Here is a 55,673-nt window from a genome sequence, read left to right as displayed (position 1 = left end):
TGGCGCCGCCTTCTTCACCGGTGCCGAAGACTTCGCCGCGGCAGCCTTGGCCGGAGCCTTGGCAGGAGCTGTCTTCTTTGCAGCGGGCTTGGCCGCGGCCTTGGCAGCCGGCTTCCTGGCCGGAGCGGCTTTCTTTGCCGGAGCGGCCTTCTTGGCCGGTGCAGCCTTCTTTGCGGATGCGGCGCTGGCCTTGGCGGGCGCTGCCTTCTTCGCCGCCGGTTTCGCGGCGGCCTTGGCTGCCGGCTTTTTGGCCGGTGCCGCCTTTGCCTTCGGCGCTGCCGCCTTCGGTTTGGCAGCGGGTGCTGCTTTCTTGACCGCGGTCGCGGCTTTCGCCGCCGCCGCTTTTACAGGTGCTTTCTTTGCCGGTGCCTTGGATGCCGGCGCTTTTGATGACTGCTTAGCCATGCGATGCCCCTTGCGTTATGCCGACGACCGTTAATGGCCCGGCGTGTCATGCTTATCTGACTCGCGCCTCGCTAGCCAGCGAAGCAATGATATGATTTTCTCAGCTTAAATTTTCGTTGCGATCGACACATGATCACACTCATCATCGCAAAAATATGGCGTTATCTTCCGATATCGCCAGCAATTTGGCATCGACATTCTCGATGCGCTGCGTGGGCGCGCCTGCCATGAAGCTGCAAAGATCAGCAAGCAGCTTCGCGCATTGATCTTCGGCCGCGAATATCATGAGCTGCGGCTTATAGAGAATGATCATCTTTTGCAGGCGACCGGTCCCTTCGGATTACAAGTGCAATGCGATGCGCCGATCTGGAGATCACCTTGTCAAGCCTGGCTTCATCACTGAATTGACAGATTACTCTGTATACCAGAGTATTCTGGCAAGTGTGTTCGATGTCGTTCACAAAGGCGAATGGTTAGTACTGCCCGAGGCTGCAGAGCCGTAGGGTGACAGCTCAAGGTCCGCAGCATTGGAGCCATTGATGAGTGCCGACGACATCATCCATCAGGGTACACGGCTCAGGATCATGGCCGCCCTGAACACGCTGGAAAGACGCGAGGCGCTGGAGTTCACGCAACTGAAAGCCATGATCGAAACCACCGACGGAAATCTCGGCGCGCATCTCGATACGCTGGCCAAAGCGGGCTACGTCGATGTTGAAAAGCTTTTCGTCGGGCGGCGGCCGCGGACACGGATCAAAGCAACGACGATCGGGCGCCGCGCTTTTCGCAGTCACGTTGCCTTTCTTCGAAAGATCATCGGTGAAGCCGAGGCGACGCGAGGCAGGAAATAGCACTGCGATTGGCAAACATTGTCGGCGCGTGCCGCGCGGCACATATTTTCGTCAGGGCCGATACCCCGAGTCACAGAAAAGGCCCGCGGCTTGAGCCGCAGGCTCTAACGAAATCGAGACTGGAAACCGCCCGCTAGCGCAGGATGCGGCAGCGGCCGTTGTAGACCATCCAGCGGTCGAAGCCCGAGACGCAGAATTCGACATTGTCGCCGATCGAGGCAAAGCCCTGGCCTTCCTCGATCAGGTACCAGATGGCGCGGTCGCGGCCATCTGACAGGGCGACCGTGGCGCCGCAATAGCGCCGGCCGATCGGCCATTCCTCGCTGGCCGGCAAGTAGCGGTGCTGGTGGATGCGGTGGAAATCGGTGATCGCGACATCCGGCAGGTGCGGGACGTGCCGCACCTGATAGGAGAAGCGGCTGGTGATCTTGTTCAGCACCCAGGCTTCGCCGCAAATGCCGCTGTCCTCGTCAGAATAGACGGCAAGATCGGCGGCTTGCGCCGCCTGGGTGAAGCCAAGCGATGTGCCAAATGGCGTGCAGAGCGAGATCAGGGCGGCAAGGGCGGAGCGGGCGAAGCGAGTCATGGCAGCCTCTCAAGGTCGATTGCGCGCACTGTGCGGGATTCGCCGGGCGGCGGTCAAGCGATTGCATTGACAATGGTTTCCAGGGCGTGGCCGCCGGCCATCAGCCGGGACGCGCCGCCAGCAGCAGCCCGCCGATAACGGCGATGTTGACCAGGAACGCGGACCTCAGCGCCTGCCTTTCCGGCCCGTGATGGCGCCAGAAGGGCAGGACGAGCAGGTTCGCCGCCACCGTGAACAGGATGAGCGCGCCGGCGGCATAGGGCACCGCGGCGCCGATGGCGAGGCAGAAGCCGGCCACCAATTCCAGCGGAGCGGAGCCGGGCCGGCCGCAGACCCGCTTTAACTGTTTGTCTTGGCGCATCTGTAAGGACGCCGCTCGCAGCCTGCATCCCGCTGCTACTCCCCTGCCAGCCAGTTCAGCGTCCAGTGCGCCGGCTTTTCCAAGACCAGCAATTTGTGCAGGGCCGGCAGGAGAATGCGCAATTCACCTTCCAGCGTGAAAGGCGGGTTGGCCACGACCAGGCCGCTGCCGTCGAGGTTGGGCTCTTGCGACGCGGGCCGGATTTCGAATTCGATGTCGAGCAATTTCGGAACGCCGGTTTCCTTCAGTGCCTTGCGGAAGCCAATCACCGCCTTGCGGTCCTTGATCGGATACCACAGCGCATAGATGCCGCCCGGCCAGCGCTTGTGCGCCTTCGCCAGCCCGTCGACGAGGCGGCCGAACTCGCCCTCTTCCTCGAATGGCGGATCGATCAGCACCAGTCCGCGCTTTTCCTTCGGCGGCAGGTGTGCGCCGAGCGCCAGCCAGCCGTCGAGCTCGATCACCCTTGTCTGGAAATCGCCGGCGAATTCCGTCTTCAGCTTCGCGACATCCTTCGGGTGCAGCTCGATCGCCGATAGCCGGTCCTGCTTACGCAGAAGGTGCCGCGCGACCAGCGGCGAGCCCGGATATTTTTTCAATGGACCGTCTGCGTTGCACGCACGCACCGCGTCGAGATAGGGAGCGAGCAGCATTGCGGCCTGGGCTTCGGGCGCGGCATCGACCAGCCGGCCGATGCCGCCTTGCCATTCGCCGGTCTTCTGCGCCTCGGGCGAGGACAGATCGTAGCGGCCGATGCCTGCATGAGTGTCGATGACGCGGAACGCCTTGTCCTTCTGCTTCAGATATTCAAGCAGCCGCGTCAGCACGACGTGCTTGAGGACGTCGGCAAAATTTCCGGCGTGATAGGCGTGGCGATAGTTCATGTGGAACCCCTGCCCCAACGTGGCGGCGGTGGCTGTGAATTCGGATTTTGCGGCCGGCCGCCGGCAGAACGCAAGGACAGCAGGAAGCCGATCAAGCCGATCGCCATCAGCGCGAAGCCAACCGGTCGCGCACGGCTGTCGGTCTCGCCCACACCGGAGCGCAAGACAAGATCGACCGCGCGTATCGGGATGTCGTCGGCGTCGCCGGGACCGACGGTGAAGACATAGGGGCCGGGGCCGACGGTCCGGATCACGCCAGCCTCATCGCGGAAGATCTTGTCGGGCAGTTGCGGGCTCGCCTGACGCGGATTGTCGGAATGATTGAACTGAAGCGTCGAGGCAAGCACCGTGCGGCCGCCGGAGGCGGCTGTCAGCGTCAGCACCGTGCGCTGCTGCGAAACGATGCGCTCGGCCCTCGCGGTCAAGTCGACCAGCACCCTGACCGGCGCATCGCGCGCGGCAAGCGGCACTGTGACCTGCCTGAAGCGGCCGCCCTCATAGACCCGCCAGCTGCCGATCTGGTGACCGGAGAAATTAGTCATCGCCCATGGATAGATGGCGCCGACGCCGATGCCGGCGAGCAGGATCAACAGGAACAGAAAGCGCATTCAGGGAATCACCTTGTAATCGGACGTTGCCGGACAATTAGCCTGCATTGGCGCTGTCGCGCAGGCGCTCCATTTCGTCCAATAGCATGTCGAGGCCGAGTTCGAATGTCTTGTCGAAACCGCCGGTGCCGAAATAGGTCCCGGCCGCCATGACACTGGGGAAATCCTTCGCCAGTTGCTCGTCGTCGACGGTGGTCACCGCCGACGGGCCCTTGGCGTAGCCCGCTGTCTCGTCGAGGATCGCGCCCATGAGATAATAGCTGGCGGTGCGAAACAGCCTGGCGCTGAGTTCCGGGCCGAAACCGCCAGCCTCGAACAGGCCGATGACGCCGTTCAGCATCGCAAGGCAAGGCGGCGAATTCATCCGGTAGACGACAAGGAATGGCGCAAAGGCCGGATGCTCACTCGCAACACGGCGAAACTCATGCATGACCATCCGAATCCTGTCGCGCCACGGCATGCTGTCGTCGGGGATAACCATCCCGCTGACCTGGCGATCGACCAGCGCCTCATAGAGGTGCGCTTGCGAGGGGAAGTGATGATAAATGCTCATCGCCTCGCAGCCGAGCACGGCGGCGAGCTTGCGCATCGAAAAACCGGAAAGGCCCTCCTTCTCGATCACCTCGAAAGCGGCATCCTCGATCATCTCGCGGGATAGCCGTCCGCGTGCTCGCTTTTTTTTGATCGATGAGTCCATGGCCGCGCTTGACAACTTACAGCGTAAGGTTCATTTTTCACTTCACCTTACACAGTAAGGCTAACAAAGACCAGAGGAGGAAAACATGTCACACCATCGCATTGCCAAATCCGTGCATTCGTCCCTCCATCGTGCGTTGGCTCTAACCGCCGTGGCCTGCGTCCTCGCCGCGGCCCCTGCCTATGCCGACGACTACGATGCAACCATAAAGGACATCCAGTCGACCATGGGCGGCGTGCCGAGCTTTGTGAAGCAACTTCCCAAAGCCGGTCTGCCCGGCGCCTGGGCCGAGGTCAAGGCCATCGAACTCAGCGACAAGACGGCGCTGCCGCCAAAGGTAAAGTCATTGATCTCGCTGGCAGTGGCGGCGCAGATCCCGTGCAACTACTGCATCTGGTCGGACACGCAAAACGCCAAGCGCGCCGGCGCTACCGATGAGGAAATCCAGGAAGCGGTGGCGATGGCTGCGCTGACCCGCCATTGGAGCACCATCTTCAATGGCATGCAGGTCGATTTCGACACGTTCAAGAAGGAAATGGGCGGGCAGTGAAACGACACCCGCGGTGGTCCGCGCCTGCGGGCCACCGCAGAACTGCCCTCATCCGACAGCCATCATCTTCGCCTTCGATTGTCATCCAGCGGGAAATGCCGCATTGAAAGTGCAATCGCAAAGCATGGACGAGGCCGCAGATGGCGCCGGTCAAGGTCGACCCCGACAAGGTGCACGAATTCGAGGACGCCGAGAGCTTTTATACTTGGCTCGGTGAACATCATGACAGGGAAACCGAGGTCTGGATCACAATCCACAAGACCGGCTCGGGACTGAAGTCGATCTCGGCAAAGGAGGCGATCGAGGTCGTGCTGTGCTGGGGCTGGATCGACGCGGTGCGCAAGGGGCTCGACGACAAGAGCTTCCTGCAGCGTTACACGCCGAGGACGAAGAAAAGCATCTGGAGCCAGATCAACATCGACAATGTCGCCCGGCTAATCGACGACGGCCGGATGACGCGGCATGGGCTCGCCGAGGTCGAAGCCGCCAAGGCCGATGGCCGCTGGGCGCGTGCCTATGCCAGCGGCAAGGACATGAAAATTCCCGATGACCTGCAGGCCGCGATCAATGCCGAGCCAGAGGCTCGGCAAATGCTCGAAAAACTCAGCGCGCAGAACCGCTTCGCGCTCGCCTTCCGTATCCACAACATGAAGACGGAAGCCGGGCGCAGGAAGAAGATCGAGACTTTTGTCGAGATGCTCAAGCGCGGCGAGACGATCCATCCGCAGGGGAAGAAGTAAGGCTGCTCATGTACGAGCGACAAGTTTCTTCCGGCTCGATGATCGCGATCCACATTATCGACAAGGCAGCGATCAACCGCCGCTGACGTCCTCAAGCCTTGCGTTCCCAGCGGCGATCGGGCGTCTGCTGCCAATACGTCACCGCGTGGCCGGCGTCTTTCATCGTCTTCCAGTGCCCGCGGGCGGCCTCGACCTGGGCCGCATCGTGGCCGTCGAACAGGAACACGGCGCGCTCGTAGCCGCCAAGGTCCGGCGGCGCAGCGCCGTCCACCAGGAAGCGTATCTGCGCCGCGTTCGGGTTGCCTTCGCCGGTGGTCAAAAGGATCGGCTGTTCAGCGGGATGGGCTTCGCGATCAGTGGCGTGCGCGAGGAAGGAATCGTCACGGAACGTCCACAGATGCTGGTCGAGCGCGTCGCGCCGCTCCTCGGTGCCTGTCTGCACCACGGCGCGCCAGCCGCGATCGACGCTGCGCTCAAGTAGGCCGGGCAGCGCATCCTCCAGCGTCGATTCGGTCAGGTGATAAAACAGCACGTCGGCCATGGGTCCCGATCAGCTCTCGTAGTGGTCGCGCACGAGCCGGTCGAGCAGCCGCACGCCAAAGCCGGAACCCCAGGACTGGTTGATTTCGTTCGACAGCGCCCCCATGGCGGTGCCTGCGATGTCGAGATGCGCCCAGGGCGTGTCCTTGACGAAGCGCTGCAAGAACTGCGCGGCGATGATGGCGCCGCCATAGCGGCCGCCGATGTTCTTCATATCGGCATTCTTGGAATCGATCAGCTTGTCATATTCAGGACCGAGCGGCATGCGCCACAGTCGCTCCTGCGTCGACTGCCCGGCTGTCGCCAGGCGTTCCGCCAGTTCGTCATTGTTGGAGAACAGGCCGGCATAGTGCTGGCCGAGCGCGACCATGATCGCGCCGGTCAACGTCGCCAGATTGACCATGAACTTCGGCTGGAAGCGGTCATTGCAGTACCAGAGCGCATCGGCCAGCACCAGGCGCCCCTCCGCATCGGTGTTGAGCACTTCGATGGTCTGGCCCGACATCGAGGTAACGATGTCGCCGGGACGCTGCGCATGGCCGTCGACGGCGTTTTCCACCAGCCCGATGATGCCGACGACATTGGCCTTCGCCTTGCGGCCGGCGAGCGCATGCATCAGCCCGGTCACAGCCGCGGCCCCGCCCATGTCGCCCTTCATGTCCTCCATGCCGGATGCCGGTTTCATCGAATTGCCGCCAGTGTCGAAGGTGACGCCCTTGCCGATGAAGGCGACCGGGCTGTCCTTGGCCTTGCCGCCGTTCCACTGCATGACGGCCATGCGGGCGCCGCGCGGCGAGCCTTGCGCAACGCCGAGCAGCGACCCCATGCCGAGTTTCTTCATTTCCTTCTCGGCCAGGATCTCGACCTTGACGCCGAGGGCCTCCAGTTCCTTGGCGCGGGCGGCAAACTCGACCGGTCCCAGGACGTTTGCCGGCTCGTTGACGAGGTCACGCGCCAAAAGCACGCCGTCGATCACAGCCTCGGTCTCGGCGAAGGCCTTCTTCGCACCCGCCGGATCGGCGGTGTGGATGGTTATCTTGGCCGGCTTTTTCGGCTCGGCCTTGTCGCCTTGGCCATCGTCCTTGTCTTTCCTGGTCTTGTACTTATCGAAGGAATAGCTGCGCAGAAGAATACCCGCGGCAAGGCTGGCCGCCTGCGCACCGCTTGACGAGGCGCCGACCACGTCGAGCACCACCGCCACGTCCGTCGCCTTGCGCAGCGACCCCGCGATGGTGCCTCCAAGCTTCGTCCAGGCGTATTCGTCGAGCCCGGATACCTTGCCGACGCCGATCGCGACCAGCCTGTCGAGCGAGCTTGCCTGTGGCGTCAGCACTTCCACCACGCTGGCGAACTTGGCCGTGAATTCGGCCACAGGGAAGGCCCGTTCCAGCGTCTTGCCGGGATCATACGCCGCGGCGGTTTCGCTCAGGCCGCCATCATCCGCCGCCAGCACGAAGACCGTCCCCTTCCTGTTCGCGGCGGTCTGCGGCGCGGCGAATTTTGCGAAGGCGATCGAGGGTCTCTGGTTCATCATGTCCTGCTTTCGGGGAATGCGCGGCTCGCGCGAAGCGGTTGGAAGCGATCCGCGACATTTGGTCGTTTTCCGGCATTTGGCAAGACTTTGCCAAACGGGCTCCCCATATGGCACATGAATCGACGGCGATTCGTCGCGGCACGGCTCCGCTTTTTGGCCGCAACCTGTTGTTAACCATCGATGTTCGCCCTTTCTTATCCAATCCCGCCGACACTCCGGCCCAACGTGGCGCGCGATGTGGGACGGGAACCGGATCGTCTGCCTGACAGAGCCCGACGCAGCCAGTTGTGCGGGCGTCGCCGGACGGCTACCCTTATCCGGTGGCATGATGCCGTTCGAGAAAATTGAGAAAAGCCTTCATGAAGGTCGTTGAACGCTACATCATGCGCCGCGCTTTCGTGGTCTTTATTGCAGCGCTGGCCTGGACGCTGGCCATTGTCTGGACGACGCAGGTGCTGGCCAAGATCGACCTCGTCACCGACAGCGGCCAGTCGGCGCTGACCTTCTTCGAGGTTGCGGCCCTCATTCTTCCCTCGATCATTCCGATCGTGGTGCCCTTCGCGCTCGTGGTGGCGGTTGCCCAGACGCTCAGCGTCATGAATTCGGATTCGGAGCTTGCCGTCGTCAACGCAGCGGGCGCCTCGCGCTGGACCATCGTGCGGCCGATCATGATTCTCGCGGCCGCGGCCAGCGTCTTTTCCTTCGCCGTCGACAACGGCATCGACCCTTACGCGCGTCAGAAGAACCGGATGCTGGTGGCGGAGTCACGCGCGGATCTTCTGTCGCTGATCATCCAGGAGGGCACATTCCGCAAGATCGATGATGGGCTGTTCCTGCAGATAGGCGAGCGGCTTCCCGACAACCGGCTGGGCGGCATCTTCGTCGCGGATTCGCGCGAGGAAGGCGTCAACCTCGTCTACTATGCCAAGACCGGCAGCATCGTCGAACGCGGCGGCGAAAAGGTGCTGATGATGAATGACGGCGTCATCCATCGAAAGACACTGACCGGCGACCTCTCGGTCATCCGCTTCACCTCCTATGCCTTCGACATGTCGGCCTTCATGGCGGCAGCGTCGGAGGTGACGCTGATGCCAAAAGACCAGACGACCCAGTACCTGCTCAACCCGAGTGCCAACGACAAGGTCTACCAGCAGCGCCCGAACGAATACCGGGCGGAGGTCGACCAGCGGTTCTCGGAATGGCTCTATTCCATGGTTTTCGCCTTGATCGCACTCGCGGTCGCCGGAGACGCACGCTCGCATCGCGAGGCGCGCGTCAATCCGCTGATCACGGCCATCGCGATATCGCTGTTCGTGCGCTGGCTGGGCTTCTTCGCCGCCAGCAAGGCCGACGAGGTCCCGCAATATGCGTATATGGTCTACGGCGTGCCCATCGTGTCGTCGGCGGTGGCAATTTGGTTCATCGCATCCAACCGGACGATGGAACTGCCAGTGGCCTGGGCAGATTGGCTGACGAATCTCGCCAGCCGGATGGCTGACGCCTGGAATGCCGTCAAGCTGCGCCTGTCCCGGCGCAGCGCCTCGGGCCAGGGGGTCAGCTAATGGGCTGGACGCTGGGACGCTACTTCTTCTTCCGCTATGTCACGATCACCGTGTGGTTCTTCATCGGCCTGCTTGCGCTGGTGTTCCTGATCGATTTCACCGAGCTTTCCGGCCGCACGACCGGCCTGCCCGGCTTCACCTATGGAACGGCGCTGGCCATTTCCGGACTCAGGATGCCGATGATCATGCTGCAGACCGTGCCGTTTGTCGGTCTCTTCTCGGCGATGGCGACGCTGGTCTCGCTCAACCGCAGGTATGAACTGGTCATAGCGCGCTCAGCCGGCGTTTCGGCCTGGCAGTTCCTTCTGCCGTGCTGCATCGGAGCGCTGTTGTTCGGCGTCCTGTCGGTCGGTCTCATCAACCCGCTCGCAGCGCACGCCTTTTCCTGGTCCGAACAGATCGAAACCCAGTTGCGCTCGGGCAAGTCGAATACGGTGTCGGCCGACGCCGCGCCCTGGATCCGGCAGAAAACCAGCTCCGGAGACACCATCATCGGAGCGCGCGCCATCCTCAATCAGGGCCTGGAGATGGCTGACGCTGTCTTTTTCATCCTCGACCCGCAAGGCGATATCGTCGAGCGCAAGGATGCCGCGCGCGCCTATCTGCGGGACGGCTACTGGGAATTGCAGGACGTCAAGACCTTCAGGAACGGCACCATCCAGCCTGCGGCAAACGACCGCGTGCCGACCAATCTGAAGCCCGAATTCGTGCAGGAGCGGCTGGCGCGCCCGGAGACCATTCCATTCTACGATCTGCCGGGAAAAATCGAGGTTGCCCGTTCTTTCGGTCTCAAGGCAAATGCCTTTGCCATGCAGTTCGATTCGCTGGTGGCGTTGCCGTTCCTGCTCGTCGCCATGACGCTGATTGCGGCAACAGTTTCAATGCGATTTGCGAGGATGGGGCAATCAGCAACGATGATTCTGGGTGGCGTCGTTGCCGGGTTTCTGCTTTATGTCGTTTCGGTGCTGGTGAAGGCATTCGGCGTGGCGGGGTTCGTGCCGACTGTCGTAGCTGCCTGGGTGCCGGTCGTGGTAGCTATGTTCTTCGGGGTGACTTTCCTGCTATACAAGGAAGACGGCTAGTGAGGGAGGCCTTTTTGCCCAGTAACAGGCAGGCCGGTTTGGCGCGCCTTTATGCGGCGACCGCCTTGGCATGCCTGTTTGCATGCGCGGTTCCGCTGCCTGCGATCGCGCAGGATGTCGGCGACATGGCGACCAAGGTGCCGTCCGGCTCGCAGATGCTACTGGCGGCCGATACGCTGGTCTATAACAACGACAATCAGACCGTGACCGCCGTCGGCGGCGTGCAGATCGACTATGGCGGCAACCGACTTGTCGCGCAGAAGGTCGAGTACAACCGCAACACCAAGCGCATGGTCGCAAGCGGCAATGTCGAGGTGATCAACAGCGACGGCACCAAGATCAATTCGGATCATATCGACATCACCGACGACTTCGCCGACGGTTTCGTCAACGCGCTCCGCGTCGAAACCATCGACAAGGCCTATTTCGCCGCCGAAAGCGCCGAACGCATGGGCGGCGTGCTGACCACCTTCCACAATGGCGTCTACACTGCCTGCGAACCGTGCGAGGACAAGCCCGACAAGGCGCCGACCTGGCGTGTGAAGGCCAGGAAGATCATCTGGAACGGCGAAAAGAAGACGGTCCGCTTCGAGAACGCGAATTTCGAATTCTTCGGCTTCCCGCTCGCCTACCTGCCGGCGTTCGAGATCGCCGACCCGACGGTGAAGCGCAAGAGCGGCTTCCTGATCCCCGGCATCGTCTTCAAAAGCGATCTGGGCGTGGGGGTAAAGGTCCCCTATTATTTCGCGCTCTCGCCGACCTACGACCTGACCGTCACCGGCACCGGCTTTACCAAGCAGGGCTTTCTCGGTGAGGCCGAGTGGCGCCAGCGCTTCAACAATGGCGAATACAGCCTGAAGATCGCGGGGATTCAGCAGCGAGACCCCGATGCCTTCATCGACGCCGCCGGCCGCAATATCGATTCGGGCGAGGCCGGCGATCCCAACAAATTCCGCGGCATGATGGGCACACAAGGCCAGTTCGCCATCAATTCGCGCTGGAATTTCGGCTGGGACGTGCTGCTGCAGACCGACAAGAACTTCTCGAATACCTACGCCATCGACAAATACAACGGGTCCGTTCACCAGTCGTCGGTTTACCTGACGGGGCTCGACGGCCGTAATTATTTCGACCTGCGCGCCATGCATTTCGAGGTGCAGGAAAACACGCTCGACAGCAGCATCGCTGCGCGAAGCGGCCAGCAGCCCTGGGTGCTGCCCTCGCTCGACTATGCCTACATTCCGGATACATCGGTCGCAGGCGGCCAGCTGTCGTTCAACGTCAATTCGCGCGTCATCCGCCGCGATGACCTCGACGAGACCTATTTCACTCCCTACTTCCCCCCTTCAGGCACCCAACGTGTGCGCGGCATCGAGGGCGAATCCGGCCGGCTCACCGCCCAAGCCGAATGGAAGCGGTCATTTGTCACCGATGACGGGTTGGTGCTGACACCCTTGCTGGCGCTGCAGGGCGACGTCGACTATGTCAACGCGTCATCAGCTTCACTCGCAGCCGTCAACCAGATGGCGACGAATTTGGGCGAGCAGGACGATATGCGCTCGTCTTTCGCCCGCTATATGGCAACCGCCGGGCTCGAGATGAGCTGGCCGCTGCTGTTTTCGATGGCCAGCGGCTCCAGTCATGTGTTCGAGCCGATGGCGCAGGTCTTCCTGCGCCCGAACGAACAATATGTCGGCGGCCTTGCCGTCCCGAACGAAGATGCGCAGAGCATGGTCTTCGACGCGAGCACCCTGTTCGAGCGCGACAAGTTCTCCGGCTATGACCGCATCGAAGGCGGCTCGCGCGCCAATGTGGGCATTCGCTATTCCGGTTCCTACATCAACGGCTGGGGCACCAACGCCATCTTCGGCCAGTCCTACCAGATCGGCGGCGAGAACTCCTTCGACGCGCCGGACCTGGTCAATGTCGGCGCCTATTCGGGCCTCGAAAACACCAAGTCGGACTATGTCGGCCTGTTTGGCGTCAGCAGCCCGAACGGGTTCGCCGCCTCGGTCAGCGGCCGTTTCGACGAGCAGAGCTTCGAGGTTCGCCGCGCCGAGGTAAAGGCCGCCTATTCCGGCCTACCGGTGTCGCTGAGCGCCAAATACGCCTTCATCCAGGCTCAGCCGCTCTATGGCTTCACCACCGACCGCCACGAGGTCACGCTCGGCGCGTCCACGCATCTTGCCGAGAACTGGCGCGTGTTCGGGACGGGAACCTATGACCTCGAGGAAAGCCTGTTGGTCAAGGACGGGGTCGGTTTCGCCTACAATGATTCCTGCTTCACCTATCTGATGACGTACTCGCAGTCGCGCGACCTGAACACCAGGGAGGTGACGCAGAGCATCGGCTTCAACCTGTCGTTCCGCACCCTCGGCGATTTCGGATCGTCGAGCAGCGCCTTCGATACCACCCAGTAGCCCGCGACATCGTTTCGCCGCATAGGGCTGGCAGGGACTTCACAAACCCCGAAGAAGGATGAAGTTGGGCGGGACCGGGATAGAATTGGGATGTTTGCGATGAGGAAATACCTCTTTTCAGCAGGGTTGGCGCTGCTTGTGGCGGCGACATCCGTGTCGATGACCGTCATCACGCCGCCGGCTTTCGCCAGCGAGATCAAGTACGTCGTCAACGACATACCGATCACCAGCGGCGACATCGCGCATCGCGCCGCCTTCCTCAAGCTGCAGCGCAAGAAGGGCGACGCCGGCCAGGAAATGATCGATCAGACCTTGCGCATGGCCGAAGCCAGACGGCTTGGGATTCACATCAGCGACGCGCAGGTCGAGGCCGCGTACCAGCGCTTTGCCTCGAGCAACAAGATGCAGCTCAGCCAGCTCGACGGCGTCATGGAAAAGTCCGGCGTCAGCAAGGGCCATTTCAAGGAGTTCATCCGCGCCCAGATGGCCTGGAATCAGGCCTTGAGCGCGCGGTACCGTTCCGGCGAGGGCGGCAGCGTGACCGAGCAGGACGCGGTCAGGCGCATGCTCGACAAGGGCGGCTCCAAGCCGAGCGCCACTGAATACATGCTCCAGCAGGTCATCTTCGTCGTGCCAGCGGCCGAACGCAGCGCGACGCTGGGCAAGCGCAAGCGCGAAGCCGACGCCATGCGTGCCCGCTTCAATGGCTGCAACACGACGCGGCAGTTCGCCAAGGGCCTGATCGACGTCACGGTTCGCGATCTCGGCCGGGTGCTGGCGCCGCAACTGCCGCCGGACTGGGCCGAGCAGATCAAGGCCACCAAGGTTGGCGGCGCCACGCCTACCCGCCAAACGGAGCGCGGTGTCGAGTTCATCGGCATCTGTTCGTCGCGCGAGGTGTCGGACGACAAGGTCGCCCAGATGGTGTTCCAGAGCGAAGGCTCCAACGACAAGGCGGCCGACGATCTCAGCAAGAAATATGTCGACGAGCTGAAGGCAAAAGCCCGCATCGTCAAGCGCTGAGGTGGACAGGGCGATGCGCGCGCTGGCGTTGAGCGTCGGCGATCCTTCCGGCATCGGGCCGGAAATCGCGATTGCCGCGTTTCTGGCGCGTACCGCCGCGGCCCTTCCGCCCTTCTATCTCCTCGCCGATCCCGCGCTGATCGCCTCGCGGGCGCGCCGCCTCGGCGTTTCGCTGCCTATCGAGGAAACGACGCCAGCGCAGGCAAGCGAGGTCTTTGGCCACGCACTGCCGGTCGTTGCGCTGGCTGCCCGCTTCATCGACAGCCCCGGCCAGCCGGACCCGGCCAATGCGGCGGGCATCATCGAAGCGATCGATCGGGCGGTGGCCGCCAGCCTCGCCGGCGACGCCGCGGCCGTCGTCACCTGCCCGATCGCCAAGAAGCCGCTCTACGACGCCGGCTTCCGCTTTCCTGGCCACACCGAATATCTGGCGTATCTGGCGGCGCGCCACAGCGGCGTGGAAGCGATGCCGGTGATGATGCTGGCAGGCCCCGACCTGCGCACCGTTCCCGTCACCATTCACATCGCGCTGGCCGAAGTGCCGAAGGCGCTGACCACAGACCTGATCCTCGCCACGACGCGGGTCACCGCCGCCGACCTCAGGGACCGCTTTGGCATCGCCAACCCACGGCTCGCCATCGCCGGCCTCAACCCGCATGCGGGCGAGGATGGCTCCATGGGCCTGGAGGACCAGCGCATCATCCGACCGGCGATCGAGATCCTGCGAGCCGAAGGCATCGACGCGTTCGGGCCGTTGCCCGCGGATACCTTGTTCCATGCCCGGGCCCGGGCCGGCTACGACGTGGCGCTGTGCATGTATCACGACCAGGCGCTGATACCGGCCAAGGCGCTGGCCTTCGATGAAGCGGTCAATGTCACGCTCGGCCTGCCCTTCATCCGCACCTCGCCCGACCACGGCACCGCCTTCGATATCGCCGGCAAGGGCATCGCCCGGCCCGACAGCCTGATGGCGGCGCTGCGGCTTGCACGGCAGCTGGCCGACACCGACGCCAAACTTGTCACGCAATGAGGCTCAACTCATGAGCATGGATGGGCTGCCGCCGCTGCGCGAGGTCATCGAGCGCCACGGTTTGCAGGCAAAGAAGGCACTGGGCCAGAATTTTCTGTTCGACCTCAACCTGACCGGCAAGATAGCGCGCGCCGCCGGCAGCCTGGCGGAGACGACCGTAATCGAGGTCGGCCCCGGCCCTGGCGGGTTGACAAGGGCCCTGCTTTTCAACGGCGCGCGCAAGGTCGTCGCCATCGAGCGCGACGAACGCTGCCTGGCGGCCCTCGCCGAGATATCGGCCCATTATCCCGGACGGCTGGAGGTCGTTTCCGGCGACGCTCTGAAGATCGACTTCCCGACGCTTGCCGCGACCGCCGGAGACGGCGGTCCGGTCAGGATCGTGGCCAACCTGCCCTACAATATCGGCACGGAACTGCTGGTCCGCTGGCTGACCGTCGCGGATTGGCCTCCCTTCTATGCCTCGATGACCCTGATGTTCCAGCGTGAGGTGGCCCAGCGTATCGTCGCCGCGCCTGGCAGCGAAGCCTATGGCAGGCTCGGCGTGCTGGCGGGGTGGCGCACGCAGGCCAGGATAGCGTTCGACGTGCCGCCCCAGGCGTTCACACCGCCGCCCAAGGTGACCTCCTCCGTGGTCCATCTCGAGCCGCGTGTGACACCGCTACATGCCGACGTGAAAAAACTCGGCCGCGTCACGGAAGCCGCCTTCGGCCAGCGCCGAAAGATGCTGCGGCAGAGCGTTAAGAGCCTCGGCGGCGAAGCCCTGCTCGAACGCGCCGGGATCGACCCGACCCGGCGCGCCGAGACGCTCGATGTCGAGGAGTTCGTGCGGCTGACCAATGCGGTGTAGCGCCGCCGGCCGTGGAAGCGCCGCGCAATCCGATCCTTGTCGAGCGCACGCTTCGAACTAGACGCCCAACACCGCTTTCACGCGCTCGCGCGTGTAGGGCAGGTCATAGATGCGTTTTCCCGCCGCATGGCGGAAGGCGTTGGCGATCGCGCCGGCTGTCGGGCCCTGCGCTGCTTCCGCGACGCCGAGATAGGGCGTGCCGGGATTGTCGACGACATGCACTTCCACGCTGTCCGGAACGGCGCTGAAGCGCAGGATCGGATAGGCCGACCAATCCGCGCTCAGGATGCGGGTGTCGTCGAAATGGACGGCCTCGTAAAGCGTCCAGCTCAGCGACTGCAAGATACCGCCTTCGGTCTGGTTGATGATCGAATCCGGCGCCACCGCTTCGCCGCAGTCGACCGCCGAGACCACATGCGAGATAGCGATCGCGCCGCTGTCGCGATCGACCTCCGCTTCAAGCGCGACTGCGAGATAGGCGGCGTGGTTCTTGTACTTGGCGAAGGCGAACCCTCGACCGCGGCCCTCCGGCATAGGATCATTGCTCCAGCCGAATTTTTGAGCCGCAACCTCGATCACCTTCCTGGCGCGCGGGTCCTTCATGTGCCTCAGCCGGTATTCCACGGGGTCGGCGCCGGCCGCGAGGGCCAGCTCGTCCATGAAGCTTTCGATCGAGAAGACGTTGCAGTAGGCGCCGAGACCGCGCAGGGACGAGACGCGCACCGGCATGTCGGCGACGAAATGCCAGTTCACCCGCTGGTTCGGCACATCGTATAGCGGGATGGCGTTGCGGTCGCCATTGCCGAGCGGCGAGATCTGCAGCTTGGCCGGATCGGGCGGGAAATGCTTCGCCACCAGCCGGCCGGCGATCAGCGAACCTGCCGTTCCCGGCCGCGTGCCGTGACTGTTGCTCCACAGATCATAGTGCCAGTTGACGATCTTGCCGCCGGCGTCGAGCGTTGCGCTGGCGCGCGTCAGCATGCCAGGGCCATAGGGCTCCCACAAATGCTCCTGATCGCGCATCCACTGCACGCGCACCGGCGTGCCGGGCAGCGCCTGCGCGATCAGCGCGGCGTCGGCCGCCGCGTCGTCGGCGCCATTGTGGCCGTAGCAGCCTGATCCCTCGGTGTGGATGCAGCGCACCTTTTCCGGTCCGACGCCGAGCATCTCGGCGATCGCCTTGCGGTCTGGATAAACGCCTTGAGTGTGCGTCCACACCGTGATGAGACCCTTGTCCGACAGGGCAACGGCAGCCGAGGGGCCGATCGACCCATGCATCTGGTAGGCGCGGGTGAACTGCGCCTGCAGCGTCTTTGCGCCGGCTGCCGTGTCCGCGCCGACCGAAGTCACGGTGCCGACCTCGGCGACCGAGCGTTCGAGGAAGGCGGGGATATTGTCCTGGTCCGGCAAGGCCGGCTGCTCCTGCCACTTCGCCTTGGCGGCCATGGCGCGCATGGCCTGGACCGCCTGGAATTCCTGCCTGGCCACCACGGCCAGGAAGTCGCCGTCGCGGATCACCGCCACCACGCCCGGCATCGTCTTGATGGCGGCCTCGTCGACGCTGACGAGCTTGGCCAAATAGCTTGGTGGGCGAACGACGCGGGCATGCACCATGCCGGGAAGCCGCATGTCCTGGACGTAGGCCTCGCCGCCCGTCACCTTTGCCGGAATATCGACGCGGGCAAACGGCTTGCCGATCGCGTGATAGCTGTCCGGCGATTTCAGCGCCGTGTCGGCCGATGCGTCCACATGCAGCAAATCCGCTACCACGAGTTCGCCATAGCCCACGGACTTCCCGTCCGGCCCGGCGATCCTGCCGCTTGCCGCCTTGAGCTGGTCGGCCGGAACACCGAGCTTCTCGCTGGCCTTGGCGACCAGGATCTGGCGCACCTGCGCCGAGGCGTAGCGTATGGCGGTGCCGCTGTTCTGGATCGTCTGGCTGCCGGCGGTATAGCCCTCGTTCGGCGTCAGCGCGGTATCGGCGGTGATGAGCTTGATGGCCGCCGGCTCGACCTCCAGTTCTTCGGCGGCGATCTGGCGCAGCGACGTCCTGGTGCCTTGGCCGAGCTCGGCCTTGCCGGTGAAGACGGTGATCGAACCGTCGGCATCCAACCTGATCCAGGCGTCGAGCGAGGGGGTATCGGCAAGGCTGCCCGGCAGTTTCTTGGCCGGGGCCGGCGTCGCGGGCGTCTGTGCCGAGGGCGCCGCCTCCTGAGCCTGCACGGGAATGGTGAAGGACACGACCAGCGCGCCGGTCCCGGCGAGAAAGCCGCGTCGTGTCAGGTCGGGAAAGGTCGGCGCGTTCATCATGCCCTCCCTGCGGCCGCGGCCGGCGCGAGGCCGGCCGATTTCGATTTCATCAGGTCGCGCGCGCGACTCACTGCCCGCAGGATGCGCATATGCGTGCCACAGCGGCAGAGGTTGGGCTCCAGCGCCTGCCTGATATCGGCCTCACCGGCATCGGGTTTGGCCTCGAGCAGCGCTTGCGCCCGCATCATCATGCCGGCGATGCAATAACCGCATTGCGCCGCCTGCTCCTCGATGAACGCTTTCTGCATCGGACCCGGGTTCTCGATCGTGCCCAAGCCCTCGACGGTCTTGACCTCGCGGCCCTCCACCAGCATCGCTGGCGTCAGGCAGGAGAAGACGGGCTTGCCGTCCACCATCACCGTGCAGGCGCCGCATTGGCCAAGGCCGCAGCCGAACTTGGCGCCGTTCAGCTTCAAATCGTTGCGCAGCACGTAAAGCAGCGGCGTCGCGGGATCGACGTCGACGTGGTGGGAGATGCCGTTGACGTTGAGATTGATCATCTGTCCTTCGCTCCTACATTGTCCGGGCCGCGCTCGATGCCGTCCGAGGGCCGGACGCTGACTTGGTATTTTCCGCTCCTGGTGTCGGCGATCCTGGCGGCCGCATCCTGCCAGGCCGGCTTGCCGGCAAAGGCATCGCGCAGATAGGCCAGCAGGTTATTCACCTGGTCGTCCTTCAGCGTCGCTGCGAATCCCGGCATGATGGCGCTCGGGCGCCCACTCGCCGCCGGCAGGCCAAACAGCACCGTGTTGATGACGTTCTGCGGATCTGGCGCGTTGACCGCGCTCGACAGATGGAAATTGATACCGCCGAAAGGCGGCGGACGGCTGCCGTCGTGGCAGGTGGCGCATGCCGCCTGGTAGATGACGGCTCCACGCGCCGCCGGCGTATCGGCGGATGTCGGCGCCACGCCGGCGGTCGACGCCGGGTCGGCCGCGGCGCGGCCGCGGATGGCCCGCGCGGCGGCCGTCCGTTCGGCGGATGGTTCGCCCATGAGCGACATGACGTAAGTGGCCATGGCGTCGATGTCGGCATCGGGAAGCCGGCCGAGATTGCCCGTCACTTCGCCCATCGGGCCATTGGCGACGCCGTGGTCGGCATGCCAGCCTTGCCTGAGATAGGCAAACAGGCTGTCATGCGTCCACGGTATCGGCGCCGGTGAAGTGCCCTCGAGCGCAAAGGCCGTCCAGCCTTCGGCCTCGCCGCCGGCCATGTGCGACCCCTTCTCTTCCGCGCCGAACCGATTGCGCGGCGTGTGGCAGGCGCCGCAATGACCGAGCCCATCGACCAGATAGGCGCCGCGGTTCCACTGCGTGCTTTGCGACGCATCGTTTTGATAGGCGCCCCTGTCGAAGAACAGCAGCTTCCAGCCGGCCAGCACCAGGCGCATATCGAGCGGGAAAGGCAACTCGTTCGGAGGCGGCGGGTTGTTCACCGGCTGGCGCGTCATCAGATAGGCGTAGAGCGCGCGGTTGTCCTCATCGGAGACACGCGTGAAATGATCGAATGGGAAGGCCGGGTAGAGATGCCTGCCCTCGCGGTCGACGCCTTCGCGCATGGCGCGGTTGAAGGCTGCCTGCGACCAACGGCCTATGCCGGTCTGCGGATCTGGCGTGATGTTGGTCGAATAGATGGTGCCGAACGGCGTCGGCACGGCGAGCCCGCCGGCATAGGACTTTTCACCGGGCCTGGTGTGGCAGGAGGTGCAATTGCCGACCGAGGCCAGCACAGCGCCTTTCTCGATCAACGCCGGGTCGAACGACGAACGTTGCGGCGGCTCGACAGGATCGATTGCCGGCTTCCAGGCATAGGCGAAAAATCCGGCGCCGCAGACAATGATGATGGCAAGAACGCCCAGCCAGAAGCGTTTCAAGATCTGCTCTCCCTCATGGCGGTACGCTGAAACGCTGCCGCCCCGGCCGTTACCGGCGCCGCGGACGCGTTCGTGCGGGAGAAACTAGGGGCGCTGCCCTCTTCGTCAATTGTCTGATTTATGGCGCCGAAAAGCGCATCTTGCAGGCGCGACCTGCCCGGGCACATCGTTTGGTGCTGCCGGCCTTCGGCTTGTCCGCCGGCCCATCTTCGTGGGCAAAGGAAAGGCTAGCTCGTCTTCTCGTCCAAAAGTCCCGAGACGAAGTCGAACAAGCCGGGCCGACGATCGCGCCGCAACCGCTCGGCGACAACGATGCCGCGCACTTCGGCGAAGGCGCGATCGAGATCATCGTTGACGATGACGAAATCATACTCCTTCCAGTGCTCGATCTCGTTGCGCGCGTTCTTCAGCCGCGTCTCGATCACCGCTTCCTGATCCTCGGCGCGGCGCTTCAGCCTTGCCTTCAACTCCTTCATCGACGGCGGCAGGATGAAGATCGAGACGATGTCGGCGCGCATCTTCTCCTTGAGCTGCTGGGCGCCTTGCCAATCGATGTCGAACAGCATGTCGCGCCCTTGAGCGAGCGCAAGTTCCGCCGGTTCGCGCGGTGTCGCGTAGCAATTGCCATGCACCTCCGCCCATTCGAGCAGGGCGTCCGAATCGCGCAGCCGCTCGAACTCGCGCATGGTGCGGAAATGATAGTGAACGCCTTCGATCTCCGAGCCGCGGCGCGGCCTGGTGGTGACGGAGACCGACAGTTCGAGGCTGGAATCGCTCTCCAGAAGGTTGCGCGCAATTGTCGACTTGCCGGCGCCCGACGGCGACGACAGCACGAGCATCAGGCCCCGGCGGCGAATGCGGGACCCTAAATCCCTGGCGACCATCGGCTACTCCAGATTCTGGACCTGTTCACGGAACTGATCGACCACGGCCTTCAGTTCCAGTCCAATGGCGGTGACCGCGGCAGCGTTCGACTTCGAGCACAGCGTATTCGATTCGCGGTTAAATTCCTGTGCTAGAAAATCGAGCTTGCGTCCGATGGCGCCGCCGCCGGAAAGCCATGCACGACCGGACGTCACATGCGTCTTCAAGCGGTCGATCTCCTCGCGAATATCGGCCTTGGTGGCGAGGAAGGCGGCTTCCTGGTGCAAGCGGCCGACATCGAGGTTGGCCGAAGCATCCATCAAGAGCCGCACCTGTTCGGCGAGGCGCTCGCGGATGGCCGCCGGTTCGCGCGACGGATCCGCTTCAGCGCCCAGCGTCAGCGCCTCGATGGCGTCGATGTGGCCCAGCAGAAGCGTGCGAAGTGCCGCGCCCTCACCCTCGCGGGACCGCTCCAGCCCCTCCAGCGCCACATCGAGGGCCGCCATGACGGCGTTGTCGAGCGCCGTGCGCACATCCTCGGTTTCGGTGGTCTCGGGAATATCGAGCACGCCGCGCAGCGACAACAATCCGTCGGCGGTCGCAGGAGCAACACCAAATTGTTCCTCGATCCGCTTGGCGAGCCCGGCCAGGTCCTTGAGGAAGGCCTCGTTGACAACGGGCTGGGACTGCATTCCGGCGGCGCGCGTGATGGTCAGCGTCGCCTGAAAATTGCCGCGCGCGAAACGTTTCTGAAGCGTCTGCCTGATGGCCGGCTCCAGCCGCTCGAAGCCCTGCGGCAGCCGCAGCCGCACCTCGACGCTCTTGCCGTTGACGGATTTGACCTCCCAGGCAATCGAGGTGCCGTCATGCTCGGCGACAGCACGCGCAAACCCGGTCATGCTCTGCAAATTCATGGTGCCTGCATACCCCCTGGCGCGTATTACGGATACTGCTTGATCCGGCCTCGCGCACCTTCAGAAAGCCGAAATGCCCGCCTGCCAATCGGCTTACGAGGCGCCCCGATAAATCCAAACGCTCCTGTCTTCAACCGATAGCGTGGACGAGCTGGAAAAACCGTGCGCCGCTACTGGGCCGCCCCCGCGTCGCCGTCAATGGGCGCGTCGGTCTGCCCCTCCACCTTGGCATCAGCCTTGGCCGCGTCGTCGACTTGCTTCTTCTGCTGGGCTCGATAGCGCGCAACGTTCTCATTGTGCTCGTTAAGCGTGGCGGCGAAGACGTGTCCGCCAGTGCCGTCGGCAACGAAATAGAGGTCGTCGGTCTTTGATGGATTGGCTACCGCCTCCAGCGCCGCGCGGCCGGGATTGGCGATAGGCGTCGGCGGCAGGCCGTTGATCACATAGGTGTTGTAGGGCGTCGGCTTCTGGATGTCCGACTGATAGATCGGCCGGTCGGCGGGTTTGCCCTTGCCGCCGAACAGACCGTAGATGATGGTCGGATCGGATTGCAGGCGCATGCCCTTGGCCAGCCGGTTCAGGAAGACCGCGGCGACGCGCGAGCGCTCATCGCCCTTGCCTGTTTCCTTCTCGACTATCGAGGCCAGCGTGACGAACTCGTCAATGCTGGCGAGCGGCAGGTCGGCGGCGCGCCGCTGCCAGACCTCCTCGACCAGCTTCTTCTGGTCGGCCAGCAGCTTGTCGATCATCTGCTGGCGCGTGGCGCCGCGCGTGAAGCGCAGCGTATCGGTGGCGAGACTGCCCTCTGGAGGCACGGTGGCCGGCATGTCGCCGCTCAAGGCGGGCTCGCCTGCGATGCGCGCCAGCGCCTGCTCGACTGTCAGCCCTTCGGGAATGGTCAGCGAGTACATGACCGACTTGCCGCTCTTCAGCAATTCCATGATGTCGCGCATGGACGCCCGGGGCTTGATCTCGTATTCGCCGGCCTTCAGCGCCGAATCATTGCCGAAGGCCCTAACGCCAAGACGGAATATGCGGGCGTCGCTGATCAGGCCGCGCCGCTCGAGCTGGTCGGCGATATCCTGGACGCCGGTGTTGGGCTTGACCAGGAAGGTGTCGCCATTGGCCGATGGGCCGGGCTCGGTGAATTCCTGCTTGCCGAAGTAAAGCGCGATACCCGCCGCCAGAACCATCAGCATCACCAAGGAGATGACGAAGTTCATGAACACGACGACCTGACTGCGCGAAGCACGCGAGCGCTTCGGCGGCGGCGTGCCGGCCTCCGGCCGCAAGGCTTCGGCGGCTGTCTTCGGTACGATCGGCCCCGATGTTGCCTGCCCTTGCCCGAACTCTCCGTTGCCGGCCGGATTTGTGTTCATTTCGCCCTACCGTTTGATCTCTCAACGAATCCCCTGCGGCAGAGTAGGGGCGAATATGGCAAAATTGACGACACGCCGAAGCGCCGTCCGGCAGGCGGACGGTCAGCCATTGTAGCGCTGGAAGACCAGTGAAGCGTTGGTGCCGCCGAAGCCGAAGGAATTGGACAACGCCACGTCGATCTGGCGGGCACGCGGCTTGTTCGGCACCAGGTCGATCGCGGTCTCACGCTCCGGATTGTCAAGGTTGATGGTCGCCGGCGCGATGTTGTCGCGGATGGCGAGGATCGAGAAGATCGCTTCGGCAGCCCCTGCCGCGCCGAGGAGATGGCCGATCGACGACTTGGTCGACGACATCGAAATCTTCGATGCGGCATTGCCGACCAGCCGCTCGACAGCGCCGAGCTCGATCGTGTCGGCCATGGTCGAAGTGCCGTGCGCGTTGATGTAATCGACATCGGCAGGCGTCAGCTTTGCCCGGTTCAACGCCGCCGTCATGCAACGGAATGCGCCGTCGCCGTCTTCAGCCGGTGCGGTGATGTGATAGGCGTCGCCGGTCAGGCCGTAGCCGGTCACTTCCGCATAGATCTTCGCGCCGCGCGCCTTGGCATGCTCGAGTTCCTCAAGCACGACGACGCCGGCGCCCTCGCCCATGACGAAGCCGTCGCGATCGCGGTCATAGGGCCGCGAAGCCGTTTGCGGCGCGTCGTTGCGCTCGGTCGACAGCGCACGGCAGGCAGCGAAGCCAGCGATCGACAGTCGCGTCACCGGCGCTTCGGCGCCGCCGGCGACCATGACGTCGGCATCGCCCCAGATGATCAGCCGGGCTGCGTCGCCGATCGCATGCGCGCCGGTCGAGCAAGCGGTGACGACGGCATGGTTGGGGCCTTTCAGCCCATGCCGGATCGAAACCTGGCCGGAGACGAGATTGATGATCTGGCCGGGGATGAAGAAGGGGCTGATGCGGCGTGGGCCGCGCTCCTTCAGGATCATCGCGTTCTCGGCGATGCCTTCGATGCCACCAATGCCCGAACCGATCAGAACGCCGGTGGCGCACTGCTCGGCATGGGTCTTCGGCTGCCAGCCGGAATCCTTCAGTGCCTCGTCGGCGGCTGCGATCCCGTACAGGATGAAGTCGCCGATCTTGCGCAGTTCCTTCGGCTCGAGCACCGCCTCGGGATTGAAGGTGGCGTTGCTGCCGTCACCACGCGGAACGACATGGGCGATCTTGCAGGCAAGATCCTCCACCTCGAACTCGGTGATGCGCTTGGCGGCGCTGCGGCCGGTCAGAAGTTCCTTCCAGCTGTGCTCGAAGCCCATGCCGAACGGCGACAGCAATCCAAGGCCCGTGACGACGACACGCCTCATCGCAGGTCCTCCCCGGTGATGACTGCGGAAAGCGTCAGGCCGAAGCCTTGTCGATGTACTTCACGGCATCGCCCACCGTCAGGATGGTTTCAGCCGCGTCATCGGGGATCTCGACGCCGAATTCTTCTTCAAACGCCATGACGAGTTCGACCGTGTCGAGACTGTCGGCGCCCAGATCGTCGATGAAGCTCGCCTGCTCCGTCACCTTGTCGGCATCGACGCCCAGGTGCTCGATGACAATCTTCTTGACGCGCTCTGCGGTGTCACTCATTTGGGGCATCCTCGTCTTTTGGTTGTCTGTCTTCGTTAGCGGGCGGAATGCCGCTAATCAAGCTGAAAGATGGTCCCGCCGGAAACGCAATGGCCGCAGACCGGTTTTTGCCCGAACCGCCGGGTTGCGGGCCGCATTACACGAAAAATCGTGGGCGTCCAAGCCGAAATGGTCGCTTTTCACAGCCCGCCCAGGCGTTGCCTGTCGCCGTCTCAAAGCCACCGCGAATACCCGGGCCCGGCCCGAAATGCATGCTTTGGCCGACCCGATCAGATCATCGCCATGCCGCCGTTCACATGGATTGTTTGGCCGGTGACGTAGCCGGCCTCGTTGGAGGCAAGATAAGCGACGGCGGACGCCACTTCGGCGCTGGTGCCCATGCGGCGCGTCGGGATAGCGGCCATGATCGCCTCCTTCTGCTTGTCGTTGAGCTTGTCGGTCATCGCCGATTCGATGAAGCCCGGGGCGACACAGTTGACGGTGATGCTGCGGGTGGCGATCTCCTGCGCCAGCGATTTGGAAAAGCCGATCATGCCGGCCTTGGAGGCGCAGTAGTTGGTCTGGCCGGGATTGCCGGTGACGCCGACCACCGAGGTAATGTTGATGATGCGGCCGTGGCGGCGGCGCATCATCGGATGGGTCAGCTCACGCGTCAGCCTGAACACGGCCGTCAGATTGACTTCGAGCACGCTGTCCCAGTCGGCGTCCGACATGCGCACGAACAGCCCGTCCTTGGTGATGCCGGCATTGTTGACCAGGATATCGACGCCCTCGAGATCGGCCTCCGCTTTCTGGCCGAGCGCCTTGACCTCGTCGCGGTTCGACAGGTCGGCCGGAAACAGCTTCACCCGGTCGCCCAGGTCGGCGGCCAGCGCCTCCAGTTTCTCGACGCGCGTGCCGTGCAGGCCGACGACGGCGCCTTGCGCATGCAGCACCCTGGCGATCGCCTCGCCGATGCCTCCCGACGCGCCGGTGACAAGTGCCTTGCGGCCGGTCAGTTCGAACATGTGTTTTCCTCTTTGGTTTCGGAAGCTCAGCGAGCAACCTTATCTGTATACGTCTCGCGGGTATCCGATTGCCATCACCAACGGAATATCTTCAGCGATACAAGCCGCGCCAGAAATCATCAGCTTTCATAATATCCTCTTCCCCTCGCCCAATGCGTCCTGCAGCTTCGGCCGCCAAGTCATAATCTTCCACATCGTCCAGGCCGCGCTGGATGAGTTCGCACAAACAATCAACTTTGCTGCGGCCTGTCCTAGCGACAAAGGAGTCCAGGCGCTGTTCGATTTCGGCAGAAAGACGGATTGAGACAGGCATGCCAAACCTCGTGAGTTCGTCAAATTCAGTCGCGGCGCCTCACCCGAGCGCCGCCAGTGCGGTTTCGACCTCGGCCGCGGAACCGACCGATGCCGTGGCGATTTCGCGGTTGATGCGCCGGGCCAGCCCTGAAAGCACTTTTCCCGCGCCGACTTCATAGAGCGTGGTGACGCCGTTCGCGCCGAACCACTCCACTGTCTCGCGCCAGCGCACGCGGCCGATCACCTGTTCGAACAGACGGCGCGCAATGATTTCGGGATCGCTGGTCGGAGTGACCGTGACATTGGAGACGAGCGGCACGACAGGCGCGTTCTTGGTTACCCCGGCCAGCGCCTCGCGCATGATCTCGGCGGCGGGCGCCATCAGCGCCGAATGGAAGGGCGCGGAGACCTGCAGCATCAGCGCTCGCTTGGCGCCTTTTTCCGTGCACAGTTTGGCAGCCAGTTCGACCGCTGCCTTGGCGCCGGAAATCACCAGCTGGCCACCGCCATTGTCGTTGGCGATCTGGCAGACCGATCCTTTGGCAGCCTCGGCGCAGGCGGCTTCGACATCGGCCTGCTCCAGTCCGATGATCGCCGCCATGGCGCCTTCGCCGGCGGGCACCGCCGCTTGCATGGCATTGCCGCGGATGCGCAGCAGCCTGGCGGCATCGGCAACTGAGACGAAGCCGGCGGCGGCAAGCGCCGAATATTCGCCCAGCGAATGGCCAGCGACGTAGGTAATCTTGTCCTTCAGCGAGAAGCCGCGCGCTTCCAAGGCCCTGATCGCGGCCAGCGATACGGCCATCAGCGCCGGCTGCGCGTTGGCGGTGAGCGTCAGCGTCTCTTCCGGCCCTTCCCAGATCAGCTTCGACAGGTTTTCGCCGAGCGCGTCGTCGACTTCGCTAAAAACCCTACGCGCCTCGGGGAAGGCATCGGCGAGGTCCTTGCCCATGCCGACAGCCTGGCTGCCTTGTCCCGGAAAGGTGAATGCAACGGCCATGTGTGGGCTCCCAAAGCTCGGTTCTGCTTGCCTGATACACGAATTTTCCTGCCTGTGACGCAACGCGGCCTGCCAAGTCAAGCCCGGTTCGACCCGGCCCCTTGGCAGCTTTGCCGGCCGAGTGCCTGTTCCAAAAGGCTTTTTGGCGATCACTCCTGATGAAAACCGCTCACGAATCGTTTGCTGGCTCTTCTTATTTCCGCCACAGGCGCTAGCTTTGCGTGACAATTCCATGACAATCGAGTGACGGGTCTGTCGCTGGGTGGGGAAGTTAAAGTGGCTAGGATTTCGAAAGGCGCAGGCAAAGCCGCGCCACAGTTTCTGGAAGACGATCCTTCCACCGGCTACCTGCCGGGACGGAAGTGGCCGACCATACGCTATGGGCTGACCAGCCTGCTGATCGCGGCCATCCTGGTGTTCGCCATCGAATTGATCGTGCGCGGCGACTTCGCCGGCACGGTTTCCTTCTTCCTGCAGCCGCTCAAGCCGGGCTGGACCACGATCGTGGTGTTCGCACTGGTTCTGGTCGGCCTCGATGCCGTTTTCGGCCGCAGCTATCAAAGCCTGATGATCGTCGCGCCGCTGACGCTCTCGCTGGCTTTCATCGGTCACCAGAAATCGCATTATCTCGGCGATCCCCTCTACCCGACCGATTTCCTCTACTCCCGCCAGATCGTGGCGCTGCTGCCGCTTCTGGTGCGTGACCGTCCGATGACTGCCCTTGCCATGATTGTCGGCATCGTCGCCGGCCTGTCGCTGCTCATCTATGGCTGGCGGGTCTGGCGTCGAAAAGTGCCCATACTCAGCCGCAAGGGCCGTCTCGCCCGGCTGACGCTGGCCGTGCCGCTGCTCGCCTTCTTCGTCTCGATCATGGACTATGCCACCTTCTCCTGGACCCGGGACCGGCTGCAGATCATCCCGATCATGTGGGACCAGAAGGAAAATTACGCCTCCAACGGCTTTGCGCTCGCCTTCGCGCTGAACGTGCCGATGGCGCATGTCTCGGCGCCGCCAGGCTATTCGGAAAAGGCGATCGCGGCCATCGACAGGCCGCAGGTGACCGCCTCGGTGCCCCAGGAAAAGCCCGACATCATCGTCGTCATGAGCGAATCCTTCTGGGATCCGACCAAGCTGCCCGGGGTCACCATCACGCCCGATCCGATCCCCAACGTGCGGGCGCTGCGTTCGGGCTCCATGTTCTCACCCGAATTCGGCGGCATGACCGCCAATATCGAGTTCGAGGCACTGACCGGCTTCTCCAACGCCTTCCTGCCGGCCGGCAGCATCCCCTACCAGCAATATGTGCGCACGCCGACGCCGTCGCTGGCGACCTTCCTGAAGAGGGAGGGCTACAGGGCGCGCGCCATCCATCCGGGCACCAACTGGTTCTGGAACCGCGGCGCGGTCTATGCCGATTTCGGCTTCGACGACTTCAGATCGGAAGAGACGCTGCCGCCGATGCAAAAGCGCGGGCCGCTGGCATCCGACGCGGCGATGACGGACGAGATCATCAGCGAGGCCGATGCCAGCGATGCCCCGGTGTTCTTCTTTGCCGTCAGCCTGCAGAACCACGGCCCTTACGAGCCGAACCGCTACTATAATCCGACCCACACCGTGCAGGCCCCGATCAGCCAATGGGCGCGTGAATCGCTGCTGAGTTACACCGAGGGCTCGGCCGACGCGGACCGCGGTCTCGAACGCCTGGTCGAATGGGCAAAGAAACGCTCTCGCCCCACCGTCATCGCCTTCTTCGGCGACCATCTGCCGCCGCTTGGGCCGGTCTATGTAGAGACCGGGTTCATGAAGGACAATGTCGCGCCGCGCAAGGAGGCTTCCGCCGAGGCGGCGCTGGAGCATCATCAGACGCCACTGGTCATCTGGTCGAACCGCACAGGCCCTGCCAAGGACATGGGCGCCGTCAGTCCCGCCTTCCTGCCCTATCACATCCTGAAAACGGCCGGCATCACCCACCCCTACTATACCGGCTTCCTGGGCGAGATGCGCGAACGCTACCGCGTGGTCGACCGCAATCTGCTGCTGACGCCGGCGGGAGAAGCCACGCCCGATTGGGCGCGGCAAAAGCAGATCGACCCGGCGATCCGCGACTTCCGGCTGCTGCAATACGACATGATGTTCGGCAAACGCCACGCGGCGCCCGACTTCTTCCCCGAAACGGTGGACAAGGTCGTCGCCCATATGAGCTGAAATTCGCGGCATCCTTCCAGGATGCCGCCCAGCGGGGTCGAGCGTTCAATTCGTCAGTTGCAATTTCGAGAATTTGTTGGCGATCTGCTGGAACACGTTCGGCAATTTGTTTGGATCGTTGACGGCATAGTAGTCGCTGGGATCCGAGGCGCACGCGCTGTAGAGCGTGCGGTTGGCGGCGGTGTCGGATTGCAGCACCATCGTGTAGATTTCGGCGCCCTGCTTCTTCAGCTGCGTGCAGACGCTTTTGGTCCATCCGTCGACATTGCGCGCGGCGGTGGTCTGATTGTCCGATCCAAGCCGACCGGCAGCGCCATAGGTTGAGCCCGCGAGAAAACCATAGGACGTATAGTCTGACTTGGTCGTCTCGTTGCTGGCGCCGTAGACGACATTCTCGCCGTCGGTGAGCAACATGACGATCTTGCTCACCCCAGGCGTCTTCCAAGGCGTACCCTCGGCGTATGGCGCACCCGGCGACAACACCCGCTGGCCCCAGGCCAGGCCCTCGGAAACATTGGTGCCGGACCCCGCCCATGCAAGCATCTTGGCGGCCTCGTTGCGAAGTTTTGTAAAGTCTTCGGTCAAGGGGACGATTGGCGAGGGACAGGACCGGTTTGGCCCCACCGTCAATTGCAAGGCGTTTGGATCGTTTGTGACCGCGGTGGCAATGGCGGTGTTCTGCGGCGCCACATATTTGGCGACTGTTTCAAGATCACCCCGCAAAAGCCCGGCAGCACTTCCAAGCAAGCCGCTCAGGTCTATTCCGAGAATATTCAGTCCGCCATTCCGAGCAAGTTTGGCCTCATCAGGGGCGTCGTCGATAAAGGAATTGTTGTAGTGATAGGCATCGTTTGAATAGCCGCTGGAAGGTCTCGTCCCCTTTCCCGGACTGTCCGGCGCGAAATAAGGCACGAACAGAGTGTCAGGGTAACGTGGATCAGGCGGCGTATCGGCGATATTAAGGACACCAGGCCGCGCCTCGACGCAGCCTTTCCAACCCGTATCCTCCCCCTTGCCGTCCTTCCACCCCGTCAATTTGGCGGCAGAGGCCGGATCTTTCATCAACTGCCTGAACAGCGCCATATGATTGGGACGCTTGTCGTTGATGACGGGGAAATTGATTCCATTGGTGGATGACTTGCCGTCCATGTCGATCCAGGACGGGTCGAACCCGTCGCCGTTGACATTGACAGCCGTGACGAAGGGTACCAGCGCCACGCGGACCTTGCGCGTCGGTGATTGCGCCGCTTCCAGATATTTGAGCAGATTGTCCGTCGCTGTCTTGAGGGCAGCAATTTTGGCGCCGGCCATCGAGCCGGTGTTGTCCAGAACCAGCACGACTTCGAGCTGGTTGTTCGATTCGACCGCCGAGGCATCGACCACGATGTGCCTGCTCTCACCGAGCAGGAAGGCGAAGTTCAAATCGACGTCAGCCGAGGCGACGGCCTTCGTCTTGACGAAGTTGACGCCCCTGTCGACCGTCAACGTGGCCCGCGCATTTGTGAGTTCGCCATGTCCGGCTACGTTGGCCTGGAAATAGCGGTTGAAGGCGTCGGTGCGGGTGATGTCCAGATCGCCGAGATGCGAGGAGGCGAGATTTGCCGCGTCGAGCGCATTCTGCAGGTTGCTCTTGGCCCGCATGATGGTGGAGACATCGGCTGCGAAGGCCACCGCCGACAGGATGGCCGGCAAGCCGATCCCGAGCAAAAGCGCGAAGTTGCCGCTTTTCGAGCGCCAGAATTTCTTGAGAAGCATCCTTACCCCCGGAAATGCCTAGCCCGTTGCTGACAGCGGGATGCCGCTTTTTGCGCCAGACATGATGAATCGGCGGTTGATGCCGGGGCCGCAACCCCATACAACCTGTCATGGTGGTTAAGGCCTGGTTTCCGGGAACCACGGAGTCCTATCGCCGCACATGCCGGTTTTCCGGCCCTGCGACATCCGGGATTGCCGCCTGCTCTTGCCTTCCACGTGGATTGCTATATAGACGCCGCCAATCTGCCGGTCCCAGCTGGGGGCTGAACGGAGGGCCGGAGGTTTTCGAAAACCTTCGCGTGAAGCCAGAAGCGCTTCCGCCTCCCGTGTCTCCGCTCTCGACCGTCTCGTCATGCTCCTTTCTTCCCCGCTCCTGGCGGGTCAGAGAAGTTGCAGAGGCTTTTGCCGCCGGGAACCGGGAGAGAAACGAAGAAAGGCGAAAAGACATAATGGCTCTTTACGAACATGTGTTTCTTGCCCGGCAGGACCTCTCGCAGCAGCAGGTCGATGCGCTTGTCGAACAGTACAAGGGCGTCATCTCCGCCAATGGCGGGTCCGTCGGCCGGGTCGAGAACTGGGGACTGAAGTCCCTCACCTACCGGGTCAACAAGAACCGGAAGGCATACTACACGCTGATGGATCTTGACTGCCCGCCGGCAGCGCTCAACGAAATGGAGCGCCAGATGGGCCTGTCCGAGGACGTGCTGCGTTTCCTGACCATCAAGGTCGATGCGCACGAGGAAGGTCCTTCCGCCATGATGCAGAAGCGCGAAGAGCGCTCGGAACGCGGCGGCTTCGGCGACCGTGACCGCGGCGACCGCGGTCCGCGCTCGTTCGGCGACCGTGATCGCGGCGATCGTCCGCCACGCAGCTTCGGCGGCGACGCCGGTGGCGATCGTGGTCCGCGCCGTCCGCGCGAAGGCTTTGAAGGGGGTGCAGAATAATGGTCGACATCAACCAGATCCCGACCCGGCGCCCGTTCCATCGCCGCCGCAAGACCTGCCCGTTCTCGGGCGCCAACGCGCCCAAGATCGATTACAAGGACGTGCGCCTCCTGCAGCGCTACATTTCCGAGCGCGGCAAGATCGTGCCGTCGCGCATCACCGCCGTCAGCCAGAAGAAGCAGCGCGAGCTCGCCAAGGCGATCAAGCGCGCCCGCTTCCTCGGCCTGCTGCCCTACGTGGTTCGCTAATCCTTGACGCGGGCGGCTCCCCCCCCCGCTTCTCTTCCACGGCGACGGGCGCCGCTGGGTTGCGCATCAAATCCCGAGTTGAGGCCAAAAGCCTCTAACTGCCGCGACAGGCAGGACAGCGACACCGGCGGCAACGCCCTTTTGCTTCCTGACCTGTTCCAAAGAATTTCGCACCGATCCCGTGATTGGCGCCCTAACCAAAAGGAACAAAACCATGGAAGTCATTCTTCTCGAACGCGTTTCCCGCCTCGGCCAAATGGGCGACACCGTCAAGGTCAAGGACGGCTTTGCCCGCAATTTCCTGTTGCCGCAGGGCAAGGCGCTGCGCGCCAACGAAGCCAACAAGAAGAAGTTCGAAGGCCAGCGCGCGCAGCTCGAAGCCCGCAACCTCGAGCGGAAGTCCGAAGCCTCGCAGGTCGCCGAACAGCTCGACGGCAAGAGCTTCATCGCCGTTCGCTCGGCCGGCGAGACCGGCCAGCTCTACGGCTCGGTGTCGACGCGCGATATCGCCGACCTGCTGACGGCAGAGGGCTTTTCGGTCAACCGCAACCAGATCCAGCTCAACCAGCCGATCAAGACCATCGGCGTGACCAATGTGGCGATCGCGCTGCATCCGGAAGTCGAGGTCACGATCACGCTCAACATCGCCCGCACGGCCGACGAAGCCGAGCGGCAGGCCAAGGGCGAGACGCTGACCACCGCCGAGGCCATCTATGGCGAGGACATCAACGACAATGCCCGGCCGGAGAACTTCTTCGACCCGAACGCCGAGTTCGAGGGCGGCGAAGAGAACGCCTGACATCGGCGCGGCGCGCCTGCCGGCGCGCCGCATTCGGCTTCGGCCAATCAGCTCCGATCAGACTGGCAGCTCCGATCAGACTGGCAGTTCAAGCCAGACTGGACCAATGCCCGGGTTCACCACCTGGGCATTTTTGTGCCAAAAGGAACTTTTCGAAACCCTATATATTGATGCAGAGTAGGACAGCCTGTCTGACCGAGAGGGGACATTTGGGTCATGAATATTCTGTTGAAACGCGTTCTCGACCGCCTGGTGCGCACAGGCAATCTCAAGGTGACCGGCCCACAGGGCACGACATTCGTGTTCGGTGACGGCAGCGGCGAGCCGGTGCACCTGCACATCAAGACCAGGCACGCCGAGCGCGCCATTACCTTCGATCCGATGCTGGCCGTGCCGGAAGCCTACATGGATGGCGAACTCGACATCCTCGAGGGCGGCGTTCTTGGCCTGATGCGCATCGCTTTCCAGAACATGGGCAGCGGCGGCATCGACGCGACGTGGTCGAAAGCCATCGAAGGCCTGCGCCACGCTTTCCGCCGCCTGCAGCAGATCAACACCGCGTCGCGTTCGCGCCGCAACGTGCAGCGCCACTATGATCTGTCGGGCGACCTTTACCGGCTCTTCCTCGATGAGGACATGCAGTATTCCTGCGCCTATTTCGAGCAGCCCGACATGACGCTGGACGAGGCGCAGGCAGCCAAGAAGCGCCACATTGCCGCCAAGCTCAGGCTGAAGGCCGGGCAGACGGTGCTCGACATCGGCTCCGGCTGGGGCGGGCTAGGCCTCTACCTCGCCAAGGCCTTCGACGTCGACGTACAGGGCGTGACACTGTCGACCGAGCAGCACGGTGTCGCCACCGACCGGGCGCATGCCCAGGGCCTGGAAAACCACGTTCATTTCGAGCTGAAGGATTACCGCGAACTCAACGAACGCTTCGACCGCATCGTTTCGGTCGGCATGTTCGAACATGTCGGGGTCAACCATTACCGCACCTTCTTCGACAAGAGCGCGACGTTGCTGAAGCCTGATGGCGTCATGCTCCTGCACACGATCGGCCGCTCCGGCGTGCCGTGGGCGACCAGCGCCTTCATCCGCAAGTACATTTTCCCGGGCGGCTACATTCCCGCGCTTTCCGAAGTCATGCCGGCGATCGAGAAGTCAGGCCTCGTCGTCACGGACATCGAAATCCTGCGGCTCCATTATGCCGACACGTTGAAGCATTGGGGCCAGCGCTTCGCCGTCAACCGCGACAAGGCCAAGGCGATCTATGACGAACGCTTCTGCCGCATGTGGGAATTCTATCTGGCAGCCTCGGAAGCCGCCTTCCGCTGGCAGGATCTGGTCATCTTCCAGATCCAGCTTGCCAGGAAGAACGACACCCTGCCGATGGCGCGCGACTATATGGTCAAATGTGAAAAGGCGCTCGAAATGCGCGACATGGGCCATCGCGAAGCGGCTCTGGTCGAAGAGCCCGCCAAGCCCGCCCGGCGCCGCAAGGTAGCGGAGTAGGAACAGACCGCTTTGCCGCATTGGCGCTTGCCATTCCCGGCTCGTGCCCTGAAAAAGGCCTCGTGATCGTCGCGAGGCCTTTTTCATGACCTACCTCCTCTATGCAGCCGCGGCGCTCGCCGAGATCGCTGGCTGTTTTTCGGTGTGGGCGTGGTGGCGGCTGGAGAAATCGCCGCTGTGGCTGCTACCAGGGTTCGTTTCGTTGCTTGTGTTCGCCTGGCTTCTGGCCCTGGTGGACACCGGCGCGGCCGGCCGCGCCTATGCCGCCTATGGCGGCATCTACATCGCGGCGTCACTGGCCTGGCTTTGGCTGGTGGAAAGCGTGCGTCCCGACCGGTGGGACCTTGCGGGGGCGGCGCTCTGCATAGTGGGCGCCTCTGTCATCCTGCTCGCACCACGAGGGGCATGAGCCGTGGAACTGCCCGCCCCGCTTCGACAGGCCGTCGACCGTGCCCTCGAAAACGTGCCGCTGCCGGTGCTCAGGCAGGCGGCGAAAACCCTATCGGACCGTTACCGCGCCGAGATGCGCGACGGCCGCCTGCATATGGCGCAGGATATGGCGGTCAAGGCTTATCTGGCGACGCGGCTGCCGGCGACCTATGCCGCCGTCCGCGCCAGCCTTGACGCGGTGAACGAAGCCCAGCCGGAATTCGCGCCGAAAACCCTGCTCGATGTCGGCGCCGGCCCGGGCACCGTGCTTTGGGCCACGGCGGACCTGTGGCCCGATCTTCAGCATGCCGTTTTGCTGGAGGCCAGTGCTGCGGTGCGCAAGGTCGGCGAGGCGCTTGCCGCCGATGCAATCGCTGCCCGGATCGCCTGGCAGGCCGGCGACGTGACCATCGACCTTGACGGTTTGCAGCCGGCGGACCTGGTCACCTGCGCCTATGTGCTGGACGAGATCGCACCGGCATCCCTGCCCAAAATGGTCGATCGGCTGTGGCAGCTCACGACAGACACGCTGCTGATCGTGGAGCCGGGCACGCCGGCGGGCTGGCAGCGTGTTCTCGCGGTTCGCCGGCAACTGATAGAAGCGGGCGCGCATGTGCTGGCACCTTGCCCGCACGAAGCCCCCTGCCCGCTCATCGCGCCCGACTGGTGCCACTTTTCGCGGCGCGTCGCCCGCTCGCGCCTGCACCGGCTGGCCAAGGACGCCGAAGTGCCATGGGAGGACGAGAAGTTCATCTATGTCGCGGCTTCGAGGCAGCCGGCGCCAGTCCGCGCGGCGCGGGTGATCGCGCCACCGAAAACCGGCTCGGGCAAGGCGGCGCTCAAGCTTTGCCGGCCGGACGGCAGTGCCGGAGAGACGCTTTTCAGCAAGCGTGACGGTGAACTGTTCAAGGCGGCACGGCGGTCGGACTGGGGCGATGTGCTCGATACAGCGTAGGGATTCGGGTGACGATTGTTCTTGCTTTGTTCCAAACCGTCGCGTAGAATCAGCACCTTGTCGAGTCAATCGGAATCAGGGCACGGGAATACTGTCCTGTGGACGGTTTTTTGTTTCTGTGAACAGTGGGCATCAAATCTGCTTGGGTGATAACTGTTGCAGATAAGTCAGCACTCAATTTTCCGATTCTGATATCGAGAGACCGGGATCGAAATCGGGGACATCATGGCAGAGGCAGCGCGGAAATTCGGCGTGGCGGAGCAACCGCTCTATCGCGAGGCGCCGAACAACATCGAGGCGGAACAGGCGCTGCTCGGCGCGATCCTGGTCAACAACGATGCCTTCTATCGCGTCTCCGACTTCCTGAAGGCCAGCCACTTTTACGAACCCCTGCATCGCAAGATCTTCGAGATCGCGGCAGAGCTCATTCGCATGGGCAAGGTGGCAACGCCGATCACGCTGAAGACCTTCCTGCCGGCCGACGAGAAGGTCGGCGACATGACGGTAGCACAATATGTCGTGCGCCTGGCGGTCGAAGCCGTCACGGTCGTCAACGCCGCAGATTACGGTCGCGCCATCTATGACCTTGCGACGCGTCGCGCCCTGATCACCGTCGGCGAGGACATGGTCAACATCGCCTATGACGCGCCGGTCGACATGTCGCCGTCCGAGCAGATCGAGGATGCCGAACGGCGCCTGTTCGAGCTGGCCGAAACCGGACGCTATGACGGCGGCTTCGAGAGCTTCACCGACGCGGTCAAGACCGCGGTCGACATGGCCAACGCCGCCTACATGCGCGACGGCCACCTGTCGGGGCTGGCCACCGGCATGCGCGACCTCGACCGCCGCATGGGCGGCCTGCAATCGTCCGATCTGATCGTCCTTGCCGGCCGTCCGGGCATGGGCAAGACGTCGCTCGCCACCAACATCGCTTTCAACGTCGCCGAGGCCTATGTGCCGGCGCAGCAGGCCGACGGGTCGTTCAAGGCGGCGAATGGCGGTGTCGTCGGCTTCTTCTCGCTCGAAATGTCGTCGGAACAGCTCGCGACCCGTATCATCTCCGAACAGACGGAAATCTCCTCCTCGAAGATCCGCCGCGGCGAGATTACCGAAATGGACTTCGAAAAGCTGGTCGCCTGTTCGCAGACCATGCAGAAGATTCCGCTGTTCATCGACCAGACCGGCGGCATCTCGATCGCCCAGCTCTCGGCCCGCGCCCGGCGCCTGAAGCGCCAGCGCGGCCTCGACCTCATCGTCATCGACTATATCCAGCTGATGCAGGGCTCCAGCGCCAGGGCCTCGCAGAACCGCGTGCAGGAAATCACCGAGATCACCACCGGCCTCAAGGCACTGGCCAAGGAGCTCGCGGTGCCGATCATCGCGCTGTCGCAGCTCTCGCGACAGGTTGAAAGCCGCGACGACAAGCGCCCGCAGCTCTCGGACTTGCGCGAATCCGGCTCGATCGAGCAGGACGCCGACGTCGTGATCTTCGTCTACCGCGAGGAATACTACCTCAAGAACCGCGAGCCGAAGCTCGGCACCGACGAGTACATCAAGTGGGAAAACGAGATGAACGAGATGCGCGGCAAGGCCGAGGTGATCGTGGCCAAGCAGCGTCACGGACCGACGGGCACGGTCACGCTAGCCTTCCACGGCGAATTTACCCGCTTCTCGGATCTGGCGGAGGAACATCATATCGCGGAAAGGTTTGAGTAGCTTTTTTGACTCACCGTCACGCTCCGTCAAACCCCCTCTGTCCCGCCCACCTATCCAGCATCGGCGATCCCGAAGCAGGCCTCGCTAATGGCTAAATCCCGCGTCCAGTTCATCTGCCAGAACTGCGGATCGGTGCATCAGCGCTGGGCCGGAAAATGCGACGCCTGCGGCGAATGGAACACGCTGGTCGAGGAAGGTACGTCCGGCGGCATCGGTTCCGGGCCGGCCAATACGCGCAACGCACGCAAGGGCCGCGCGGTGGTGCTGACCACGCTTTCCGGCGATATCGAGGACGCGCCGCGCATCGTGTCGGGCATCGGTGAGCTCGACCGCGCCACGGGCGGCGGCTTCGTGCGCGGCTCGGCGCTGCTGGTCGGCGGCGATCCCGGTATCGGCAAGTCGACGCTGCTCACCCAGGCTGCTGCTGCCCTTGCCTCGAGGGGCCACCGCATCGTCTATGTCTCCGGTGAGGAGGCGGTCGCCCAGATCAGGCTGCGCGCGCAGCGCCTCGGCGTCGCTTCCACACCGGTCGAGCTTGCGGCCGAGACCAATGTCGAGGATATCCTTGCCACGATCGCCGACGGCAAGCGGCCGGACCTGGTGATCCTCGATTCGATCCAGACGCTGTGGACCGACCTCGCCGATTCGGCGCCCGGCACCGTCACCCAGGTGCGTGCGGCCGCCCAGGCGATGATCCGCTATGCGAAATCCACGGGTGCTGCGATCGTGCTCGTCGGCCATGTCACCAAGGAAGGCCAGATCGCCGGCCCGCGCGTCGTCGAGCACATGGTCGACGCCGTGCTCTATTTCGAGGGCGAAGGCGGCCATCACTACCGTATCCTGCGCACCGTCAAGAACCGTTTCGGCCCGACCGACGAGATCGGCGTCTTCGAAATGTCGGACAAGGGCCTGCGCGAGGTTGCCAATCCTTCCGAGCTGTTCCTCGGCGAGCGCCATGCGAAATCGCCGGGAGCGGCGGTTTTCGCCGGCATGGAAGGCACAAGGCCGGTGCTGGTCGAAATCCAGGCGCTGGTCGCGCCCTCCTCGCTCGGCACGCCGCGCCGCGCCGTCGTTGGCTGGGACGGCGCCCGGCTGTCGATGATCCTGGCGGTGCTCGAGGCGCATTGCGGCGTGCGCTTCGGCCAACAGGACGTCTATCTGAACGTAGCCGGCGGCTACCGCATTTCCGAGCCCGCGGCCGACGTGGCGGTGGCGGCCGCACTGGTTTCCTCGCTCACCGGTCTTGCCCTTCCCGCCGATTGCGTCTATTTCGGCGAAATCAGCCTTTCTGGCGCCGTGAGGCCGGTTGCGCATGCGCAGCAGCGTCTCAAGGAGGCCGAAAAGCTGGGTTTCGCAAGCGCGGTTCTGCCCTTGGGCAGCGAGGAACTTGCCGGAGGAATCGGGGCCGGCGCTTTCCAGCCCACCGAGCTCGCCGACCTCGTGGCGCGCATAGCCGGCTCACGGCGCAGCCGCGCCAACGACGAAGAATGACGGGCTCACCTGGTGGTGAGCGACAGGGAGTGGGGCGACAAAGATGCCGATAACGCTGCTTGACGGAATTCTCGTCGGCTTCACCCTGGTCTCGGCGATGCTCGCCATGGTTCGCGGCTTTTCACGCGAGGTCCTGTCCATCGTGTCCTGGGCGGCGGCAGCCGCGGCGGCGTTCTTTTTCTACAAGCCCGTGCTGCCCTACCTGAAACCCTACATCGACAATGAAAAGATCGCCATGGCGGCCTCCGCCGGCGTCGTCTTCATCATCGCTTTGATCGTCGTCAGCGTCATCACCATGAAGCTCGCCGACTGGATCATCGATTCCCGCATCGGCGCGCTCGACCGCACGCTCGGCTTCCTCTATGGCGCCGCCCGCGGCATTCTGGTGGTTGCCGTGGCCCTGCTGTTCTTCAATTGGCTGGCCGGCGCCAAGGCACCGGCCTGGGTCACGGAGGCCAAGTCGCGGCCGCTGCTGGAACAGATCGGCGCCAAGCTTGAAAGCCTGCTGCCCGAGGATCCGGAAAACGCCATCCTCAAGAAGCTCAATCCGAATCAGCCGGCCGCCGAAACGCCCGCCGCACCGGACGCACCGGCCACGGATGCCCCGGCGGGAGGGGACGATGCCAATGCGCCGGCTCCTGACGACAGCGATGCCGGAACGCCTCCCGCGGACAACGCACCGGCCAATCCGGCCCCGGCGGCGCCGGCGAATTGATGAGTGATCGGGCGCCGCAGAACAGGCGCCCGAGACTGGCGGTGATCGTGAACCATCGCCGGGCGCGTTGCTTTTACGACGCTGTCGCCTTATATGGCGATTTTAGCGGAGCTTGAGCCCCATGGCAGACGCAGACCACGTGCTTTCCGCGGAAGCTGACGATCACTTCCACGACGAATGCGGCGTGTTCGGCATTTTCGGCCGGCAGGACGCGGCGGCCATCGTCACGCTCGGCCTGCACGCGCTGCAGCATCGCGGCCAGGAAGCGGCCGGCATCGTCTCCTACGACGGCACCCAGTTTCATGTCGAACGCCATGTCGGCCTGATCGGCGACACCTTCACCAAGCAACGCGTCATCGACAGCCTGCAAGGCAATCGCGCCATCGGCCACACGCGCTACGCCACGACCGGCGGCGCCGGCATGCGCAACATCCAGCCCTTCTTCGCCGAACTGGCCGATGGCGGTTTTGCCGTGGCCCATAACGGCAATCTGACCAACGCCATGACCGTGCAGCGCGCGCTGCAGAAGCAAGGCGCGATCTTCTCCTCGACCTCCGACACCGAGACGCTTCTGCACCTCGTCGCCACCAGCAAGGAGCGCGATCTCAACTCGCGCTTCATCGATGCGGTGCGCCAGGTCGAGGGCGCCTTTTCGCTGGTGGCGATGACGGCCAAGAAGATGATCGGTTGCCGTGACCCGCTCGGCATCCGCCCGCTGGTACTGGGTGACCTCGACGGTGCCTGGATCCTGGCCTCCGAAACCTGCGCGCTGGACATCATCGGCGCGCGTTTCGTGCGCGATTTGAAGCCCGGCGAGATGGTCGTCGTTACCTCCAAGGGCATCGAGAGCCTGTTCCCGTTCGAGCCGCAGAAGACCCGCTTCTGCATTTTCGAATATGTCTATTTCGCACGCCCGGACTCTTCGGTCGAAGGCCGCAACGTCTACGAGGTGCGCAAGCGCATCGGCGCGGAACTCGCGCAGGAAAATCCCGTCGAGGCCGACATCGTCGTGCCGGTGCCGGATTCCGGCACGCCGGCGGCAATCGGCTTTTCGCAAGCCGCGGGCATCCCCTTCGAGCTCGGCATCATCCGCAACCACTATGTCGGCCGCACCTTCATCCAGCCCGGCGATTCGATCCGCCACATGGGCGTCAAGCTGAAGCACAACGCCAACCGCCGCATGATCGAGGGCAAGCGCGTCGTGCTGGTCGACGATTCCATCGTGCGCGGCACCACCAGCCAGAAGATCGTGCAGATGGTGCGAGACGCCGGCGCCAAGGAAGTGCATATGCGCATCGCCTCGCCGCCGACCAGCGCCTCCTGCTTCTACGGCGTCGATACGCCGGAAAAATCGAAGCTTTTGGCATCACGTATGTCGATCGAGGAGATGGCCGAATTCATCCGCGTCGATTCGCTCGGCTTCCTGTCGATCGACGGACTCTATCGCGCCGTCGGCGAGGCCAACCGCGACAACGAGCAGCCGCAATTCTGCGACGCCTGCTTCACCGGCCAGTATCCGACCCGCCTGCTCGACTTCGAAGGCCACGACAATGTGCGCACGCTGTCGCTGCTGGCGACGAGCGGCGCATAGGATTGCCGCACTGCCAGTTGCCATAGCCATATTTCCGGAATCTATCGCATGACCTTCGACCTTTCCGGCCGCGTTGCGGTCGTCACCGGCGCCTCGCGCGGCATCGGTTACTTCATCGCCAGGGAACTGGCTGCCGCCGGCGCCCACGTCATTGCCGTGGCGCGCACCGTGGGCGGGCTGGAAGAACTCGACGACCAGATCAAGGCCGAGCGCGACAAAACCGGCAAGGGCGAAGCGACGCTGGTGCCGCTCGACCTTGCCGACATGGCCGGCATCGACCGCCTGGGCGGCGCCATCCATGAGCGGTGGGGCAAGCTCGACATTCTCGTCGCCAATGCGGGCGTGCTCGGCGTGATCTCGCCGATCGGCCATGTCGAGGCGAAAACCTTCGAGAAGGTGATGACCATCAACGTCACCTCGACCTGGCGGCTGATCCGCTCGGTCGACCCACTGCTGCGGCTCTCCGACGCCGGCCGGGCCATCATCCTGTCGTCCAACGCTGCTCACTCGGCGCGCGCCTTCTGGGCGCCCTACGCGGCTTCCAAGGCGGCGGTCGAGACGATGATGCGCTCCTGGGCACATGAGACGCAGAGCCTGCCCTTGCGCGTCAATGCCGCCGATCCGGGGGCCACCCGCACCGCGATGCGCGCGCAGGCCGTGCCCGGCGAGGACCCGGAAACGCTGCCGCATCCCTCCGAGATCGCCAAACGCATCGTGCCGCTGGCAAGCCCCGATCTGAAAGAGACAGGATTGATCTTCCAGGCCAAGCACAACCGTTTCGTCGCCTACCGACAGCCGGAATAGCCGCATCTTTTTTATCGGAAGAATTCGGCTCCGGGCGGCGTTCCTCGAATGTACATTCGAAGCTCAAACCCGGAGGACCGACATGCGCAGACTTATTCTCATCGCCGCCACCGCCATTGCCTCAGCCTTGGCCGCCGGCACAGCCTTGTCACAAGATGCCAAGATGAGCTTCTTCGTCACCAGCGTCGGCTCGGGCAAAGGGGCAGACCTCGGCGGCCTGAAGGGCGCCGACGCGCATTGCGCCTCGCTGGCGGAAGCAGCCGGCGTCACCGGCAAGACCTGGGCCGCATATCTGTCGACCAGCACCGAGGATGCGCGCGACCGCATCGGCAAGGGACCGTGGGTGAATGCCAAGGGCGTCAAGATAGCCGACGACGTCGCCTCGCTGCACGGCGATGCCAACGGCATCACCAAGCAGACGGCGCTCACCGAGAAAGGCGAGATGGTCAACGGCCGCGGCGACACGCCGAACCGCCACGATATGCTGACCGGCTCGAAACCCGACGGCACCAGGATCGCCGACCAGACCTGCGGTGACTGGACGATGAGCGGCACGGAAGGGGCAGCCATGATGGGCCATCACGACCGCACCGGGCTCGACGATTCAGCTGCCGCCAAATCCTGGAACTCTTCGCATGCTTCGCGCGGCGGCTGCGGCCAGGAGGCGCTGAAAGGCACCGGCGGCGACGGCTTGTTCTATTGTTTCGCAACGAATTGACCAGACCCCGCCCGCCCGCCACATCACGCGGCTGTGATGTGGCGGCGGAAAGCTGAGTCGCGGTCATGCTTTCGTCATTTCCGCAGAGTTGATAGGATCGCATAGATTCCCACAACAAGCCCGGCTGGGCAGAGCAAGGAAATTCCCATGGCTTCGAGCGTAGCGTTGGTCTGGTACCTGGTAATCGCCGGCCCGCAAGGCGGCATGGTCGTGTTGCCCAGCACGTTCGACAAGCGCGAACAATGCACCGCCGCCATCACCGAATACCAGAAGCAGCCGGCCCCGACCGGCTGGTCGCTGCAATGCGTGCCGAGCGCGTCACCCTTCACCGATGAGGGCGACGCGGAGGAACCGGCAGCGCAGTAAGGCGCGATGCGGCGTCAGCGCCGTGCGCTGACCGTCAGTTCCGGCTTCTGGTTGATGGTCTGGAACACCACGCAGTAGCGTTCGGTCAGCTTCAGCAAGGAATCGATGCGCTCCTGCGGCTCATCGGTGTCGAGACTGAAATTCAGCCTGATGGCGCGAAAACCGACCGGCGCATCCTTGGCAACGCCAAGCGTGCCGCGAAAATCAAGGTCGCCTTCGGCCTCGACCGTGGCGGCGCCGAGCTTGAATTCGAGCGCCGTCGCCACCGCCTTGAGCGTCACGCCGGCGCAGGCCACAAGTGCCTCCAGCAGCATGTCGCCCGAGCAAAGCTCGAGCCCCGAGCCGCCCGTTGCCGGATGCAGACCGGCAATCGCGAGAGCCCTGCCCGTCTCGACCTTGCAGGCGATCGACTGGTCATCGAGACTGCCTCTGGCCCTGAGCGTGATGAGCGCGCGCGAAGCATCATCGCGATAGGTCTCTTTCAGCGGCGCCTGCATGGCCTTCAGTGCGGTGGCGTCCATTTCGCTGCCCTTTCGACGATTGTTTCTGGCGCTGGCATGCGCCAACCGACCGAGATTTGCCCCGATCACACCGGAAAGCAAACATAATCATCGCGTTGGAACACAGGCGCGCAACCACTTTCCCAGATGGACATTGACGGACGAGGTCTCAAAGACCGTCTGAGCCGTGCGAGTGCCGTCGTCCCATTTTCTGGTGACCGACTCGGGTCAACAAGGGCTGGCGATGGGCAGTCGGGTGTGCCAACGGTTTCTCCTGATAGGAATTTTTTCTTGACAGGGTGAAGGCCGCTATGGTACATTTCTGGTTATGGTGCTGAGTTGCGCCACGGACCCGCCGTACAGGCGGTTTTTTCATTCAATGCTCTCTCAATAGCGCGCCGAGAAGGCTTGCACGGAACCGTTGACCCGGATTCGTTGCCTGATGGCAGGCGATCCGTCTTCAGCCGGACGAGCCTTTCCTTTGACTTCGATCGCATCGGCCATAGCTATGCGACAAGCGTTCTCGCGGAGGCGTCATGCCGTTCAAGTTGAAACTGATCTCTCTCATCCTGCTGGTGCTTGCTGCCTTCGCACAGCCTGTCCTGGCTGAAACGCCGGAGAGGCCGGCACCGACCGGCGGTGTGCTGTCGCTGCTGCCGCCGCCGCAGGTCACCAGCCATTCGATCACGGTTGCCGGACGCAAGCTGGAGTATCAGGCCGAGGCCGGCACGCTGTCGCTGCTTTCAGGCAAGGCCGACGTCACGGCGGAGATCTTTTATGTCGCCTATACGCTGCGGCCACCGGCCGACGCGGCAAAAACGGCACCACGCCCCATTACCTTCGTCTTCAATGGCGGCCCCGGGGCGGCTTCCGCCTATCTGCATCTCGGTGCGCTCGGTCCGCGCATCATCACGACCGGAGCCGATGGCGAATTCCTGCCGCCGCCGCAAAAGATCATCGACAATCCGGACAGCTGGCTCGACATGACCGACCTCGTCTTTGTCGATCCGGTCGGCACCGGCTACAGCCGCGAGGCTCCCGGGCAGAACACCCACGACTTCTGGGGCGTCAACCAGGACGCCAGCTCGATCGGCGCCTTCATCCGGCTCTATCTGGCCCAGAACGGCCGCAGCAGCTCGCCGCTTTTCCTGGCCGGGGAAAGCTATGGCGGGTTTCGCGCGGCGCTGCTCGCCAGGACTTTGCAGGAAGATGTCGGCCTTAGCCCGAGCGGCATCGTGCTGATCTCGCCGGCGCTGGAATTCATGCTGGTGCAACCCGACGAATTCGAGCCGCTGCACTGGGCTCTCGAACTCCCCTCGCTGGCGTCGGTGCGGCTCAGTGCCGACGGCGTTACCGGCGAGGCGCTGCGGGCGCAGTTGGCCGCGGTCGAGCGCTATGCGCTTGGCGACTACCTCACGGCGCTTGCCAGCGGGCTGGAGCAAGGCGGGCGGCTGGCGAGCCAGCGGGTGGCCGAGATCACCGGCCTGCCCCTCGACCTCGTGCAGCGGAATTTCGCGCGTATACCGACCAGCCTTTTCGCGAGGGAGTTTGCCCGCTCGAAAAGCAAGGTGCTCAGCCCCTATGACGCCATGATCGGCACGGCCGACATCGCTCCTGAAAGCGCTCGCACCGCCGGACCCGATCCTGTGCTCGACCGCAGCGTTCCAGCATTGACCTCGGCTTTTGTCGGCTATGCCCGCGACGAATTGAACTACCACACCGATGTCAGCTACCGGCTGCTCAATGGCGAGATCAGCCGCAATTGGGACTACGGCACATCGCGGCAGGGCTATGCCGGCGTGATGAACGATCTGCAGCGGGCGCGCTCGCTCAATCCCGCGCTCGGCGTCGTCATCGTCAACGGCTACACCGACCTCGTCACGCCCTATCTGGCATCTCGCTATCTGGTGAACCAGGTACCGACGCTCGCCGGTGCAAAGCCCATCCGCGTCGATGTGCTGGACGGAGGACACATGATGTATTTCAGGCCGGACGGAAGGCGGGCGCTCAAGGCAGCGGCGGCGGAGCTTTACCAAGCGACGCAGTAAGCGTCGCTTGGAAACACCGGAGTGGCGGGCAGTCCGCGATACGCTGGCGGGACAGTTCGCTCCTCTGTCCTCCAGGCAAAGGAGCCGCGAAGGACATCGCAGTTCATCTTGGCCGCCGGCTGCCTTCAACCGGCCTGCGGCGCCGAAGCGATCTCACACCCGTGGCTGTGACTTCACATGGGCAATGTAGCCGCGCACGTCGCTGGCCGGGTCTGCATAGGCCTTGCCGAGCTTCTTCTCCATCGCGGCCATGTAGTCGCTGGCCCATTCGGGCAGGGCATAGTCGATGACGGCGAGAAATTCGAGTGTCGCCGCCAGGCGGATATCGGCGATAGACGGGTTCTTGCCTCCAATGAAGGGCTTGCCGTCCCTGAAGAAGGAGTGGAACACCTCCAGCGGTTCGGAGATGGCGGCGATCGCCGCCTTCTGGGCCTCGGCCTTCCTGTCGGGATGAGCGTCGCTGTGGCCGACCTCTCCGGCATATTGCGGGAAACCGAGCGCCGGATAGGTGGCGCGCGCCACATAGGGATAGAGCGTGCCGATCAGGTAGAACATGGCGCTGTCGATCATCGCCCGCTTGGCAGGCGCCTTGGGGTAGAATTTCTCCAGCCCGTGCTTGTTGGCGAGATACTGCATGATGGCGCAGCTTTCCCAAAGCACCCCTCGCGGCAGGCCCTTGTCCTCGATCATCGGAGTCAGATGGGCCGGGTTGCGCGCCATGAATTCGGGCGAACGCGTGCTGCCCCAGGCGTCGGCCTCGGCATGGTCCAGCCCGGCGGCGCGGGCAAACACCCGAACCGTCATGTTGTTGACGCTCGGCTTCAGCATGCTGATCATCAGGGCGGGTTTCTTCGCCGACTTCCCCTTGGTCCTGGACGCGGCTTTGCCGGCAGTTGCTGCTTTTGACGTCGCCTTGGCCGAAGGCTTTGCCGATATTTTTGGCGCCGGCTTGGCTGAAGCTTTTGCTGCTGGCTTTGCCATAGCCTTTGGTGTCGCCTTGGCCGCCGGCTTCCTCGCACCCTTCGTCGCTGTCTTTGCCATCTGTTCCTCCCTTTGTTTATTCAAAATCAATATGGATTGCGCGGCGCCCTGTCGGCCGACAATGTCGCGCGCAAGCGCTCGACCAGCGCCTGGATGGCGTCGGCCAGATGCGCCTCGGCGATGTTGTAGTCGCCACGCGCGACGCGGAGCTTGTGCGCTTCCATCAGCACGTCGGCATGGCTAAAGCCGGCCGGCGGCTCGAAACGGTAGGAAGCAAGTTCGATCAGCAGGCCAAGCGGATCCTCGAAATAGATCGAATCCATGAAACCGCGGTCCTTGACGCCACTGTGCTTGATGGCGCGCTCGTCAAGCCGGGCGACCGCCTGCAGGAAGGTCACGCGCGACACGGCAAAGGCGATGTGGTGGACGCAGCCCGTGTCGGTCGGCGTGCGGCGCTTTGCCGGCGTGCGGGTCTCGTCGGTAAAGATGGTGATCAGCCGCCCGTCGCCCGGATCGAAATAGAGATGGCTTTCGGCTGCCTTGTCGAGGTTGGGTTGCTCGAAAATGAATGGCATGCCCAGCACGCCTTCCCAGAAATCGATCGACGTCTGGCGACCGGCGCCGACCAGCGTGATGTGATGGACGCCTTGCGATTGCAGTTTCTGCATTGCGTTCTCCCCCTGATGTCGGCGTTTCGATATCCGTAAGTGCCGGCTGTCAGCCCGCCGCCATGATGCGAATGGCGTCTCTTATGCGAGCGCTGGCTTCCTGATCCGCGCCGTTCCCTTGGCTCGCCGAACCTTACGCGCCGGCTTTGTGAGACGATGCTAAACCAATCAGTCGCGCCGCGCCAGAAGCCGCATCCGGGATCGGCCCTGCCCCAACGCAAGCACGGCGCTGGAGCAGCGCCATGCAAGGTTTCGCCCCTATAGCTGGCGGGAGCGGAGCCGACAGGGGCCGGAGCCGTTTTCACACAAGGCCGCTTGTCGCATGGCCGATGTCGCCATTCTCGAAACACGCGAAAGGGTTCTCGCCGGTATCCTCCTGACCGGCGCCGCCTATTTGCTTTTTTCGACGCAGGACGCTTCGATCAAGCTGCTGGTAGCCGGCATGAGCGTCTGGCAGATCCTGTTCTTCCGCAGCATCACCATACTGACCGCCTGCGCGGCGATCGGCGGACGGCATCTCTATGCGGAGACGGCGCGGTCGCCGATCGTGTGGCCGATGCTGTTGCGCAGCGTCTTCACCCTGGCGGCGTGGCTTTGTTATTACAATGCCGCGCGCAGCCTGCAGCTCGCCGAACTGACCACCGTCTATTACGCGGCCCCGATCATCGTCACCGTGCTTTCGGTGGTGATGCTTGGCGAAAAAGTGCCAATGCTGCGCTGGCTGGCGGTGGCAATCGGCTTCGCCGGCGTCTTTGTCGCCTGTGACCCTGCCCATCTCGGGCTGTCCGTGCCGGTGCTGCTGGTGCTGGCCGCCGCTTTCCTGTGGGGCATCGCCATCGTGCTGTTGCGCAAGACAGCACTTGCCGAGCGCTCGATGATCCAGCTCATGCTCAACAATTTCTATTTCCTGATATTCTCGGCGGTGCCCGCGCTGCTCTGGTGGAAGATGCCCGGCTGGAGCGAACTGCTTCTGCTTGCCAGCGTCGGCGCGCTCGGCGGCTTGGCGCAGTATCTTCTCTTCGAAGGCATGAAACGGACGCCGGCCTCGATCATCGCGCCGCTGGAATACACTTCGCTGTTGTGGGCCTTCGCGCTCGGCTTCGCCATCTGGGGCGACGTGCCGCGTCGCGAAGTGTTTTTCGGCGCTGCTCTCATCATCACCGCAGGGCTCCTGATCGTCGGCGGCGAGCATTTCCGCAAACGGCTGTGACGGGCCAGACTGCTGACACTACGATGTCAGGACAGAACCACGTAAATTGGCTTTCATGACCGATGTAGCAGCCGCCACCGACACCGCAGAACGGACACTTGGCATCATCCTGGTGTCGTCGTCGGCGGCGGTGTTCGGATTGACCGGCGTGCTGACCAAATCGATCCATGCCGATCCGCTGACCATCACCTGCTGGCGCGGTTTCGTCGGCTCGATCCTGATCAGCCTCTATGTGCGGTGGCGCCGCCACCGCTCCGGCAACCGCGAAACGCTGCGGCTCGGCTGGCGCGGCTGGCTGCTGGCGGTGGAAGGCGCGCTGGCCAGCATCGCCTTCATCTGCGCCTTCAAATTCACCTTCGTCGCCAATGTCACGGTCATCTACGCGACGTCGCCTTTCATTGCCGCGCTGCTCGCCTTCCTGCTGGTGCGCGAGCCCTTCCGCCTTCAGACGATGTTAGCCGCCGCCGTCTCGCTTTGCGGCGTTGCGGTCATGGTCTGGTCGAGCTTCGGCACAGGCAATCTGTTCGGAGACGGGCTGGCGCTGCTGATGACGATCGGCAGCGCGCTCTACATGATCATGGTGCGCGCCTTCCGCGACACGCCGGCGGTCTGGGCAGGCGCGGTCTCGGCCCTGCTGTTGTTCATACTCGGCTGGTTCGTCACCGACCCGCTTGCCGTCTCGGCAAGGGATGCCGTGCTGCTCGTTGCCTTCGGCTCGAGCTTTGCGCTCTCCTCCGTCCTGTGGACGGAAGGCGCGCGGCTCATCCCGGCGGCTGAAATCGGCCTGCTCGGCTCTGCCGAAGTGCCGTTCGCGATCCTGTTTGCGTTCCTTTTCCTGGCCGAGATACCGCCCATGGCCAGCATGATCGGCGGCGCGATCGTGCTTTGCGCGGTCTTTGCCCATGCCGGCCGCGACTGGCTGTCGGCAAAGCAGCAACAAGCGCCAGGGCCGTTGTGAAAGCCGAGCCCAAAAAAATTTGCGCAGTCACGGAACCATCATCCCGTTCAGGCATTGTTGAGCCGACGGACCACCCCCCGAGTCCCCCCAAACCCCTCGGTCCGTCCTACTCCAAGCCGACCGCAAGGTCGGCTTTTTCTTTGGCCCCGCGCGGGACGACAGGCGACTGTCAGCCAAAAAGTCCTGGCACAGCCAGGCCGGTGCCGAGCAGTGCGGCCAGATCCCGCGCCGGGTTCTCGGCATCGGCGCGCAGCCGGATGGCGAATTCGGCAACGGGCACGGGCGGCAGGTCGAACGTGCGCGGTGCTTCGACGATGCCGGAATGGGCAAAGCGCGCGGTGCGCAGCGTCAGCGCGATGCCGGCCTTGACCGCCGTGCGCAGCCCGGCCAAGCTCGCGCTGCCGGCCGCGATGCGATAGCGCCGGCCGGCCGCATCGAGCGCCGAGATAGCCGCTTCGCGGAAGCCGCAATGCGGATCGAGCAGTGCAAGCGGCAACTCGTCCTGTCGCGCTGCCAGTCCTTTTTGCGAACAGAGCCACATCATCGGCTCGCGCAGCATGCCGATTTCGTCCGGCGTCGCAGCTTGCCGCATAACGATCGCCAGATCCAGGCTACCGCCCTGAAGGGCTTGCGCCAGTTCGGCGGAGCGGCCGACGCGCAGCTCGATCCTGACGCGCGGATGGCTTTCGGCGAAGGCACGCAGCAAATCGGGCAAGCCGCTGTCGGCGAAATCCTGCGTCGTACCGATCGCGATGCGTCCGTCGGCCCTTGCGCCCTTCAGGCCGAGCCAGGCTTCACGATGCGCTGCAAGGATACGCCGGGCATGGCCGACAAGCTCCTCACCGGTCGGCGTCAGGCTGCGGCCCCTGCCCTGCGGCGCCAGGAGCGGTTCGCCGACAGCCTCTTCCAGCCGCTGCATCTGCGCCGTCACAGCCGACGGTGAACGGCCGACGATAGAGGCCGCCTGCGCCAGCGAGCCGCCGTCGGCGAAGGCGAGGAATGTCCTCAAGAGGTCGGGATCGAGCGTTTTCATAATTCGATATTATCGAAGTATTCTCTGAAAACAATTCGATTTTCATGTTTCCTGGTTGGAGACAGGGTTGCATCATCGGCTGACAGAGGCCGCCAGAACCAAGGAGAAGGACAATGCCCATCATCAACGTCAGCGTCACCGGGAAGCCCGACGCCACGCTGTCCGCCAGGATCGCCAAGGAGGCGACCGAACTCACCGCCACGCACCTTCGCAAGGATCCGACCATAACGGCGGTTGCCGTCTCTTATCTCGATCCGCAGCACTGGTTCGCCGGCGGCACGTCGCTGGCCGAGCATGGGACCAATACGTTCTGGCTCGACATCAAGGTGGTCGACGGCACCAACACCAAGCTCGAGCTGGAAGCCTATCTCAAGGCGATCTTCGCCGCCTTCGGACGCCTGCTCGGGTCCGTGCACGAAGAAAGCTACGCCTTCGTCCACGAAGAGCCGGCCGCCGCCTACGGTTATGGCGGCAAAACGCAGGAATTCCGCTTCATCAGCGAGAGACTGAAGGCGGCGTAAAGGATGCCGCTTTTGCCCTTCCCTTCGTGAGAGGCGGCAAGAGGCCCTTGCGCATTGACCTTGCCCGCACATCGTCTAGGTTCTTGCCGAAGCGGCCGCAGAGCCGAGGTGCAAGGAACGTTGGGAGAGACGCGGCATGATCCTGACACTGGCGCTGCTTGCGGGTCTGGTCGTGGCCTGGCTGCTGATCGGGGTAGTGGAAAAGTTCCGCCTCGGCCTGCGCTTTGCCCAGGCGCTGCTCTACGTGCCGTTCAAGCTCGCCTACCGGATCAGCGACAGCCGCATAGCAATCGCGCGCGATGCGGTGGCGCCAGTCATCTATGTCATCTCACATCAGTCGCACTTCGAACCGGCGCTGATGCTGTCGCTGCTGCCTGACGACACGCTGCACATCCTCGACGGAGCCTCGGCCAGGGCACCATGGCTAGAGCCTTGGCGCGAGCTTGGCCGCACCATCGCCTTCAACGCCGAACACGTCTTCGTCAGCCGTAGGCTGGTGCGCGTGCTGAAGGGCAAGGGCCGGCTTGCCGTCTACCTGCCGGACGCGGTCGAGCCCGACGTCAAGTCGTTCCGGCTGTTTCGCGCTGTCACCCGCATCGCCATGCAGGCCGACGCCCGCATCGTGCCGATCTTCGTCGGCGGCGCCCGCGACCTTCCTGTCTCGCTGACGCCGGCCAGCATCGCGCCAAGGCGCTGGTTCCCTCGCCTGTCGATCAGCGCATTGGAACCAATGACCATCGCCGAGCTGGTGGCGCGCATTCCCGACCAGGCCTCGAACACCAACGCGCTGTTCGACCGCTTCGCCGAGGCGCGCTTCGCAGCCGCCGATCTCGATCGCGGCCTGTTCCTGGCCATGCGTGACGCCGCAACCAGGGTCGGCGCATCGCATCCGATCATCGAGGACGTCGTCTCGGGCGCGCTCAGCTATCGAAAACTGTTTATCGGCGCGCGCGTGCTGGGCAGGCGTTTCGAGACGGTGACGGCGCCCGGCGAAGCGGTCGGCCTGCTCCTGCCCAACGCCAATGGCGTGGTGCTGTCCCTGGTCGGGCTGCTCTCGGCCGGGCGGGTGGCCGCGATGATCAACTACACCGCGGGTCCGGCCAGCGTCACCGCCGCCATCCGCACGGCGGTGATCCGCACGGTCGTCTCCTCCCGCGCCTTCATCGAGAAGGCCGACCTCGGCGATATCGTGACGGCGGTCGAAAAGGGCGGCGCGAAATTTCTCTGGCTGGAGGATACACGCGCAAGCGTGACAGCGCTGGAAAAGCTTACCGCCGCCTTGCTGTGGCGCTGGCCGCTGCAGCGCCAGGACGCAGCCAAACCCGCGGTCATCCTGTTCACCTCCGGTTCGGAAGGCACGCCGAAGGCGGTGGTGCTGTCGCACAAGAACCTTTACGCCAACGCCATGCAGGCGGAAGTCCGTATCACCATCTCGCCGGCCGATATCCTGCTCAACGTATTGCCTGTGTTCCACTCCTTCGGGCTGACGGGCGGCACCATCCTGCCGCTGGTTACAGGCGTAAAGCTGTTCCTTTACCCTTCGCCTCTCCATTACAAGATCATCCCCGAGATCGCCCGTAAGGTGAAGCCGACGGTCATGTTCGGCACCGACACTTTCCTCGCCAATTACGCGCGCACCGCCAAGGACGGCGATTTTTCCAGCCTGCGCTTCGTCGTCGCCGGCGCCGAAGCGGTGAAGCCGGAAACCCGCCGCACCTATCGCGAGCGTTTCCAGGCCGAGATCATCGAAGGCTTTGGGCTGACCGAGGCCGCGCCCGTGGTTGCCGTCAACACCGCCATCCATAGCCGCGACGGCACCGTCGGGCGGCTGCTGCCGGCCATCCGCATGAAGCTCGAACCCGTCGACGGCATCGATGGCGCCGGCCGTCTGTGGCTCGACGGCCCGAATATGATGATGGGCTACATGACCGCCGACCGACCGGGCGAATTGCAGCGGCTCGAGGGCTGGCACGACACCGGCGACATCGTCTCGGTCGACCGCGAGGGCTTCATCACCATTCGCGGCCGGGCCAAGCGTTTCGCCAAGATCGCCGGCGAGATGGTGTCGCTGGGTGCGGTCGAGATGCTGGTGCAGTCGCTGTGGCCGGAAGAGCGCCATGCCGCCGTGGCGGTGCCCGACAAACGGCGCGGCGAGCGCATCGTGCTGGTGACCACCGCCGACGATGCGAGTGCCGAGGAACTGCGCCAATTCGGCAAGAAGGCCGGGGCGGCCGAACTGATGGTGCCCAACGACATCGTCAAGGTGGAAGAGATCCCGGCGCTGGGCTCGGGCAAGACCGACTACGTGTCGGCCCGCAGACTGGCCATCGATCGTCTGGGGCTGAGTGCGGCGGCGTAGGCGAACGGCCTGAAGGGTCGTCTCGCCTAAATCGCAGGCCCGGGCGCAAAGCGCTGGCCTTCAATGCACCCTCTGTCGCCTTCGGCGACATCCCCGCCTTCAAAGAGGGATAACAGCGTTATCCTATATCCGAAGGCGGCACCTGCTCGCCTTCCAGCCTGGCGCGCTTCGAATAGGCACGCACGCTGAAGGGCAGGAAGAGGAGATAACCGGCGACGGAGGCCGTCAGCGTGTACCAGGGATAGGTCATCAAGAGCAGGATGTAGAGCACGACCCCCAGGATGACCGGCAATACCTTGTCACCCGGCACCTTGACGCTCTTACCCGAATAGACCGGCAAACGGCTGACCAGCAGGAAGGCGACCAGTACGGTGAAGCCGGTGGCGATGAAGGCGGCCGGGCGGCCGGGCTCCAGCCCAAGCCGCAGGAAATACAGATAAAGCGGCAGCATCACCAGCACGGCGCCCGCCGGCGCCGGTACCCCAACGAAATATTCGGTCTGCCATGCCGGCCGCTCGGCCTTTTCCTCGTCAAGAACATTGAAGCGGGCGAGCCGCATGCCGCAGGCGATGGTGAACAAAAGGGCGGCAATCCAGCCCGGCGACCCCGCGCGGTCGAGCAGGAAAGCGTAAAGCACCAGCGCGGGCGCGACGCCGAAATTGACGATGTCGGCCAGCGAATCCATCTGCGCGCCGAATTTCGACGTCGCCTTCAGCATCCGCGCCAGCCGGCCGTCTATGCCGTCGAGAAACGCGGCGAGCAGCACCATGACCACCGCGGGCTCGAAGCGGTTCTCGAAAGCGAAGCGGATGCCGGACAAGCCGGCACAGATGGCGAGCACCGTAACCAGATTGGGCAGCACCATGCGCATCGGGATTTCGCGGATGCGCGGGCCGCCGCTGGCATGCGCCTCGAATTTCTTGAACGGCGCGCCCACCGGTCAGGATATCCGCACGAGAGGCGTGGCGGCGATACCGCCGAATTCCGCCAGCACCGTTTCGCCGGCGACCGCCGTCTGGCCGACGGCCACGCGTGGTGTCGCCGCCTCCGGCAGGAAGACGTCGACGCGCGAACCGAAGCGGATCAGGCCGAAACGCTCGCCGATGGCGATCGAGCCGCCGGCCTCGGCCCAGCAGACGATGCGCCGCGCCACGAGGCCGGCGATCTGCACCGCCGCGACGGTGCCGTTGGGGCTGTCGATGACCAGCCCGTTGCGCTCGTTCTCGGTGCTTGCCTTGTCGAGTTCGGCATTAAGGAACTTCCCGGGCCGATGCTCGATACGGGAAATCTTGCCGCGCACCGGGGCGCGGTTCACGTGGCAGGAAAAGACGTTCATGAACACCGATATGCGGGTCATTTCGGCATTGCCGAGGCCAAGCTCGCGCGGCGGCACGGCCGGGCCGACCGCCGAGATGACGCCGTCGGCGGGGCTCACCACCAGACGGTCGTCGACCGGCGTCACCCGCTCGGGATCGCGGAAGAAATAGGCGCACCAGGCGGTGAGGATGAGCCCGATCCAGAACAGGATCGAGGAGAAATAGCCGAGGAAAAGCGTGCCCGCGCCAAAGGCGGCGATGAACGGATAGCCCTCGCGATGGATCGGTACGAACGCGTTCTTGACCGTATCGACAAGGCTCATGGGATGGGGCAGTCCCTGTTTCAGGTCCGGCCTCAATAACCGAAACACCCTCTGCCCGCAACGCGACAATGGCGAGGGAGGGGCGCGCAGTAGCCTTTTAGAATTGTCGGCCGCCATGTCGGCAAGCCATACGCTCGCCCGTCCTTGGCAGGACAGTGCCCCGCGACGCCTTCGGAACGGTGACGTGGGTCACGCAGCCAAGGAGCCAGCCAATGTCATCCGTTGCCGAGAACGCCAAGATTATCGCCAAGGGCCTCGCTTTCGGGGAATCGCCGCGTTGGCATGAGGGACGCCTGTGGCTCTGCAACTGGGGTACCGGAGAGATCGTCGCCGTGAGCGAAGACGGCAAGAGCAGGGTGATGCTCACCGTGCCAGCGGTCCTGCCCTACTCCATCGACTGGCTGCCGGATGGCAGGTTGCTCGTGATTTCAGGCCGCGAAGGCCTGCTGCTAAGGCAGGAGGTGGATGGCAGGCTCGTCACCCATGCCGATCTGCGCGACCTCTCGAAAAGCCC

Annotated in this window: 56 protein-coding genes (1 of these 56 cut by a window edge); 30 read left to right on the top strand and 26 right to left on the bottom strand. The window is 63.8% G+C overall.

Annotated elements, in window-relative coordinates:
- The first annotated feature begins 151 nt into the window (after positions 1 to 151).
- Positions 152 to 439, top strand: coding sequence for a hypothetical protein (locus FJ428_RS30190; protein ID WP_181167201.1), 288 nt, complete (start codon positions 152 to 154; stop codon positions 437 to 439).
- A gap of 108 nt (positions 440 to 547) precedes the next feature.
- Here FJ428_RS30190 and FJ428_RS30185 read toward each other — a convergent pair whose 3' ends face one another.
- Positions 548 to 718 (bottom strand): hypothetical protein, encoded by a 171-nt coding sequence (locus tag FJ428_RS30185; RefSeq protein WP_181167200.1) that lies wholly within the window; start codon positions 716 to 718, stop codon positions 548 to 550.
- Positions 719 to 944: 226 nt separating this feature from the next.
- On the opposite strand from FJ428_RS30185, the gene FJ428_RS04080 reads away from it, so the two are divergent.
- The gene (locus FJ428_RS04080; protein WP_140520635.1) at positions 945 to 1,256 is read left to right on the top strand and encodes a transcriptional regulator; all 312 of its coding nucleotides are present in this window, start codon (positions 945 to 947) and stop codon (positions 1,254 to 1,256) included.
- 133 nt (positions 1,257 to 1,389) lie between these two features.
- Here FJ428_RS04080 and FJ428_RS04075 read toward each other — a convergent pair whose 3' ends face one another.
- From FJ428_RS04075 to FJ428_RS04055, 5 genes are all read right to left on the bottom strand, one after another.
- Positions 1,390 to 1,842 (bottom strand): hypothetical protein, encoded by a 453-nt coding sequence (locus FJ428_RS04075; RefSeq protein WP_140494414.1) that lies wholly within the window; start codon positions 1,840 to 1,842, stop codon positions 1,390 to 1,392.
- Between the two features lie 100 nt (positions 1,843 to 1,942).
- Positions 1,943 to 2,203, bottom strand: coding sequence for a DoxX family protein (locus FJ428_RS04070; protein WP_181165134.1), 261 nt, complete (start codon positions 2,201 to 2,203; stop codon positions 1,943 to 1,945).
- 35 nt (positions 2,204 to 2,238) lie between these two features.
- Positions 2,239 to 3,087, bottom strand: a complete 849-nt coding sequence (locus tag FJ428_RS04065; RefSeq protein ID WP_140666184.1) for a 23S rRNA (adenine(2030)-N(6))-methyltransferase RlmJ — start codon at positions 3,085 to 3,087, stop codon at positions 2,239 to 2,241.
- Positions 3,084 to 3,695 (bottom strand): hypothetical protein, encoded by a 612-nt coding sequence (locus tag FJ428_RS04060; RefSeq protein WP_140555734.1) that lies wholly within the window; start codon positions 3,693 to 3,695, stop codon positions 3,084 to 3,086. Before FJ428_RS04060 ends, FJ428_RS04065 begins: the two co-directional genes overlap by 4 nt.
- 37 nt (positions 3,696 to 3,732) lie before the next feature.
- Complete coding sequence (locus FJ428_RS04055; RefSeq protein WP_224519188.1) at positions 3,733 to 4,341, bottom strand: TetR/AcrR family transcriptional regulator; 609 nt, start codon at positions 4,339 to 4,341, stop codon at positions 3,733 to 3,735.
- Between the two features lie 136 nt (positions 4,342 to 4,477).
- Here FJ428_RS04055 and FJ428_RS04050 point away from each other — a divergent pair, with 136 nt between their 5' ends.
- Complete coding sequence (locus FJ428_RS04050) at positions 4,478 to 4,942, top strand: carboxymuconolactone decarboxylase family protein (protein WP_140494422.1); 465 nt, start codon at positions 4,478 to 4,480, stop codon at positions 4,940 to 4,942.
- A 140-nt stretch (positions 4,943 to 5,082) separates the two neighbouring features.
- Entirely contained in the window at positions 5,083 to 5,682 is a 600-nt protein-coding gene (locus tag FJ428_RS04045) for a YdeI/OmpD-associated family protein (protein ID WP_140657912.1), read from the top strand.
- Between the two features lie 91 nt (positions 5,683 to 5,773).
- Here the strand turns inward: FJ428_RS04045 and FJ428_RS04040 are convergent, their stop codons facing one another.
- Complete coding sequence (locus FJ428_RS04040; protein ID WP_140494426.1) at positions 5,774 to 6,223, bottom strand: DNA polymerase III subunit chi; 450 nt, start codon at positions 6,221 to 6,223, stop codon at positions 5,774 to 5,776.
- A gap of 9 nt (positions 6,224 to 6,232) precedes the next feature.
- A complete protein-coding gene (locus FJ428_RS04035; protein ID WP_140878962.1) occupies positions 6,233 to 7,753 on the bottom strand; it encodes a leucyl aminopeptidase in 1,521 nt (506 codons plus the stop codon).
- A 362-nt stretch (positions 7,754 to 8,115) separates the two neighbouring features.
- On the opposite strand from FJ428_RS04035, the gene lptF reads away from it, so the two are divergent.
- From lptF to rsmA, 6 genes are all read left to right on the top strand, one after another.
- Positions 8,116 to 9,318 (top strand): LPS export ABC transporter permease LptF, encoded by a 1,203-nt coding sequence (gene lptF, locus FJ428_RS04030; RefSeq protein WP_140494430.1) that lies wholly within the window; start codon positions 8,116 to 8,118, stop codon positions 9,316 to 9,318.
- Positions 9,318 to 10,400, top strand: a complete 1,083-nt coding sequence (gene lptG, locus FJ428_RS04025) for an LPS export ABC transporter permease LptG (protein ID WP_140494432.1) — start codon at positions 9,318 to 9,320, stop codon at positions 10,398 to 10,400. The genes lptF and lptG overlap by 1 nt, the downstream gene beginning before the upstream one ends.
- Positions 10,400 to 12,820, top strand: coding sequence for an LPS-assembly protein LptD (locus FJ428_RS04020; RefSeq protein ID WP_181167199.1), 2,421 nt, complete (start codon positions 10,400 to 10,402; stop codon positions 12,818 to 12,820). The genes lptG and FJ428_RS04020 overlap by 1 nt, the downstream gene beginning before the upstream one ends.
- 90 nt (positions 12,821 to 12,910) lie before the next feature.
- A complete protein-coding gene (locus FJ428_RS04015; protein WP_181167198.1) occupies positions 12,911 to 13,843 on the top strand; it encodes a peptidylprolyl isomerase in 933 nt (310 codons plus the stop codon).
- A gap of 13 nt (positions 13,844 to 13,856) precedes the next feature.
- The gene (gene pdxA, locus FJ428_RS04010; protein WP_181165137.1) at positions 13,857 to 14,873 is read left to right on the top strand and encodes a 4-hydroxythreonine-4-phosphate dehydrogenase PdxA; all 1,017 of its coding nucleotides are present in this window, start codon (positions 13,857 to 13,859) and stop codon (positions 14,871 to 14,873) included.
- Between the two features lie 10 nt (positions 14,874 to 14,883).
- Positions 14,884 to 15,720, top strand: a complete 837-nt coding sequence (gene rsmA, locus FJ428_RS04005) for a 16S rRNA (adenine(1518)-N(6)/adenine(1519)-N(6))-dimethyltransferase RsmA (protein WP_140878960.1) — start codon at positions 14,884 to 14,886, stop codon at positions 15,718 to 15,720.
- A gap of 57 nt (positions 15,721 to 15,777) precedes the next feature.
- On the opposite strand, the gene FJ428_RS04000 is transcribed toward rsmA, so the two are convergent.
- The 11 genes from FJ428_RS04000 to fabD all read right to left on the bottom strand — a co-directional run bounded on the left by FJ428_RS04000 (position 15,778) and on the right by fabD (position 26,997).
- Positions 15,778 to 18,027, bottom strand: a complete 2,250-nt coding sequence (locus FJ428_RS04000) for a molybdopterin cofactor-binding domain-containing protein (protein WP_140686384.1) — start codon at positions 18,025 to 18,027, stop codon at positions 15,778 to 15,780.
- The gene (locus FJ428_RS03995; protein WP_140555748.1) at positions 18,027 to 18,530 is read right to left on the bottom strand and encodes a (2Fe-2S)-binding protein; all 504 of its coding nucleotides are present in this window, start codon (positions 18,528 to 18,530) and stop codon (positions 18,027 to 18,029) included. Before FJ428_RS03995 ends, FJ428_RS04000 begins: the two co-directional genes overlap by 1 nt.
- On the bottom strand, positions 18,527 to 19,903 hold the full coding sequence (locus tag FJ428_RS03990; protein WP_140555750.1) for a c-type cytochrome: 1,377 nt from the start codon (positions 19,901 to 19,903) through the stop codon (positions 18,527 to 18,529). Before FJ428_RS03990 ends, FJ428_RS03995 begins: the two co-directional genes overlap by 4 nt.
- 227 nt (positions 19,904 to 20,130) lie before the next feature.
- Entirely contained in the window at positions 20,131 to 20,787 is a 657-nt protein-coding gene (gmk, locus tag FJ428_RS03985; protein WP_140494448.1) for a guanylate kinase, read from the bottom strand.
- A gap of 3 nt (positions 20,788 to 20,790) precedes the next feature.
- Complete coding sequence (locus FJ428_RS03980; protein WP_140878959.1) at positions 20,791 to 21,681, bottom strand: YicC/YloC family endoribonuclease; 891 nt, start codon at positions 21,679 to 21,681, stop codon at positions 20,791 to 20,793.
- A gap of 170 nt (positions 21,682 to 21,851) precedes the next feature.
- Entirely contained in the window at positions 21,852 to 23,060 is a 1,209-nt protein-coding gene (mltG, locus tag FJ428_RS03975; RefSeq protein ID WP_140494453.1) for an endolytic transglycosylase MltG, read from the bottom strand.
- 102 nt (positions 23,061 to 23,162) lie between these two features.
- A complete protein-coding gene (gene fabF / locus FJ428_RS03970) occupies positions 23,163 to 24,425 on the bottom strand; it encodes a beta-ketoacyl-ACP synthase II (protein ID WP_140494455.1) in 1,263 nt (420 codons plus the stop codon).
- A gap of 34 nt (positions 24,426 to 24,459) precedes the next feature.
- On the bottom strand, positions 24,460 to 24,696 hold the full coding sequence (locus tag FJ428_RS03965) for an acyl carrier protein (RefSeq protein WP_006203723.1): 237 nt from the start codon (positions 24,694 to 24,696) through the stop codon (positions 24,460 to 24,462).
- A gap of 269 nt (positions 24,697 to 24,965) precedes the next feature.
- Positions 24,966 to 25,703, bottom strand: coding sequence for a 3-oxoacyl-[acyl-carrier-protein] reductase (gene fabG / locus FJ428_RS03960; protein ID WP_140878958.1), 738 nt, complete (start codon positions 25,701 to 25,703; stop codon positions 24,966 to 24,968).
- Between the two features lie 91 nt (positions 25,704 to 25,794).
- Positions 25,795 to 26,016, bottom strand: coding sequence for a CopG family transcriptional regulator (locus tag FJ428_RS03955; RefSeq protein WP_140633420.1), 222 nt, complete (start codon positions 26,014 to 26,016; stop codon positions 25,795 to 25,797).
- A 39-nt stretch (positions 26,017 to 26,055) separates the two neighbouring features.
- Positions 26,056 to 26,997 carry an ACP S-malonyltransferase gene (gene fabD, locus FJ428_RS03950; RefSeq protein WP_140517846.1) on the bottom strand — a complete coding sequence of 314 codons (942 nt, stop codon included), beginning with the start codon at positions 26,995 to 26,997 and terminating at the stop codon, positions 26,056 to 26,058.
- Positions 26,998 to 27,273: 276 nt separating this feature from the next.
- Between fabD and FJ428_RS03945 the strand changes: the two genes are divergently transcribed.
- On the top strand, positions 27,274 to 29,202 hold the full coding sequence (locus FJ428_RS03945) for an LTA synthase family protein (RefSeq protein ID WP_224519187.1): 1,929 nt from the start codon (positions 27,274 to 27,276) through the stop codon (positions 29,200 to 29,202).
- Positions 29,203 to 29,247: 45 nt separating this feature from the next.
- Here FJ428_RS03945 and FJ428_RS03940 read toward each other — a convergent pair whose 3' ends face one another.
- The gene (locus FJ428_RS03940; protein ID WP_140517845.1) at positions 29,248 to 30,957 is read right to left on the bottom strand and encodes a pilus assembly protein; all 1,710 of its coding nucleotides are present in this window, start codon (positions 30,955 to 30,957) and stop codon (positions 29,248 to 29,250) included.
- Positions 30,958 to 31,406: 449 nt separating this feature from the next.
- Here FJ428_RS03940 and rpsF point away from each other — a divergent pair, with 449 nt between their 5' ends.
- From rpsF to FJ428_RS03875, 13 genes are all read left to right on the top strand, one after another.
- Positions 31,407 to 31,901: a 30S ribosomal protein S6 gene (gene rpsF, locus FJ428_RS03935; RefSeq protein ID WP_140494463.1), complete on the top strand. Its 495-nt coding sequence runs from the start codon at positions 31,407 to 31,409 to the stop codon at positions 31,899 to 31,901.
- Positions 31,901 to 32,149, top strand: coding sequence for a 30S ribosomal protein S18 (gene rpsR, locus FJ428_RS03930; protein WP_006203718.1), 249 nt, complete (start codon positions 31,901 to 31,903; stop codon positions 32,147 to 32,149). The genes rpsF and rpsR overlap by 1 nt, the downstream gene beginning before the upstream one ends.
- A 214-nt stretch (positions 32,150 to 32,363) precedes the next feature.
- The gene (rplI, locus tag FJ428_RS03925; RefSeq protein WP_140494465.1) at positions 32,364 to 32,948 is read left to right on the top strand and encodes a 50S ribosomal protein L9; all 585 of its coding nucleotides are present in this window, start codon (positions 32,364 to 32,366) and stop codon (positions 32,946 to 32,948) included.
- A gap of 216 nt (positions 32,949 to 33,164) precedes the next feature.
- Complete coding sequence (locus FJ428_RS03920) at positions 33,165 to 34,457, top strand: cyclopropane-fatty-acyl-phospholipid synthase family protein (protein ID WP_140633415.1); 1,293 nt, start codon at positions 33,165 to 33,167, stop codon at positions 34,455 to 34,457.
- Positions 34,458 to 34,542: 85 nt separating this feature from the next.
- Positions 34,543 to 34,866 (top strand): YnfA family protein, encoded by a 324-nt coding sequence (locus FJ428_RS03915; protein WP_140633413.1) that lies wholly within the window; start codon positions 34,543 to 34,545, stop codon positions 34,864 to 34,866.
- Positions 34,867 to 34,869: 3 nt separating this feature from the next.
- The gene (locus FJ428_RS03910) at positions 34,870 to 35,841 is read left to right on the top strand and encodes a small ribosomal subunit Rsm22 family protein (protein ID WP_140633411.1); all 972 of its coding nucleotides are present in this window, start codon (positions 34,870 to 34,872) and stop codon (positions 35,839 to 35,841) included.
- A 225-nt stretch (positions 35,842 to 36,066) separates the two neighbouring features.
- Complete coding sequence (locus FJ428_RS03905) at positions 36,067 to 37,557, top strand: replicative DNA helicase (protein WP_140494474.1); 1,491 nt, start codon at positions 36,067 to 36,069, stop codon at positions 37,555 to 37,557.
- 87 nt (positions 37,558 to 37,644) lie between these two features.
- Positions 37,645 to 39,048 (top strand): DNA repair protein RadA, encoded by a 1,404-nt coding sequence (gene radA, locus FJ428_RS03900; protein ID WP_140494476.1) that lies wholly within the window; start codon positions 37,645 to 37,647, stop codon positions 39,046 to 39,048.
- Positions 39,049 to 39,091: 43 nt separating this feature from the next.
- Positions 39,092 to 39,763 (top strand): CvpA family protein, encoded by a 672-nt coding sequence (locus tag FJ428_RS03895; protein ID WP_140494478.1) that lies wholly within the window; start codon positions 39,092 to 39,094, stop codon positions 39,761 to 39,763.
- A gap of 121 nt (positions 39,764 to 39,884) precedes the next feature.
- Positions 39,885 to 41,354, top strand: coding sequence for an amidophosphoribosyltransferase (purF, locus tag FJ428_RS03890; protein WP_140494480.1), 1,470 nt, complete (start codon positions 39,885 to 39,887; stop codon positions 41,352 to 41,354).
- Positions 41,355 to 41,402: 48 nt separating this feature from the next.
- A complete protein-coding gene (locus tag FJ428_RS03885; protein WP_140633410.1) occupies positions 41,403 to 42,158 on the top strand; it encodes an SDR family NAD(P)-dependent oxidoreductase in 756 nt (251 codons plus the stop codon).
- A gap of 82 nt (positions 42,159 to 42,240) precedes the next feature.
- A complete protein-coding gene (locus FJ428_RS03880; RefSeq protein WP_140555762.1) occupies positions 42,241 to 42,876 on the top strand; it encodes a hypothetical protein in 636 nt (211 codons plus the stop codon).
- Between the two features lie 147 nt (positions 42,877 to 43,023).
- Positions 43,024 to 43,242, top strand: coding sequence for a hypothetical protein (locus FJ428_RS03875; RefSeq protein WP_140494486.1), 219 nt, complete (start codon positions 43,024 to 43,026; stop codon positions 43,240 to 43,242).
- 14 nt (positions 43,243 to 43,256) lie between these two features.
- On the opposite strand, the gene FJ428_RS03870 is transcribed toward FJ428_RS03875, so the two are convergent.
- The gene (locus tag FJ428_RS03870; RefSeq protein WP_140494488.1) at positions 43,257 to 43,763 is read right to left on the bottom strand and encodes an OsmC family protein; all 507 of its coding nucleotides are present in this window, start codon (positions 43,761 to 43,763) and stop codon (positions 43,257 to 43,259) included.
- 515 nt (positions 43,764 to 44,278) lie between these two features.
- On the opposite strand from FJ428_RS03870, the gene FJ428_RS03865 reads away from it, so the two are divergent.
- Positions 44,279 to 45,790, top strand: a complete 1,512-nt coding sequence (locus FJ428_RS03865) for a peptidase S10 (RefSeq protein WP_140580925.1) — start codon at positions 44,279 to 44,281, stop codon at positions 45,788 to 45,790.
- A gap of 153 nt (positions 45,791 to 45,943) precedes the next feature.
- Here the strand turns inward: FJ428_RS03865 and FJ428_RS03860 are convergent, their stop codons facing one another.
- Together FJ428_RS03860 and FJ428_RS03855 are read right to left on the bottom strand one after the other, a co-directional pair.
- Positions 45,944 to 46,831, bottom strand: coding sequence for a glutathione S-transferase family protein (locus FJ428_RS03860; protein ID WP_140520661.1), 888 nt, complete (start codon positions 46,829 to 46,831; stop codon positions 45,944 to 45,946).
- Between the two features lie 26 nt (positions 46,832 to 46,857).
- Positions 46,858 to 47,439 (bottom strand): VOC family protein, encoded by a 582-nt coding sequence (locus FJ428_RS03855; RefSeq protein ID WP_140555764.1) that lies wholly within the window; start codon positions 47,437 to 47,439, stop codon positions 46,858 to 46,860.
- A 322-nt stretch (positions 47,440 to 47,761) separates the two neighbouring features.
- On the opposite strand from FJ428_RS03855, the gene FJ428_RS03850 reads away from it, so the two are divergent.
- Together FJ428_RS03850 and FJ428_RS03845 are read left to right on the top strand one after the other, a co-directional pair.
- Positions 47,762 to 48,649 carry a DMT family transporter gene (locus FJ428_RS03850; protein ID WP_140633399.1) on the top strand — a complete coding sequence of 296 codons (888 nt, stop codon included), beginning with the start codon at positions 47,762 to 47,764 and terminating at the stop codon, positions 48,647 to 48,649.
- A gap of 55 nt (positions 48,650 to 48,704) precedes the next feature.
- Complete coding sequence (locus FJ428_RS03845; protein WP_140878957.1) at positions 48,705 to 49,607, top strand: DMT family transporter; 903 nt, start codon at positions 48,705 to 48,707, stop codon at positions 49,605 to 49,607.
- Between the two features lie 169 nt (positions 49,608 to 49,776).
- On the opposite strand, the gene FJ428_RS03840 is transcribed toward FJ428_RS03845, so the two are convergent.
- Positions 49,777 to 50,640, bottom strand: coding sequence for a LysR substrate-binding domain-containing protein (locus FJ428_RS03840; protein WP_140878956.1), 864 nt, complete (start codon positions 50,638 to 50,640; stop codon positions 49,777 to 49,779).
- Positions 50,641 to 50,753: 113 nt separating this feature from the next.
- Between FJ428_RS03840 and FJ428_RS03835 the strand changes: the two genes are divergently transcribed.
- Entirely contained in the window at positions 50,754 to 51,161 is a 408-nt protein-coding gene (locus tag FJ428_RS03835) for a 4-oxalocrotonate tautomerase family protein (protein WP_140878955.1), read from the top strand.
- 136 nt (positions 51,162 to 51,297) lie between these two features.
- Positions 51,298 to 53,520, top strand: a complete 2,223-nt coding sequence (locus FJ428_RS03830; protein ID WP_140878954.1) for an AMP-binding protein — start codon at positions 51,298 to 51,300, stop codon at positions 53,518 to 53,520.
- Between the two features lie 118 nt (positions 53,521 to 53,638).
- Here the strand turns inward: FJ428_RS03830 and FJ428_RS03825 are convergent, their stop codons facing one another.
- Together FJ428_RS03825 and FJ428_RS03820 are read right to left on the bottom strand one after the other, a co-directional pair.
- Positions 53,639 to 54,457, bottom strand: a complete 819-nt coding sequence (locus tag FJ428_RS03825) for a phosphatidylcholine/phosphatidylserine synthase (RefSeq protein ID WP_140494505.1) — start codon at positions 54,455 to 54,457, stop codon at positions 53,639 to 53,641.
- 3 nt (positions 54,458 to 54,460) lie between these two features.
- The gene (locus tag FJ428_RS03820) at positions 54,461 to 55,159 is read right to left on the bottom strand and encodes a phosphatidylserine decarboxylase (protein WP_140517832.1); all 699 of its coding nucleotides are present in this window, start codon (positions 55,157 to 55,159) and stop codon (positions 54,461 to 54,463) included.
- 212 nt (positions 55,160 to 55,371) lie between these two features.
- Here FJ428_RS03820 and FJ428_RS03815 point away from each other — a divergent pair, with 212 nt between their 5' ends.
- Positions 55,372 to 55,673: the beginning of an SMP-30/gluconolactonase/LRE family protein gene (locus FJ428_RS03815; protein WP_140878953.1), read on the top strand. It continues 580 nt past the right edge of the window; 302 of the gene's 882 nt are visible here — the first part of the coding sequence; it begins with the start codon at positions 55,372 to 55,374; its stop codon lies beyond the right edge, outside the window.

Source organism: Mesorhizobium sp. B2-8-1 (assembly GCF_006440955.1).
Lineage (GTDB): Bacteria > Pseudomonadota > Alphaproteobacteria > Rhizobiales > Rhizobiaceae > Mesorhizobium.
The sequence above is the reverse complement of the archived record's forward strand: the minus strand, read 5'-3'. Positions and strand labels throughout refer to the sequence as shown.

What these genes read in the sequence shown, in the direction of transcription:
- FJ428_RS04045 (WP_140657912.1), top strand. Translation starts at nt 5,083, where the DNA reads ATGGCGCCGGTCAAGGTCGACCCCGACAAGGTGCACGAATTCGAGGAC.
- FJ428_RS03885 (WP_140633410.1), top strand. Translation starts at nt 41,403, where the DNA reads ATGACCTTCGACCTTTCCGGCCGCGTTGCGGTCGTCACCGGCGCCTCG.
- gmk (WP_140494448.1), bottom strand. Translation starts at nt 20,787, where the DNA reads ATGGTCGCCAGGGATTTAGGGTCCCGCATTCGCCGCCGGGGCCTGATG.
- fabD (WP_140517846.1), bottom strand. Translation starts at nt 26,997, where the DNA reads ATGGCCGTTGCATTCACCTTTCCGGGACAAGGCAGCCAGGCTGTCGGC.
- FJ428_RS03870 (WP_140494488.1), bottom strand. Translation starts at nt 43,763, where the DNA reads ATGGACGCCACCGCACTGAAGGCCATGCAGGCGCCGCTGAAAGAGACC.
- FJ428_RS03830 (WP_140878954.1), top strand. Translation starts at nt 51,298, where the DNA reads ATGATCCTGACACTGGCGCTGCTTGCGGGTCTGGTCGTGGCCTGGCTG.
- FJ428_RS03840 (WP_140878956.1), bottom strand. Translation starts at nt 50,640, where the DNA reads ATGAAAACGCTCGATCCCGACCTCTTGAGGACATTCCTCGCCTTCGCC.
- rpsF (WP_140494463.1), top strand. Translation starts at nt 31,407, where the DNA reads ATGGCTCTTTACGAACATGTGTTTCTTGCCCGGCAGGACCTCTCGCAG.
- FJ428_RS03895 (WP_140494478.1), top strand. Translation starts at nt 39,092, where the DNA reads ATGCCGATAACGCTGCTTGACGGAATTCTCGTCGGCTTCACCCTGGTC.
- FJ428_RS03920 (WP_140633415.1), top strand. Translation starts at nt 33,165, where the DNA reads ATGAATATTCTGTTGAAACGCGTTCTCGACCGCCTGGTGCGCACAGGC.
- FJ428_RS30185 (WP_181167200.1), bottom strand. Translation starts at nt 718, where the DNA reads ATGATCATTCTCTATAAGCCGCAGCTCATGATATTCGCGGCCGAAGAT.
- FJ428_RS03865 (WP_140580925.1), top strand. Translation starts at nt 44,279, where the DNA reads ATGCCGTTCAAGTTGAAACTGATCTCTCTCATCCTGCTGGTGCTTGCT.
- FJ428_RS03855 (WP_140555764.1), bottom strand. Translation starts at nt 47,439, where the DNA reads ATGCAGAAACTGCAATCGCAAGGCGTCCATCACATCACGCTGGTCGGC.
- lptF (WP_140494430.1), top strand. Translation starts at nt 8,116, where the DNA reads ATGAAGGTCGTTGAACGCTACATCATGCGCCGCGCTTTCGTGGTCTTT.
- FJ428_RS04055 (WP_224519188.1), bottom strand. Translation starts at nt 4,341, where the DNA reads ATGATCGAGGATGCCGCTTTCGAGGTGATCGAGAAGGAGGGCCTTTCC.
- FJ428_RS03905 (WP_140494474.1), top strand. Translation starts at nt 36,067, where the DNA reads ATGGCAGAGGCAGCGCGGAAATTCGGCGTGGCGGAGCAACCGCTCTAT.
- FJ428_RS04080 (WP_140520635.1), top strand. Translation starts at nt 945, where the DNA reads ATGAGTGCCGACGACATCATCCATCAGGGTACACGGCTCAGGATCATG.
- FJ428_RS03860 (WP_140520661.1), bottom strand. Translation starts at nt 46,831, where the DNA reads ATGGCAAAGACAGCGACGAAGGGTGCGAGGAAGCCGGCGGCCAAGGCG.
- fabG (WP_140878958.1), bottom strand. Translation starts at nt 25,703, where the DNA reads ATGTTCGAACTGACCGGCCGCAAGGCACTTGTCACCGGCGCGTCGGGA.
- lptG (WP_140494432.1), top strand. Translation starts at nt 9,318, where the DNA reads ATGGGCTGGACGCTGGGACGCTACTTCTTCTTCCGCTATGTCACGATC.
- rplI (WP_140494465.1), top strand. Translation starts at nt 32,364, where the DNA reads ATGGAAGTCATTCTTCTCGAACGCGTTTCCCGCCTCGGCCAAATGGGC.
- radA (WP_140494476.1), top strand. Translation starts at nt 37,645, where the DNA reads ATGGCTAAATCCCGCGTCCAGTTCATCTGCCAGAACTGCGGATCGGTG.
- FJ428_RS03955 (WP_140633420.1), bottom strand. Translation starts at nt 26,016, where the DNA reads ATGCCTGTCTCAATCCGTCTTTCTGCCGAAATCGAACAGCGCCTGGAC.
- rpsR (WP_006203718.1), top strand. Translation starts at nt 31,901, where the DNA reads ATGGTCGACATCAACCAGATCCCGACCCGGCGCCCGTTCCATCGCCGC.
- FJ428_RS04060 (WP_140555734.1), bottom strand. Translation starts at nt 3,695, where the DNA reads ATGCGCTTTCTGTTCCTGTTGATCCTGCTCGCCGGCATCGGCGTCGGC.
- FJ428_RS03915 (WP_140633413.1), top strand. Translation starts at nt 34,543, where the DNA reads ATGACCTACCTCCTCTATGCAGCCGCGGCGCTCGCCGAGATCGCTGGC.
- pdxA (WP_181165137.1), top strand. Translation starts at nt 13,857, where the DNA reads ATGCGCGCGCTGGCGTTGAGCGTCGGCGATCCTTCCGGCATCGGGCCG.
- FJ428_RS03875 (WP_140494486.1), top strand. Translation starts at nt 43,024, where the DNA reads ATGGCTTCGAGCGTAGCGTTGGTCTGGTACCTGGTAATCGCCGGCCCG.
- FJ428_RS04075 (WP_140494414.1), bottom strand. Translation starts at nt 1,842, where the DNA reads ATGACTCGCTTCGCCCGCTCCGCCCTTGCCGCCCTGATCTCGCTCTGC.
- FJ428_RS04040 (WP_140494426.1), bottom strand. Translation starts at nt 6,223, where the DNA reads ATGGCCGACGTGCTGTTTTATCACCTGACCGAATCGACGCTGGAGGAT.
- mltG (WP_140494453.1), bottom strand. Translation starts at nt 23,060, where the DNA reads ATGAACACAAATCCGGCCGGCAACGGAGAGTTCGGGCAAGGGCAGGCA.
- FJ428_RS03845 (WP_140878957.1), top strand. Translation starts at nt 48,705, where the DNA reads ATGACCGATGTAGCAGCCGCCACCGACACCGCAGAACGGACACTTGGC.
- FJ428_RS04050 (WP_140494422.1), top strand. Translation starts at nt 4,478, where the DNA reads ATGTCACACCATCGCATTGCCAAATCCGTGCATTCGTCCCTCCATCGT.
- FJ428_RS04000 (WP_140686384.1), bottom strand. Translation starts at nt 18,027, where the DNA reads ATGAACGCGCCGACCTTTCCCGACCTGACACGACGCGGCTTTCTCGCC.
- FJ428_RS04035 (WP_140878962.1), bottom strand. Translation starts at nt 7,753, where the DNA reads ATGAACCAGAGACCCTCGATCGCCTTCGCAAAATTCGCCGCGCCGCAG.
- FJ428_RS03820 (WP_140517832.1), bottom strand. Translation starts at nt 55,159, where the DNA reads ATGAGCCTTGTCGATACGGTCAAGAACGCGTTCGTACCGATCCATCGC.
- FJ428_RS04015 (WP_181167198.1), top strand. Translation starts at nt 12,911, where the DNA reads ATGTTTGCGATGAGGAAATACCTCTTTTCAGCAGGGTTGGCGCTGCTT.
- FJ428_RS03850 (WP_140633399.1), top strand. Translation starts at nt 47,762, where the DNA reads ATGGCCGATGTCGCCATTCTCGAAACACGCGAAAGGGTTCTCGCCGGT.
- FJ428_RS03965 (WP_006203723.1), bottom strand. Translation starts at nt 24,696, where the DNA reads ATGAGTGACACCGCAGAGCGCGTCAAGAAGATTGTCATCGAGCACCTG.
- FJ428_RS03980 (WP_140878959.1), bottom strand. Translation starts at nt 21,681, where the DNA reads ATGAATTTGCAGAGCATGACCGGGTTTGCGCGTGCTGTCGCCGAGCAT.
- FJ428_RS04065 (WP_140666184.1), bottom strand. Translation starts at nt 3,087, where the DNA reads ATGAACTATCGCCACGCCTATCACGCCGGAAATTTTGCCGACGTCCTC.
- FJ428_RS04070 (WP_181165134.1), bottom strand. Translation starts at nt 2,203, where the DNA reads ATGCGCCAAGACAAACAGTTAAAGCGGGTCTGCGGCCGGCCCGGCTCC.
- FJ428_RS03940 (WP_140517845.1), bottom strand. Translation starts at nt 30,957, where the DNA reads ATGCTTCTCAAGAAATTCTGGCGCTCGAAAAGCGGCAACTTCGCGCTT.
- purF (WP_140494480.1), top strand. Translation starts at nt 39,885, where the DNA reads ATGGCAGACGCAGACCACGTGCTTTCCGCGGAAGCTGACGATCACTTC.
- FJ428_RS03835 (WP_140878955.1), top strand. Translation starts at nt 50,754, where the DNA reads ATGCCCATCATCAACGTCAGCGTCACCGGGAAGCCCGACGCCACGCTG.
- fabF (WP_140494455.1), bottom strand. Translation starts at nt 24,425, where the DNA reads ATGAGGCGTGTCGTCGTCACGGGCCTTGGATTGCTGTCGCCGTTCGGC.
- rsmA (WP_140878960.1), top strand. Translation starts at nt 14,884, where the DNA reads ATGAGCATGGATGGGCTGCCGCCGCTGCGCGAGGTCATCGAGCGCCAC.
- FJ428_RS03880 (WP_140555762.1), top strand. Translation starts at nt 42,241, where the DNA reads ATGCGCAGACTTATTCTCATCGCCGCCACCGCCATTGCCTCAGCCTTG.
- FJ428_RS03995 (WP_140555748.1), bottom strand. Translation starts at nt 18,530, where the DNA reads ATGATCAATCTCAACGTCAACGGCATCTCCCACCACGTCGACGTCGAT.